Origin of the sequence: Pseudomonas sp. GW456-L13 (assembly GCF_017350115.1) — a bacterium.
In the GTDB taxonomy this organism is placed as follows: domain Bacteria; phylum Pseudomonadota; class Gammaproteobacteria; order Pseudomonadales; family Pseudomonadaceae; genus Aquipseudomonas; species Aquipseudomonas jessenii.
On record NZ_JACNAS010000001.1, the window covers coordinates 687,497 to 745,167 of the forward strand.

Consider the following 57,671-nt stretch of genomic DNA (forward strand, 5'->3'; position numbering starts at 1 on the left):
CTCGCATTGATTTTCGTGGAAATCCCTTCACAGATGAAGGCATTGGCGGGCGCTATTTTTATCGGCCTATTAATTGTAGTTTACGTCTGGTTGTGGCACAGAGCGAATCAGCTCAAAAGCGTGGATTTAGACATTGAAGGCAGCAAAGTCACGGTGAAGGCAGGCGACTTATTTTTGGAGCCAGGACTAAAAGTCATTGCATTCAACGAGTACTTTGACACCATCGTCGATGATCGCATCATATCGGCTCACTCCTTAAATGGGGTGTTTATTAACTTACACCTGCCGGGCACGCTTGCCAAACTCGATCACCACCTAGAATCGTACTCTTTTGACCATGACGAACTGGGTGATTTAAACACTGCCAGACGAGTTGGAAAACTGCAAAAATATAAAATTGGCACACTCTGTGTCTACGATGATTTCATACTCACAGCCTTTTCAAAGTTTGATGATCAAAATCGGGCAATGCTGACCATGTCCGAGTACCTGGAGTTTCTGATCAACTTCTGGGATAAAATTAATAAAGTGTACGCTCAACAAAGCGTCTCCACTCCCATTTTCGGGTCAGGCATTACGCGAATCAAAGAGCACAAAAACATCAGTGATGAAGACTTGCTTAAGATCATGTTATGGACATTCCGGATCAGTGAAATGCGATTTAAGTACCCTGCCAAACTGACGATCGTGATCCACCCAGACAAGATCAAGACCATCAATCTTCTGGACATAAAATCGGCGAAAAACGGCTTGTAAATGTGACCGTCAACGGCCGCCGCCTCCTTTGCCAAGCAGTTGAGGATCGGAAATAGGAATTGATGAGCGCCCTTGGCAATGTGAAGGGCGCGCTGTTTCTCAGGCGATGTGAACTCGGCAATCACCAATCACTGTGTTTGCCTGCGCTCGAGCCAGCCTCCTTGGACTCACCCTGCGCACTTCGGCGACCAGATGCGCGCTGACGCTTCTCGCCTTCCATACGTATGATTTGTATAGGACTGGGCCTGACGTCTTCCAGCAGCGAACTCAAGCGCTCCAACTCGCCGAGGGCGCGCAAAACCGCGATCAGGTTGTTCAACCACGGCTTTATACCCTGGTCCGGATCATTGCCTTAAAAAGTGATTTCTACCCAGCGCCGCTTTACCCGGGGTCAGGCCCGGCGAGGTCATCCCCCCGTTGGAAAATGGATTTGCCGTGTTTGCCATGGCTCAAGCGGATAAAAGTGTCATATTCACCGTTCGTACACAGGAGAATGGCGCCGAGCCAAGGCAGATCGGCGAACCGATTCCCTCTCCAAAGCAGCTAATCACACCGCTGCTCGAGCGCCTGCACCCAACAGCGGCGACGCGGCCCTCGGCGGACTAACCCAGTAAGCCATCCCCCTTAACGAGTTGGGGTGCATCTCGGAACAGGTGCACCCTAAATATCACTAACGATGCCAGGCATCTTCTGCCTTCAAAAAATCCACGACGTACTGACGCTGCTCGGCAAGAGTCGGGCGGGTCAGTGCCCAGCCGAGATGAGCGCTGACAAAGTCACCTTGCGCATCATCACAGTAGTACGCGGTCTGCGCTTTACCCAAGGTATAAAGGTTAATCAGCCGAGCCCGCGCAGGCGGCTTCAATAGATCAAACACTGCGATATTGGAGCTGTTGGAAAAGACCAAGGCCTTGTGCGGACTGATGGCAATGATGAACAACAACTTCTTCAAGTAATCGCCCCAGCGGGAGGTCGGATAATCCGAGCAGAGCAAGCTCAAGCGCTCATGGCTATACTCGCGCAGGTTCGCCTGGACCAAGCCGTCCGAAAACGGTTGCTCAAGCAAGGGTAGGATCTCGTTTTGGGTGAGCAAGACCAACGAAACCACGCCGAGCGAGTCGCTTGCCTGAAAATAATGGATGACCTCATCAATCGACTCCTGCGAGAAGCGCCGTTCGGCTTTCATTCTCTGGCGCAAGAGGTCCAGTTCCGAACGAACATCCATGAGCACCGCAGGGTGTCGAGCCTCCAGTAACGTCAAGGTATTCGCCAGCTGTCGGCGATCAGACAACCCCCAATCCTGGACGAGACTTCCCCGTGCCTTTTCGATGATCTTGTGACCGGTCTCATCAATCAGCGGAGTGATGTGGCTGGTTTCGACCTCAAAGCCGCCATCGGGAAAGTCGATACGATACAGATCTTCGATAGAAGCCGTGTATTTGATGGAGACCGGCTTGATCTCCATTACCCCGCTGTGAAGTAAGCGACGATAACGGAAAACTTTTCCACTCGCATGCTGCCAAGCTTTCAGGAAATGCTGAGGGATGAAATGGTGATTGCGTGGGGGATTCGACATGCCGTGAAACGCTCCAAGTGTCTAAATCCGATGCAAGACTCTCGACGCTAATATACTTCGCCTCGCCTCAGCCAACGAGAGCGAAAACGTTCATCTCGGGTGGACGGATATTAGGCAGGGCACTGCTTACCGATGTCACTTTCCGAACGGGACGTTGCTGTCGATGGACCGCCATGCCGGCTGCGCCCCCAGCCAACCGACATAATCCATCAGCACTTAGCGTCGCCATTTGCCAAAAGGTGCGGTCGTGTCGATATAGCGCATCGCTGAATGAACGTCTCGCCAACCGACATAATCCATCAAGGCCTTAGCCCCCCACTCGTTACGATTGGCCCAGGTAGCAAAACCGCGGCGCAGCGAATGCCCACTGTAACCTTCCCCATCCAGGCCATTGCGGGCAAAAGCCATACGTAAAAGCCGCGACATACTGTTCGCATTCAGTCCCTCTGCACTGACATGCCCCCAACGGTCAATGGCCCGGAACACTGGTCCTTGCTGCAGACCGCTGGCCGCCAACCAGGCCTCGTACGCCGCCACCGGACACAGACGCTTCAGCGCGGGCACCATGACTGTCCGTCCTTGATGATCACGATCGGTTTTGTCACTGACGAGGAAGATTTCCAAGCTTGCTCCCGTTTCGACTTTGATGTGCTCGACGCGTAGCTGGCACAGATCGTCGCTGCGAAACGCTCGCCAAAAACCGAGCAAGATGAGCGCCTGGTCCCGACAGGCGCGCAGTCGTTCTGCGGCAACAGTGGAGCTGGCCTGCTCATGTAACCCGGTGATGCACTCCTCCAGCGCCTGCAGTTGCAGCGCCTCTGCCCGTTTTACCGGCTGGGGATGCTCGGCGCGAATCCCGCGCAGCACATCACGCACCCGCGGCTCTTTGGTCGGATCCACAAATCCATGGCGCTTATGCCACTGAGCCAGGGCGGCCAAGTGAGTATGCAGGGTAGAACTGGATAGCTGCTCAGCATAGGTAGCCAGATAGCGCGCGACACTTTCGCTGGAAGCGGGCAATAGCCCCTGCCATGTCCCTTCAAAATGCTCAAGCGCACTGAGGTAGCGACGTTGCGTACTCGCCCGTCGCGCCGCCTTCAAGTACCGATCCACTGGGGCCGTCACGCCACACATCCTCCTCGCATACCACTAATAAGCCGAATATTTCCCAAAAAACCCTCTCACGTTTGAGAATCTTGGTTTCTCACACCTGTTGAATCGCTCACTTCAAGGCTAAATTGGCTAGATTGTGCAGCTGTAATAACGTAGGCCGTAGCGCAGTACGAAATCGTCAGCCGGGTGACGCCCCAGTCACCGAACGGCGCGTCGGCCTCCACGTAGCGCAGGGCGCTGTGCACGTCACGCCAGCCGACGTACTCCATCAGGGCTTTCGGGCTCCATTGATTACGGCTGGCCCAGGTCGCAAAGCCGCGGCGTAACGAATGGGAGGGCTATATTTTCAGGGATCAAATCGCAGTACCAGCGAGACGCCAGGTTCAATTGGAGCCCGTATAAAACTGCTTTTTCGAGACGTAAGAGGTTAGCAACAATCGGTCGGTACCTGACGAGTTTGCCAGAATGCTCTTTATAATAACTGCAGCCATTCCAAATGGGCCCCACCATGATTGCTAGCGTTATGCGCAAAGATGCTTACCGTGATTATCGAGTTCGGCTGGAGCTTATCCTTCATATTCCCACCAACGCGTCAGAGCAGGATATCCACGAGCTCATTGAGGCTGGCTTCTTGGCTGATAGCGTCATAGTTCTCTGCGATACAGGCTTGATCGGTCCATCAGAGCGCAATCAGATTACTCCGCTCAGAACCCTCAAAACTCGGTTGGCAACACGTCAGCGGCTCACGGTGCACGAGAGTGATCGGGTGTTCCGATTTGCGCACATCATCGCCATAGCCGTGACACTCTTCGGGAGTGACGAGAAGGCGAAGCGTTGGCTCTCTAAACCCAAGGATCGTTTCTTGGGAAAGGCCCCATTTGCGATGCTCTCTACACTCCAGGGCACTCGTCTAGTTGAGGAGATGCTGATTCAGGTAGCGGAAGGCATTGCATTTTGATCCCGTATACGACGTAAAAAGCATCATTCGTCAGCGCTATTCGCATGGGGTAGTGAAGGGCTTTCTCGCTTGTCTCGAGAGAAGAGTCGCGGCAATTCGACGCCCGAGTTTTCGGCGCGCATGAAAGCATCATCGGCTGGATAGCCGACGCCTCCAGTTCGGACATTTACATGTGGTCTAAAGCGAAAACGCCGAATGGGTTCAAATGTTCGCCGAAGACGCGCCTGTCCTGAAGAGCACAACCGCTAGCGAGGATGGACATTCAATTCGAGAGATTTACAGTCTGGCGCTTGCGGACTGTGCGCGGTTGAAGAGGACAAACGTAAGCGGTTGCCACTGCTTGAATGACTCGGGCAACGGATCAGTTGCAGGTTTCCGTGAAAATACGATCCCATTCACGGGCTAGCAAGCTGCGGCACGCCGACACTGAACCACCGAAGCAGCGTTGTGAGACCGTTTGCATATTGGCCTCAGTAGCGTATGCAATCGTTTGCCCTCGCTCATCGAATAAAACGCCGCCTGCTCCTCTCAAGAGTGCATGGCCCGCGACAACGTCATGCGCGGATACCGGATAGAGCGAAACACCGCAAACACCCTCCCCGGCGGCGACTTTGGCGAGCCGATAGGCAATGGAAGGCATGGCCACAAAGGTGCTGGGTTGGCAGAGCTCGCTGTTGAGTGCAGGTTTACTGATCGCCGCCGCACTGACCATCACGAACTCGTCGCTCGACAACGTTTTGGCAGTAAGCCGTGTTTTGACCGGCCGTCCATTGCGGCTCACCTCGGCCATGCCTTCTGCCCAGGCAATGCAATCAGGCACGCCTTCAACGGTGACGGGAGCATGCACCACACCTAATACCGGCGTTTGCATGTACAACAGACCGATGGAAAGGGCTGAGCCCTTGAGCCCCTTAAGAAAGTCCGCGGTCCCGTCGTTTGGGTCAACGACCCAGCACCATGGATGGCCGGTCAGACGATGTCCGGTTTCCTCTCCCCAAAAGTCGCAAGGAAGAAGCTTCAGCAGGTGTTGATGTAATAGCTGTTCGATTTCTACGTCGACGGCGGCCTTGTCACCCTGACCCCGTGGTCCGTCCATTCTCACCCACTCGGCAATCAGCAGTTGGCCGGCGCGAACAACGACCTCGATGGTCTGGGTGAGTAGCTGTTCAAGGTCAGGGTTTTGCACGAGATGGGATGCCCTATGGTTGAGTGGGGGGAAAGCGATGCTCCTCACCCGTCAGCCGCCCAATTGGCTGTCGGCCAGACGGGCAACGCCGCCTATCAAAATCGGTGTGTGCCCTTCTTGGCTCTTGTCCTCAAGATTCGATGGGCATTCCCTCAAAACTACACCTGCAAGACTGTTGATAGTTGATGAACTTACGCACAGCGGAGGGGGGGCGCTGCCCCGAGACGCAGCCCGTTGGTGGGTTAAGGATTGTCGAGTCACTTTTTCATGTACGCCCTTGTGCTTCGACCTGTACCAGCAAGCAAGCCGCTTGCCCCTGCTGGGTGATGACGAACGTATGCCCTTGCGCAACTAACACCAGCAACCGACGCATCCGACGGCGAGCCTGGCTTTTGCTGTAGGTGATGCGCATGGCCGATACCCCTGACTAGATCTCGATATAGATTAGCCTTTTCACTCCATGCTGCGACCTGAGTACACCGACGGCACGGCCCAACACGAGCCCTCCCAATTTGAGGACTGATAACGCCTAAAATTCTAGGCGTTACAGGGGTAAATCTGGCGTTGCGCCTAAAATCCTAGGCATTAGCTCAATGCAGTGGTTGGTCGCACGATGGCCGGGCTTCCGCGCAGACTGCTGGAAAACCCGCATTGGTTTCGTACGAGGGTGGCGCTGAAACGAACCCTCGCGTTGGGTGGAGTTTCGCCGAAAGCACGGAGGTCGAAACCACTACACCTTTCACTTGTTATCTCACATCTTTTTCCGACCGCGCTTCTGCAACTACAAGGCTTACCGACCTACGAGTAACAGACGTAAGACTCAAGGACTTCACATTTTTTCGCGCGCCTCCCAAGCGTATAAAATGCCGCATGGCCACGCCACACAATAGCTCCCGGCAAGCCCAACGCCGTCGAAACACCCTCCCCTTGCGAGTCGACCATCATGCGCCTGCGAAGTGGCCAATAGGCAAGTGTCCGAGCCACAGGGTGTAAGGATGGCGTAGGCAGCCTGGACTAACGGGCCGCCAGATCAGCTCGACCGCGACAGCAGACGGAGACGCCTAGATCGATAACAGCGACGTCAGTCGGATGGAGACCAAAAGACCGTCGGTGGGCGCGACCGAAGCAGTAACATCCATAGACGGTTTCCCGGCGAAGAGAACGAGCGATCGCTGAAGGCTCAGCTCGTTGGCCTGGGTGATTCCCTCGTGCGCACCAGCGCTGGCGGCGTCAGCGGTAGGGGCAGACCGACCTCACACCGGCTGACGACAGGATCCGAGTGCCGCCACCCACTGATTCCCCGCTTCGGCCTTGGTCGACATTGCCTCAGCGCAAATGCACCTTGCACGACAAACCGCCTATCGTTCAATAGGTGGGCAAGCCTCAACGCCGCTCTTGAAGGAGGCAGCATGTCAGCAAAGAAAATCGAGGTCCGCCGCGGATCAGACGGCTACACGCCGGCGTCTGAACAGCCGGACGGGATCCAGCTCCACATTGAGCTGCCGGCAATGAGCGGGCACACAGCAGACGTCTACCTCGATTGCCTCGAGGTCTTGAACCGTGTGTTTCTCGGTGCCCTGCCCCAGGCAGCGGCCGATACAGAGGTGCCTGCCTCAAGCCTCAGCGCGCCCCGCACGCTGAACCCGCGCACCTTATTCAGGGAGGCGGTCATGCTGGCAGAGGCGCGGCAGTTGATCCTGCAAGACGGCGACTGGGTGACCGCGGCGGGCTTGTCCCAACTCACCGGGCTCGAACCTGCAGCGCTCGCCGCCGGCCTCCGGGCGTGGCTGCGCGACGGCCGTCTCATCAGCGTGAACGACCGGAGCCAGGAGTACTTTCCAGCGTTCGCGTTTGGCGACGCAACGGAACCGCGGCCCATCGCCGAATTCGCCGCAGTGGTCAAAGTGCTGCGCGAAAAAAAGGACGGCTGGGGCATGGCGTTCTGGTTCGCCTCGAGCAATCACTTCTTGGCCGGCAATCGCCCCCAAGACCTGCTGCGATCGTCACCGCAGCGCGTGCGCCGCGCGGCGGAAGAAGAGGTGGCGGGGATACTGCTTGGCTAGTCCGGAGGTCGCTTGGGCGGCAAGCCGGTGTGTGACGGCGGCCGGGTAAACCCATCTGCTGGTGAAACAGCCTTGCCTGCAGTGACAGGACGGTGGATTCCCGCCAGCAATCCGACCGGTTCCAAGTCTCTACCCGCCGACAGGGCGGCGTCCAAGAATCGATTCGCACACGCCGAGCGCGCCCTGAGCGCCGCCTGCGCCGCGGCCTTGAAATGCTCAGCGACCTGCCATTTTGTCGTTTTGACTTTGCGCTTACCTTTCATCACGACTCTCGAAGTGAATCACAAACGTCTACTCCCGACAGGCCTTGAGACATGAGCGGACAGCCTTGGGACTCCGCCCGAACCCACGCTCATTGCTCCAAAGGTGCCACTCACGTTGATCAGGGTGGGCCACGCGTCTCCTAGACGTACCGTCAACCATGGCTCTCGCCCAAAAAACGCTCCGGGGTTTGAGAATCTTGCTTTCTCAAACCTGTTGAATCGCTGACTTCACCTGTCGAATAACCACGTTATACAGCCGTACGAACGTAGTTTGTAGCGCACGGTGAAATCGTCGCCACGCAGTCATTTCAACTCGGAGAACTTGTTGCGCCACCATTACCGAAGGCCCCGCCAAGATCGATATAACGTATGCCGATACGCACACTACGCCAGTCGACGTGATCCATCAGGCCCATCCAGCAGAGCTTCGCCAGCGAGCGTTTTACGGTGATGCAACCACCTCAACTGCTAACGGCGCAGGTCTCCAAAGGGAGCGGTGGTATCAATGTATCGCATGGCCGACTTCACATCCCGCCAGCCGACATAGTCCATCAGTTGCTTGGTGGTCCAGTTGTCGTTGTTCGCCCAGGTCGCAAATCCACGGCGCAATGAATGCCCGGTATAGGCATCACCATCCAGACCACTGCAAGCAAACGCCTCCCGCAGCACATAGGTCACGCCATCGGGCTTGAGCCCTTGGGTACTGATTTGCCCCCACTGATTGATGGGACGAAATACCGGTCCCTCCTGCAGTTCGCTGATCGAAAGCCAGTCCTCGTAGGCCTGCACCGGACACAAAAGCTTCAATGCCGGCAACAGAACCACCTGCCCGCGAAATTCTCGATCAGTCTTGCTGCTACCCAGAAACACCTCCAGCTGTTTCCCCCGGCATAACGTAGTGTGCTCCACCCGCAGTCGACACAGCTCGTCGGCGCGAAATGCCCGCCAAAAGCCCATCAGAATCAGCGCCTGATCACGGTAGGCCCGCAGGCGTGCCACCGGGTGATCACTGGCGATCTGTTGCTGCAGGCCTGCGACACAGCGTTCCAGCGCTATCAACGACAGAGGCTCGGCCTGTTTGACCAGTCGTGGGTGTTGCGCGCGGATGTTGCGCAGAACCTGGCGTACCTTTGCGCTTTTGGTGGGATCGTCAAAGCCGTGACTGTGATGCCACTGCGCGAGCGCGGCCAAGTGCAGGCCCAGCGTGCTGCTGGACAGGATTTCGGCATGTTCAGCCAGATACCGCACCACCGTGTCGCCGGACGCTGGCAAGCAACCACCCCAACCCTGCTCGAAATACCTCAGCACGCCCTGATAGCGCCGCTGGGTGCTTTCACGCTGAACGGGCCTTAAATAACGATCCGCCGGGCCTGTCATGGGATTCCCCTCCTCGCGTACCTCGAAAAAGCCCCACCGTGAAAAAGTGCCGCATAACTCTGGAGAAATCAGCATTCTCCAGAGCTACTTCGTCGCCCCGCCCGTTGCATTCCAGGCATTTGTACACCTGTACTTCCATACTGCGTAAAACACTACGAAATCGTAGGAGACTGGCCATGGCACGCGGCGGTATCAATAAGGCAGTGGTGCAGATCGCACGCAACGCCCTGCTCGCCCGCGGCCTGCACCCCAGCATCGACGCCGTACGCGTGGAGTTGGGCAATACCGGCTCGAAGACCACCATCCAGCGCTATCTCAAGGAGCTTGGAGAGGCCGAGGTACCGGCGCCGGAGATGCCGCTGGATGAAGAGATCAGTCGCTATATTGGCAGTCTAGCCGGGCGCGTCCAACAGCGAGCCGAAGAGGCGCTGGCGGCCGAGCGAGCGGCCTTCGACCGCCAGCAACTGGCGGCCCGGCAACAACGGGAAGTGGAAGCGGCCCATCTGGAGCATCTGCAACAGGCCCACGCCGCCCTAGGGCAAGCCCGACAGGCAGGCCTGATCCATGAGCAGAGCCTAAGCGGCCAGTTACAGGCGTGTGAGCTGGAACGCCAGCGGTTGCAGGAGGCCCATGAGCAACAGCTGCGCCTGCTGGAAGACCGGGCGGCGCAGATCGTTTCCCTGGAGGGTAAACACCGCCTGACTCAGGAGGCCCTGGATCACTATCGGGAACAGCACCTGCTCCAGCGTGAACAGGAAATCCAACGTCACGATCAGCAACTCCAGCACTTGCAGCGTGAGGCACGGACAAACCGCGACCAATTGCTCAGCAAACAGGAAGAATTAAGCCAGCTGTACCGTGATCTGGAGCGGATGAGCGGCGAACAGCTGCGCCAGCATCAGGAGACGCGCCGCCTGGAGCAGGCCCTGCAATCGGCCGAGGAGCAGGTGCAGGCCGCCGACCTCGAACATCAGAGCGATCTGCGGCAGCTGCAGGTCATCGCCCACGAGCTGACGGCCTTGCGCGAGAAGACCAAACAGCAGTTGCTCAAACTGCGGCAGACCCAGCGCGAGCTGCGGGCCAGGGCACTCCACATCAGTCAGCTACAAACGCTGGTAGAGCGTTTAACTCGATCTGCGCCGACTAGCCCCGATTGACCGCGGGCCCGACCATTGGCATCCCGCCTTCCGCCGCGCCGGCCCAAAGGTACTGGCGCCCAGGTACCTGCGAGCGGTCATCGATAGAGCGCCCGCAGCGCGACCGCCCGATCAAGCAGCCCTCTTCTCGCTTGCCCTTCGGCGCCGGCGTTTACCGTCCGCAGGTATTCCTTTAAGGCTGATTTGCAGCGGTGGAGACAAGTACCGCAGTTCCTTAGAGGTCAGCACCCGCCGGTTCCAATCGGCATCCCAGTACAAGCCGTAGCCGCATCTCACCGCCTCAAACCCTTCGGGATCAGCGCAGAAATAACCTAGCTCAAGTTCACCTTCGATGTGCACCCGTTTCATCAACCAGCGCGGAAGCCCGCGAAACAGGCGAACGTCGTTTGCAAATTTCTCGGTACTGACCGTCCACCCCGCCATCGATGGCAAGTGCCCCTCACGGAAATGATAATCCAGCAGCGGATACAGCCATTTTGTGGCGCCGGCGAATTCGCGCTGTACACAGATCAGATGGAGATAGACGATGAAGCGCGCCTGCACAAACTCGCGTGCCCAGCGGTATTTGTCCAGGCCACCGGCCAGAATCACCAACCAGAATCCCAGATCCTGCCAATAGGCAGCCGTGATGCGCCGCTGCAAGCGGGGGCGTTGCAGTCCGTGCAGCGGCTTGCCATGCAGTCTGAGCTGCATCACCAATGTCTTGCCATGATCGCTCGACACTTCTAGCAAGTGCAGAACCGCCCAGAGGGGGTTGTTCAACACCTCCTGCAGTGCCGGAAATTCGTTGATCAAGGCAGAGCGCAACTCTCCTTTTGGCAAAACCCCGCAGAGATAATTCCTCCACTTACCCGGTTCCCCACCGTCAGGTCCGATCAATCCCAGCCGCGCCTCGAAGGCTACACCCCAGCACACCAGCGCAGCGGGGGTCCTACTGATACCAGCCAGGAAAATGAGTTGATTGATAAAAACAGTCGCCCTGAGTTGATGGGCGAGGCGATGTACGGGGCTGGTCACTTCGACCGTCCTCCGCGCGTTAAAATTATCTAACAGCATAGCTTGCACCGCATAAAAAAAATTTGATGCTGTCAAGGTAGTGGCAAGGATACACAAAACGTAAAGACGGCCAGAAAAGGCTAACCATTGGACAGAATCGGCGTAAACGAACAAAAACCTACGCCAAGATGGCGAATTTCACCGCGTTGTTGGGGTTATATTTTTTAAAATTTTTCGCCAAAACGCCATTTCTTACCGGAAACAGGGGGCGAATAATCTCCGCACAACCCGATCTGGTTGCCACTTCCAGCGCTAAACAATGGGAGAAGAACATGATTGATGTGACGGTAAAGGCGGTAATTTCTCCCAGGTCTGTGAGTTTGGGCAGCAATTGCAGCAACGCGTTGAATGGCTCGCACTCGGGAAGCGGAGACGACTGCCAGTCATCCCCACCACCATCGCGCGCGCCCTTCATCCTGTATCCAGAGCAACTCGTTCCGTCCCGACCAATGATGGCACCTCAAGTTCGTAAACGAACATGGCGGTGCACCGCGCCTGCAGGGTGTGCAGCGTCGCCTGGTACCCGGCCCTGATCGGCGTGCTGGAGCTGATCCTGAACGGCCGCTTCACGGCACGCCCCGCGGGAGTGCAGCGGGACACAACGGCGACGGCTGCGCTTTGATCAGCCGAGAGCATGAGTAGGTTCTTTTATTTAAGGAGTCTTCGCATCATGAGCGTAAATACCACGGGTAAACACAGCCCATCTGCCACCATTCTGATCGAGACCCGGCAGATCACTTCAAACCTAGAAAAAGCAAACGGCCAACCTGGGCTGCGCTGTTTCATCTCGACGGCATGGGATCTGCTACACGACTGTCCGATCGACCAACGCGTCTCTTATGATGGAACGCTGGCCAAGGCGACGATCAGGTCGCCGGAAATGCTGTCGAAGTCCTCTACCGATGCCACCGGCCGTTCGAGCCAGTGCCATCTCAAGCGCTGGTATGGGTACCACGGTATCCCCTACGAAGTGTGTGTTATTCACAATGGTCGCGTCTGGTTGCGGCCCATTGGAACAAGGCGACTCGCGGCCAACGTCGGCTCATATGCTGCTCGTCCTTCTAAGCAGGATCTGGAGCGCCAGACCACGGCTTCAGCCTACGTGCGCGTACAGCCGGTCAAAGGCCAGCGTCTGCGCAAATCTCGGGCGTCCTTTGCGCAGCAACCATCCGAAATTCAACGCCTGGTTGGCTATTATTTCGAGTCCAAGTACTGCGTAGCAGGTGGGACGAAGTCTGAATTGGCCCGGCGGATGCAGGCAGAAATTCAGGCGATGAACCTCTCTCGCCCTAGCGATCAGCAGTTGAATATTCCGCCTCTCAAAACATTGTGCTTGTTCATGGACGAGTACTACTTTTTTGCGATGTCCAACGGGCGCACTGCCAAGCAAACGATCGTCAAGCTGCTCGCTGGCGTAAGCAGCAAGCCTTTTGATCGGCAGGCAAACCAAACGGGAGAGCAGTCGCCGCCCGAGCTTGATGAGTAGCGCCACACAAACTGCGCAATCCTTGCGGCTGGGCTCCATGTGGGCAGGTAGGTGCACTGGAAGGTCGGGTTCAAACAAAACGACTGGCCTGTGATGTGCGCTGTGCTCATCGAATGTCAGGCAATGTTTTTGGCGAAATGGGACAAACGCAGCTCCGTGTCAGAGGTCCCGCCGTTTAAACGGCCATCCCGCCATCTGTTGCTTGCGGCTGTGAGGACAGAAATGAGGACAAGCGCCATTCACTGCGCTTGTCCTGTTTCTTTCTGAGTTGCGTTGACCGAAATGGCAACGAAACCAGGCGATAGGTTTTCCCTCGGCGAGGACCAAACGATGAAGACCGAACTGTTCTTTCGACAACCCGAGTCTGTCCGCGACGTGGAGGTGCGTCTAATCAAACCACGGCGCTGCGGATCGCCCTTTCAGCAATTGGTGGTGTTCCAGTCAAGGAAAAATGGCAACCATTTACGGATGTCGCCCACCCTGCTGGATTTCTGCCTAATGCTGGAACGCAGACGCGACATCCGCTACTACCAGCCAACCCCATACACGTTGATTCAGCCCAGCCGGGCATTTCGGTACACCCCTGCCGTATGTGCCTATGGCGATGATTTGGGGCTGGTTTTTTTCGAAACCGCCAGGTTTATGTCCGACGGCTGTGAAGACCAGCTCGTTCGTCATGAAGACTGGTTCGGGGAGATGGGCTATCTCTTCTGCCCCTGTCAGCCGTATACGAACATCAGCTACTGCGAACTGCTTCAATGGCGCTACCTCTACAGCTATTCCTTCAGCTTCAAGGCACAAGGCTCCAGCCTCGCGCTGGATCTCCTTAAGCATCACAACAGCTGCACGGTCCAGGAACTCTTGGACGCCGGTGCTGATTTCAGCGACATTGCCTACCAACTCTTCTACGGAGGAGCAACCGCCGACCTGCGTCTTCCCATCACTCGCACGTCAGCCATCGCGTTAACGAGTGCACGGTCATGAACAACGAAGCAGATGGCCTCGAACTGATTGTCGGTGAGGAGTACCGCTACAACGGGCATGTCTACGTGATCGCGAACGTGTCCTGCGGAGTCGTTGAACTGCACAGCAGCACGCAACCATCGAACATGCGCCTGCAGAAGCTCGAGCGCCTTGAGCAAGCGGCGAAACGCCAACGGTTTGTACAGGTGCGTGAAGCTCCGTTTTCTGGCCGATACCACCAGATCGTGGCAGCCCTCAATCAGGACAGTCGTGCGGCATTTGATCGCCGCATTGCATATGTGCGAGCCGCCGTCGAACGATTCAATAGCCGGTTGCCAAGGCAAGCCTGCAAAGCACTGATCGCCGAGGTGCAAGACATCATCGGTGACACCAGCCCGCCGTGCTTCAACACACTACGCAACTGGGTGCACCGCTACCTGGAACGCAATGAATCGGTGACCGCATTGATTCCCTTGAAAAAGCTACACAAGGATCAATGGGAGCGACTGCCGGAGATCACTCGAGAAACGATCGAGGAGTGCCTGGACAAGTACTACTACATGGAGGAACCCGAATCGGTCAGTGACATTATTGGGGCGATCCAGTCCGCGCTGGAAACATACAACGCGCTTCGACCGCCGACTGACCAGCTCATCATCCCGTCCGACAGCACCCTCCGTCGACGGATCAAGGAAAATGGTGAGTTCCGCCGTCTGCTGAAACAAAAAGGCGCCCAGGAAGCAATCAAGGCCAGCCGATGGAGCGTGAAGCTCAGGCGTCAATATCGCCTCCTGCAGCGAATTGAAGGGGATACTCATTCTCTGGATATCGAACTGGTCAATGAGCATGGGGACACCATCGGCAAAGCTGCGCTTACCGTCTTGCTGGACGTCGCGTCTCGGCGTGTGATTGGTTGGGACATCTCGATCAACCCCCCCTCGGCACAGAAAACGATCCGCGCACTCAAGGACTCCCTCCACCGGGTGGGTGTCGGCGAAGAATACCGGCTGGACAATGGCTCAGAGAACACCAAAAAAGATGCGCTTGATGGTCTCTTCCCCTTGCTCGGGCCCAATATCACATACTGCCGGGTTCGGCGCCCCAACGAAAAACCTTACGTAGAGCGTTGGTTCAAAACGCTGACGACTGGGCTCACACACAGGCTGCGCGGTACCACCTTCTCCTGCCCCGAGGAGCGCGGCGATTATCCTTCAGAGAAAAAGGCGATCTACACCCTTGAGGTCATTAAGAAACGCTTCGAGGATTGGCTGGAAAATGTCTATCACAAGCGTCGGCATCGCGGGATTGGCACGTCGCCAAACAAAATGTGGGCCAAGCTAGCAAAGCAGCAACCGCCCTTGCGGCTGATCGCTTCCGAGGACATGTCCCGCCTCTTCTTGAGCCAAACAAGCTCCAAACTCGTCGAAGGCAGAGTCCGTTTCAAAAACCTTCAATGGAGCTGCGGTGAGCTGAAAAACCTCCACGATCTGGGTACCAAGGACCAGCTTCTCACCATTTTTTACGACGCAAGCGACCTCGGGGAAGTGGTGGTTACCCACCCCGATTACCCCGAAAAAGAGTTCCGCGCCAAAGGCTGTGAAATGAGTTATCAGGACGGTCTCACCCTAGACCTGCATCTGCTGTTAAACGCCGCTCAAAATAAGGAAGCTAAGGGACTCGACTTCAAAGAGGCACGCGACCACAGAACTCGCATCATGCAGGAGCGCTACGACTACGAACACAAACGAGGGCGCCGTAAAGCTGCACAAACGGACGAAAAAATTGGTCAGGCATGCCCTGCGTCAGAGACCACTCGCACTGCTCCGTCCATTGGACATCACCGCCCGACCACCGATAACGAGAAGTTCTTTGGTATGTACGCCGCGCCCGCTGTAGGCGACGTCTCGGAGGTTATGAAAAATGATTGATATTAGCAAGCAACTAGAGACTTTCGAGGCTCAGATCATCAACTACAAGGCCTATAACCTTGCCTACATGACTGTCATGCGATCTATTCAAGCCACGCAAATGCGAGGTATCCCGTCTTGCGTAGTACTTGTAGGAGAGTCTGGATGTGGAAAGAGCACATTGGCGCACCAAATCATGTCAACTTACCCCTCGCAGAGTACGGGGGAAGATGATCGCGGGATATGGAATAGTCGACCTACAATGTACTGTGGGCTTCCTACCAAAGCGACGATCAAATCCTTCGCCAAAGCTCTCTTGCAATCACTGGAATTTGAAGCATATTCCGGGGATGCATTTGAACTGACTCAACGCGCTCTCCGACAGATTTTACTACAGAAGGTGGAAGTGGCATTTTTAGATGAGTTTCAAATGCTTGCAGACAAAAAAGCAGAACAGGCATGTACTGATGTGATGAACTGTGTCGCACGACTTGTAGATCGTACCGGCATCCCGTTCGTCATACTTGGCACGCCAGACATTGAAGGTTTTTTTTACAAAAAAGGCATACTTCGGCGTCGATTTCCTTTTTTTGCCCGCCTCGACCCCCTCCAACTCGAACTTACAGATCAAAATTCTGACTTTCAAATTGTGTTGCGTGGACTTGATAAAAAAATGTATGAAATCGGGCAATTGGAGAAAGGCGTCCATTTGCATGAGCCTGAAATTGCGCTTCCATTATTTGTTGCATCCGGAGGAATATTGGAAGATATAAGGCTGCATTTGTCGAATGCGTTTTCCTTCTCACTGTATCGAGGAGACGCAATCTTACGGCGTGAAGATTTTACATATGCTTTTGAAATCACACGGCATGACAACTGTATTTTGCCGGCGGGGAATCCTTTTGAGGTCACTAAAAATATCCTGGTCGAAATAACGAGCGGCGACAAATGAAAATTTCCTACCTTTCCTTCATACCTTTTCCTTTACCCGACGAGAGCCCCATTAGCGCCATTCAGCGTACCGCCAAGGAAAACGGGTTCAAACATTGCCGTGCTCTACTGTCCTACCTAAATAAAGCGACACACCAATCACCTTACGGTAATATTTTGCTGGCCAACTCGGTAATATCTAGGACGCTTCAATCCTTCGCGCCGGAATATGCCGAGCAGATTAGTGCCAACTTTTACTCACCAATACACCCACTTATCAAGCATTCAAACGCGATAATCAATGGAATAGAGATTCGATATTCAAACTTAAGGTTCGAAGGTTCTGCACTCTGTACTCAATGCTGGAAGGAGGGGTATGAAAAATTCCCAAAGGACATAAAGCTATTCTCAGGCTGTCCTTTCCACAATTGTGCTTTCTTATTTAACTGCCCATCGTGCGGCAACAGAATAAAATGGAAAATTCAGCTCTCAGACGTTTGCAAATGCGGCGAACGCTTGATTAGCCCGAAATTGTCAAACTCGGAAAATAGCCTAAACAAATATTTACTTAAAATATTTCAACTAGGTGACACCGAGCAAGTAGTTACCATTCAACGAATTCTTACATATTTGGAGCTTGAAACCTCCACTTGCGACGATAATGTGAAACGCGCTCGGCGCGCTTTAGCGATAGCGCTTAGCCAAGGAGACGTGGAAAACATAATAAATTCAATCCATAGTTGCCTACCGAGCAGTACTGCAGAAGAAATTGATTTTATCTTGTTTTTTATAAAAGCCGAACTCAGCGAGACTATCGCAGCTACACTCCGCCAGCAATTACTTTTGACAACAATGGAGCAGAAAGCTTCTGTAGCGGAAATTACACTAACCATAAAAAATCTAATAAAGTATATAGGGATCTCAGCAAGGGCTTGGTATCCATTAAAACACCAGTATTGTTTATTTAAAGGAAATGGTCGAGCAGCAAAAATCAACCTCAAAGAGGCAATACAGTTGAAGAAAACCGTAACTGCCGATCTACAACCTCGAGACGACCTTGGTCAGAAGACCTTAGATTTACGTCGCAAACACGTTTTATCAATCAGCGCTGTTAAATACATGACTGATATCCCGGAACAGTCGATTAAAATATTGGCGCTAAACACGAACCTTTTGGGTCTAAAAAAGCGCTACATCCGGCAAATACAACAAGGTTCAGAATTGCTATTTGGCCGAGCCAGGATTGATGCTTTTAACCAGCGTTACGTGTGCAGTCACTATCTATCACGCAAATGGAATATTCCAATCTGCGAGATTAATGATGCAATATCAACGCACCATCTTCAACTCAAAGAATGCAACTTCATTAAGGAGACCATCATTATTAACAAATCATTTTCACAGCGAGTTTTCTCCATCGTAAAACAAAGTCATCCCTGCTCCACTCACAGCGCGAAACGGTTTAATCTCTTACGAATAACACCGACAGAAGCTTCAGACTACTTAACAAATTCAGAATGCGCTAAAATGCTAGGTATTTCCGCAGGGGAAATAATGTATTTAATCAGAGAACGAATCATCCCCTGCCATTATAAGGGTAGCAAAGGACGCTATCTTATTTCTAAGCAAGATGCGTTAGACTTCTCCAGAAAATATCTGCGAATTTCAGAACTATCAAAGCAGCTAAATATATCGCCTATGAGAGTTTCACGATTCCTTTCGTCTGTTGGAATAATGCCAGTACACGGCCCTTTGGTAAACTCTGGAAGAAACCATTTCTACAGCAGAACCGGAATTTCCGCCCGCACCTTAAACTCTCTAATAAAACATCAGCACGCAACAGCACAGCCACCAAAACCTCGATTTGATACAGAAGATTTAAATTCTGAGTTCTGTATAAGCGTAAACACAATCTGCAAAAAATTTTCAATTTCAAAGAATATGTTTTATGCATATTTTATTAAAAACGAACTAATTTCTTACAAAACATTTAGAACCGGTAGGCACATCACAGAAAAAAACGCTGAAAAAGTATGCAAAATTCTAAAAAATTATGTCCCTTATGGGATGGCCGCGGCAATACTAAATGTCCCCCGAGGCTATTTTAGACAGCTAGTCTCAAGCAAAAAGTTCATTCTAGATGATTCCATGTTTCATCCGGCAAAAAATCCAGGGCTCGTCTCACTCAAACAAATCGATGAGCTTCGCTCAAAAAATGCTGATTAGCTAATTTTTTCCGGTTATAGCTTAAAAACCGGTTGAACGACTCGGCATTCAAGACTGTAAAAAATTCTTTTATGTCAGCCCACAAGTATCAACTTTTAGTAACAGAGATGAGCATGCGAAGTATCATCCTTTCCTATACACCTCCGCTCCAACAACTCATGATTAAATTATACGACCTATCGGATTCAAAAGTATAACTTGTGCCGAACCCGGGCAATCAGAAATTAAATGCTGCCTGGGATATCTTACCGACAACATGATCATCAACAGCCCCTCTCATGATCATGGTTCAGCGCGCTCTCCTTCCTCACAGAATTCTTTCAGCTCTCCCTTCGCGTCGCGACTTCTTGGGTATCAGCCTCCAGGTTTAAAACTTGCGATAGCGATGAGAAGTTAGTGTCGGCTCTTAACTTATCAGAAAATTCCATCGAAACGGTCGAATGCTCCGGCGTACCAAACAAAAATACTACATCAAAGGCCTGTACCAATTTTTTTGAAAAAAAATTAACCAAAATTAATGAAAACTTGCGCGCTCCACGCCCATATATTCGGAGCGCTCGTGCCAACAAATAAAGGAACCCTATGCTTGCTCGCGATGGCTGCGGCACATCCAACATCTACTTGCCAGACACACCGCTATCGCGAGCAAGCTCGCTCCCACAAGGAATTGCAGTGTTTTCGAGGCTACGTTTCATCGCCAGACAGCATCCACCGCTTGATAAAGGTCTACCATCATGTATTTTTAACCGACCTGCATTCCTCCTGGAGTCTGCCCATGCCACTGGTTCGCGTCGACATCCGAAAACACCGGGACCCCACCCACGCCAGACGCATCGGACAACTGATCTATGCCGCCATGCGCCAGACCATTGGCGTGCCTGAACACGACAACTTCCAGATACTGGTCGAACACGACGAGCAGCATTTCATCTTTGATCCCGAGTATCTGGGCATCAACCGCACCGATAACCTGGTCGTCATCCAGATCACCCTCAACGAAGGGCGAACCCTGGAGCAGAAAAAAAACCTCTACAAAACCATCGCCGAAAGCCTTAATGCAGAGCTGGCGGTGCGCCTGGAAGACGTTTTCATCAATCTGGTGGAAGTGAAAAAAGAGAACTGGTCGTTCGGCAACGGGATTGCCCAATACGCCCTCTGATAGTCCACCTGCAAACCGAGAATGACCCATGCCCCGAGTTTCCCGCAAACAAGCCGACCTCAACCGCGAGACCATCGTCGATGCCGCCACCCGGCTGTTTCGTGAACGCGGCTTGCACGGGATCAGCGTGGTCGATGTGATGGCCGCCGCGGGCCTGACCCACGGTGGCTTCTACGGGCACTTCGAATCCAGGGAGGCCCTGGCGCAAGAGGCCAGCGGCCGGGCTTTCGAGCAAGCCGCGCAACGCTGGTCAGGACGGGTGGCCGAGCATGACGGCAAGGACGCCGCCCGCTGTGCCGTGGTCGAAACCTACCTGTCCAACGAAAGCCGGGACAATCCGGGCGACAGCTGCCCGGTGGTGGCCTTTGCCGGGGACATGTGCCATGAGGCCGCCGAGAGCGGATTGCGCCAAACCTATCTGCAAGGCCTGAACAACCTGCTCGATTCCCTTGGCTCGCTGCTGGACGCAGAGGACGAAGCCGGCAAACGGCAGCAGGCGCTGGTGCAGTATTCGCTGATGTTCGGTGCACTGATGCTGTCCCGGGCCACCCGAGGCGACCCGCTATCGGATGAGATTCTCCAAGCTGCCCGGGCCGCCCTCACGCCGTCGAAATAAATCGCCCGCCCCCACGCAATAAAAAGATCGCAGGCATTACCAACTCCTACACTCAGCGCAGTGTCCACAATGGCGCAGGAGCTGCCACGGACTGCGATCGCTGGTGGTTGCCAAGCCGCCCTGAAATCAGCAATCTCAAGTGACGTTCGAGCCGATTTTTCGATGCCCACAGGGAGCCAAGCATGCCTGTAACCGTTCTGGTACTGGTTGAAACCATCAATGAGTACCTGCCTATCCTCGAACATCAGGGCTTTCACCTGATCCTGGCCCCGACGCCCGCCGAACGCGCCGAAGCCATTGCCCACCACGCCGGGCAGATCGACGCCGTCCTCACCCGTGGCCCGTTGGGGCTGTATGCCGATGAAATCGCCGCCCTGCCCAACCTCAAGATCATCTGCGTGATTGGCGCCGGCTATGAACACGTCGACCTGCAGGCCGCAGCGAACCGGGGCATCACCGTCACCAATGGCGCCGGGGTCAATGCCTCGTCCGTCGCCGACCATGCGATGGCGCTGCTGCTGGCGCTGGTGCGCGACATACCCCGCTGTGATGCCGCTGTTCGGCGCGGTGAGTGGCCGAAAATCATGCGCCCTTCCCTCGCTGGCAAACGCCTGGGCATCCTCGGCCTCGGCGCCGTCGGCATGGCCATCGCCAAACGCGCGGCGAATGGCTTCGATATGGCGGTGAGTTACCACAATCGCCAGCATCGCAGCGATGTGCCCTACACCTTCTGCTCCACCCCCACTGAACTGGCCCGTGCTTCGGACTTTTTGATCGTCGCGACCCCTGGTGGTCTCGGGACCAGACACCTGATCAACAAAGCGGTCCTCGATACCCTGGGTCCCAACGGATTCATCGTCAACATCGCCCGCGCCAGCGTGATCGTCACCACCGACCTGATCAGCGCCCTTGAACAACGCCGGATCGCCGGCGCCGCACTCGACGTGTTCGACGCCGAACCGAAGGTGCCGGATGCACTCAAGACCCTGAGCAACGTGATCCTCACCCCCCATGTCGCCGGGCTGTCCCCGGAAGCCACCCAGGGCACCGTCGAAATGGTGGGCAAGAACCTCGTGGCGTTTTTCTCCGGCCAACCGGTGCTCACGCCGATCGAACTGCCGTCGGCCCAGAGCCAGCTCGCCCATTGATGGCGATTCAAACAGCTGTATCAAAAACAATGATTGGCCGGCAACACGCTCACCTATAAGAGCCGTTCGCGGTTGTAGGTGTGCAGTGTGCGCATTAGATTAGCCAATAGTTTCAGGCCTCCAGAATAAGCAGAAGGGATAAGCATGGCGCTTACTGACCAGTCCACCCGTACCCGCACCGGTGAAGAGCTCGATGCCGGCCTGATCGATCCGTACCTCAAGGCCCATATTCCGGGGCTCAGCGGCTTGCCACGGATCAGCCAGTTTCCGGGCGGCGCTTCAAACCTCACTTACTTGCTGGAATACCCCGAACAGGAATTCGTCCTGCGTCGCCCGCCCTTCGGCCACAAGGCCAAGTCGGCCCACGACATGGGCCGTGAATTTCGCATCCTCAATCAACTGCGCGACGGTTTTCCGTACTGCCCGAAAGCCTACGTGCACTGCACCGACGAATCGGTGATCGGTGCCGAGTTCTATGTCATGGAACGGGTCAACGGCATCATCCTGCGCTCGGACCTGCCGCCGGAGCTGGGCCTGGATTCGGCGAAAACCGAAGCCCTGTGCAAGAGTTTCATCGACAAGTTCGTGGAACTGCATCGCGTCGACTACAACGCCTACGGCCTGGGTGACCTGGGTAAACCCGAAGGCTACGTGGCGCGACAAATCAAAGGCTGGAGCGATCGCTACGAAAAGGCCCTGACCCCCGATGCGCCACAATGGGAAGCGGTCAAGGCCTGGCTCAACGACAAGATGCCGGCCGACCATCCGACCTCCAGCATCGTGCACAACGACTACCGCTTCGACAACGTGATCCTCGACCCGAACAACCCGATGCAGATCATCGGCGTGCTCGACTGGGAACTGACCACCTTGGGCGATCCGCTGATGGACCTGGGCAACACCCTCGCCTACTGGATCGAAGCCGATGATCCGGCGCCGGTGCAGATGATGCGCCGCCAGCCGAGCCACGCGCCGGGCATGCTCACCCGCCGCGAGTTCGTCGATTACTATGCCGAACGCTCGGGCATACGCATCGACAATTTCGACTTCTACTACACCTACGGCCTGTTCCGCCTGGCCGGCATCGTGCAGCAGATCTACTACCGCTTCTACCATGGCCAGACCCAGGACAAACGCTTCGCGCAGTTCATTCACATGAACAAGCTGCTGGAGCAGATGAGCTTGCAGGTCATCTCGAAATCCAGCCTCTGACCATATGCGATCCCTGTAGGAGCAAGCCTGCGCGCGAAGACCGTGAACGATAACGCGCACTGACTGGACTCAACTGAACAGCATTAGCCGCAACACGGCATTTGACTCGATAACAAGACTTTTCATAAGGGAATCCCATGTCCAAGACTCAGTTGTTCGACCTCGACGGCAAGATCGCTTTCGTCTCCGGCGCCAGCCGTGGCATCGGTGAAGCCATCGCCAAACTACTGGCCCAGCAAGGCGCCCACGTGATCGTGTCGAGCCGCAAGCTTGAAGGCTGCCAGCACGTCGCCGACGCGATCATCGCCGCCGGCGGCAAGGCCACCGCCATTGCCTGCCACATCGGCGAGATGGAACAGATCAGCCAGGTCTTCGCCGGCATCAAGGAACAGTTCGGGCGCCTGGACATCCTGGTCAACAACGCCGCGACCAACCCGCAGTTCTGCAACGTGCTGGACACCGACCTCAGCGCCTTTCAAAAAACCGTCGACGTGAACATCCGCGGCTACTTCTTCATGTCGGTCGAAGCCGGCAAGCTGATGCGCGAAAACGGCGGCGGCAGCATCATCAACGTGGCGTCGATCAACGGTGTTTCACCGGGCATCTTCCAGGGCATCTACTCGGTGACCAAGGCGGCGGTGATCAACATGACCAAAGTCTTCGCCAAGGAATGTGCGCAATTCGGGATTCGCTGCAATGCCTTGCTGCCGGGTCTGACCGACACCAAGTTCGCCTCGGCACTGGTGAAAAACGAAGCCATCCTGAACACCGCGTTGCAACAGATCCCGCTCAAGCGCGTGGCTGACCCAAGCGAAATGGCCGGCGCAGTGTTGTACCTGGCCAGCGATGCTTCCAGCTACACCACCGGCGTTTCGCTGAATGTGGATGGCGGCTTCCTGTCCTGATTGTCTGAACAGTACAAATCCCTGTGGGAGCGAGCTTGCTCGCGATGGCGGTATCAGATTCAACATCGATGTCGACTGATACGCCGCTATCGCGAGCAAGCTCGCTCCCACAGTCGGGGTTGTTGCACATCGCAGCGTCCGGGCTTACTGCGTGACGCAACGAGTCGTGGTAGTGACTCGGGTCACCTGCCCGTCTTCAGCCCGTACATCGCCCAGGACATCGGTTTTATCCATGGCCTGGCAGGTGCGTTCAGGAGGGGGTGGAGTGACCGCTGGAGGGGGTGGCGGACTGGCACAGCCGCCGAGGATCGCCACGCAGAATGCCGGCGACAAGGGTGAGATAACGCGTTTCCCAAGAGTTTTCATAGGTTGACCCGCGATAAGTGATAGACACATTTTTGTGACAACAAAACCGGCGCGCAAAATCCATGCACCTGTCAAAAAAATAAATATCTGCGAATCATTTATAGCCCAATCCGTGACCAGCACCCGTAAAAGCTGACAGTTCTTACATCACCGAATCAGGGCGCTGCAAGGAATTGCTGTCCAGTTCGTAACGCAGTTCTTCGATCAATGCGGTGACCGATAGTGCGTTTGTAGGTTAACCCTGCCCCTTCGACCGGGATTCACCAGAGAACAGTCCCCCGCTCCCGCGCCCAGACAATCGCCTCGCTGCGGCTGCGCACATTGAGCTTGGAGTACACCGTCGCCACATGGTTGCGCACTGTGTTCGGTGCCAGTTTCAGGCGCGCGGCGATGTCCTTGTCGGCCAGGCCTTCGCAGATCAGACCCAGTACATCGCGCTCACGGGCGGTTAGTTGCCCAGTGCTGGCCCGGTCGGTGACATCGTCCATGATCAAGACCAGCGACTCCGGTTTGCCACGGCCGTCAACCAATACCAGGCTGCGCACGCGATGGACCCAGGTGTACGCTTCGTTCCCCGCCGATGTCACCTCCACCAGCACATCGCTGAACGTCTCGCCACGGGCCACCCGACTGATCGGGTAGCTGTCGGCCGGCACGAGGTGATTGTTGCGATAACGCAGGGCGAAGCGTTTGACATAGGCCTTGGCGTTGCTGCCCAGGTCGCTGATCTGCGAGGCACCGTGCATGGCCAACGCAGCCTCGTTGGCCCACAGGATGCTCTGGTCGGGATCGAGCAGAATCACCCCGTCGGACAAGCCGGCGATGATTTGCTGCAACTGGCGACGATTGGCCTCAGAGGTCAGGACGTGCTGGCTCATTTCGACTCCACAAGTATGGTGCCCCTGTGAAGAATACGACCGCCGGAGTTTTGGTTAGTGCAACGAACCTTGCGGGAGCGGGCTTGCTCGCGGAAGCGGTTGAGTAGTGCAGCGAAAAGCCTGGAGGGCCGGTGGTCCTTTGACTATTGCACGTTAAAGGACGCGTCAAGCCCCGCCAACTTGTCCGGATTACGCATGATGAAAACCCGATTCACCCGCCCGGTTTCATCGAAAGCAAACGTCATCGACGCGGTGATAACACCGTCGGCCTTGATGATGGCGCCTCGGGCCCCATTGATTTCAACGGGCAGCCATTCACAGGTTTGCCAATAGGCGTGCAACGACTGGCCAATGAAATCCAGCACGCTTTCGATGCCAAACAGCGTTTCACGGATCGCCGAAGCCTTGCCGCCGCTGTCGGCGCAGAGTTCGACGTCTTCGCTCAGCATCACGCTCAAGTTCGCCGTGGAACCACTGGTGATGGCGTTGTGGAAGGCACTGAGCAACTGGTTTTGGCGCACAGGTTCCGGTTGATAGCGGGCCTGGGCACTGCCAAGACTCGTCTTGGCCCGAGACACCAGTTTGCGGCAAGCGGCTTCCTGCACCCCGACCGCATCGGCAACCTGCGGGTAATCCATGTCGAAGATTTCGTACAGCAGGTACGCGGCACGCTCCTTGGGTGTCAGCCGCTCCAGCAACAACACGAACGCGGTGGACAGCGACGAAGCCAGTTCATGCATGTGCTCGGGTGAATCCTGATGCGCCGTGTGGATCGGCTCCGGCAGCCAGGTACCGATGTAATCTACCCGGGACTTGTGCGCCGACCGTAGCAGGTCAATGCAATGGCGGGTGCAGGCGGTGGTAAGCCAGGCGGCCGGCGTGGCGATGGAGGCCCGGTCGGCCTCCAGCCACTTGATGAACAACTCTTGCACCGCATCCTCGGCTTCGGCGCGCGAACCGAGAATGCGATAGGCCAGACCAAGCAAAAAGGGCCGGCGCTGCTCGAACACAGTGGCGGCGTTTTCAGCGCAGTTCATCAATCAGTGCCTCGACACCTGCAAGCGGTTCCACAGGTTGATCATGCCGATCTCGGCCGTCAAGGCGCCGATCTGTTCGTCATTGAAATACGCCCTCAGTTCACCGCGCAAGCTGGCGTAATCGGTTTTTTCATCCAGTACCGTCAAGGCTTCGGTCCACGCCAGCGCAGCGCGCTCCGCAGGGCTGAAATCATTGACGTGACGCCAGACGATCAGGCGATCCAGGCGCTCGTTGGTTTCATTGGCTTCCCGGGCTTCGCGGGTGTGCATCTTCACGCAAAAACCGCATTGGTTGATCTGCGAGGCGCGCAGGTGGATCAAGTGCTTGAGGCCTGGATCAAGATCATGCTGATCGAGCGCGACATGGACCTGGGTCAGGCTTTCGAAAACCTGTGGAATCGATTGCAGCAGGTTGACCGCTTGGGTGTTGGACGACATCGTGTTGCTCCACTGATTGAGGGATTCAACAGGATGACGATTGAGGGTTGGGGTTTGTGACGTGCGCTGATTCATTCAGCGCACGTCACTCGGTTCAAGCAGTCAACTCTCCCTTCGCAATCGCCGCCGAAGCCGCCAGCATTGCCCGCAACAGCACCGCACACCCGGCCGCCAGGTCTTCCGGCGCGGCATTTTCGATTTCGTTGTGGCTGATGCCGCCTTCGCACGGCACGAAGATCATCCCGGCCGGGCCGAGTTCGGCGAGGAAGATTGCGTCGTGGCCCGCGCCGCTGACAATGTCCATGTGCGACAGGCCCAGGCTTTGGGCGGCGCCGCGTACCGCTTCGACGCAGCCCTTGTCGAAGTACAGCGGTGGGAAGTCGGCCGTTGGCGTGAGTTCGAAGGTCAGGCCATGTTCGTCGCAGGTGGTTTCGATGACTTCACGCACTTCGGCAATCATCGAGTCCAGGCGCGCCGGTTCCAGGTGCCGGAAGTCCAGGGTCATGCGCACTTCGCCGGGGATGACGTTGCGCGAGCCGGGATAGGCTTGCAGGCAACCGACGGTGCCGCAGGCATGGGGTTGATGGCTGAGGGCGGCGCGGTTGAGCGCACCGACGATCACCGCGGCGCCGACCAGAGCGTCCTTGCGCAGGTGCATCGGGGTCGGGCCGGCGTGGGCTTCGACGCCGCGCAGCTTGAGGTCAAACCATTTCTGCCCGAGGGCGCCCATGACCACGCCTATGGTCTTGCGTTCGTCTTCCAGTATCGGGCCTTGCTCGATGTGGGCTTCAAAGTAGGCGCCGACTTTGTGGCCGCTGACTTTGCGCGGCCCGGCGTAACCAATGGCATTCAGTGCCTGCCCCACCGTCACGCCCTCGGCATCGACCTTGGCCAGGGTTTCCTCGAGGGTGAATTTTTCCGCGAACACGCCGGAACCCATCATGCACGGGGCGAAGCGCGAGCCTTCTTCGTTGGTCCAGACCACCACTTCCAGCGGCGCTTCGGTTTCGATATTGAGGTCATTGAGGGTACGCAGCACTTCGACGCCCGCCAGCACACCGAAGCAGCCATCGAACTTGCCGCCGGTGGGCTGGGTGTCGATGTGGCTGCCGGTCATCACCGGTGGAAGATCGGGATTGCGCCCGGGGCGACGGGCGAAGATGTTGCCGACGGCGTCGATGCTGACGGTGCAGCCGGCATCGATACACCATTTGACGAAGATGTCCCGGGCCTGGCGATCCAGATCGGTCAGGGCCAGGCGACACACGCCGCCCTTGACCGTGGCGCCGAGCCTGGCCAGTTCCATGAGCGATTGCCACAGGCGGTCGCGGTTGATGTGCTGATGGCTGGACTGCAGAACGTCTACGGCCGCGTTCATGATGATCTCCTCAGGCTGTTCTTGTGTGTTTCTTCAGGCAATTCGTTGGTGAACTTGAGGCCGCCATCGCGGGCAAGCCCGCTCCCACAGGGTTCTCGGGTGTGCACAAAACCTGTGGGAGCGGGCTTGCCCGCGATGAGGCCCTCCCTTACACCGCAGTTTTAGCTATTGATGGGCTGGGCCGCATCACACTCAACCCGTAATAAATAATCCCACCCAGCGCCGAGCCGGTGAACCAGCCATAGCTGTAGAACCAGCTGAAAGCGTCGCTGCCCAGGGACAGCAGCGTCAGCACCACCGGCACACCAAACGCGATGAACCCGCTCCAGTTCCACGCCGGATACACGTCATCGCGGTACAGGCCGGCGAGGTCCAGTTGCTGCTTCTTGATCAGAAAATAGTCCACCACCATGATCCCGGCGATCGGCCCCAACAGGCTGGAATAGCCGAGCAACCAGTTGGAATAGACCGTTTCCAGGCTGAGATCGGAAACGATCAGGCCGAGCTTTTTCAGCAGTTCATGGGCCATCAGCGCCAGTCCGACCAGCCCGGTGAGGATTACCGCTTTGGTCCGGTTGATCGCCTTGGGGGCGATGTTCTGGAAATCGTTGGTCGGCGATACGATATTGGCCGCGGTGTTGGTCGACAGCGTGGCGATGATGATCAGCGCCATGGCCAGCGCCACCCAGACCGGACTCTGGATATGGCCGATCAGGGTCACCGGGTCGGACACCGTCACCCCCACCAGCTTCACCGAGGCGGCGGTCATCACCACGCCCAGGGAGGCAAACAGGAACATGGTCAGCGGCAAGCCGATGATCTGCCCGACGATCTGGTCTTTCTGGCTTTTCGCGTAGCGGCTGAAGTCGGGGATGTTCAGCGACAGCGTGGCCCAGAACCCGACCATCGCGGTCAGCCCGGCCGCGAAGTAACTGGCCACGCCCGCACCTTCGGGGCGCTTGGCCGGGATCGCCAGCAACTCGGTCATCGACACGTTGGGCATGGCCCACACCAACAGCCCTACCCCCACCAGCACCAACAGCGGTGCCGAGAGCGTTTCCAGCCATTTGATCGACTCGGCACCGCGAATCACCACCCACAGGTTCAGCGCCCAGAACACCATGAAGCCGATGACCTCACCGGTGCCGCCCAGGGACTTCCAGCCCTCGAACACCGAGCCGAGGAACAGGTGAATCGCCAGCCCGCCGAACATGGTCTGGATGCCGAACCAGCCACACGCCACCAGGGCGCGGATCAGGCACGGAATGTTGGAGCCGAGCACGCCGAAGGACGAGCGCAGCAACACCGGAAAGGGAATACCGTACTTGGTGCCGGGAAAGGCGTTAAGCGTCAGGGGAATCAGCACGATGATGTTGGCAAACAGAATCGCCAGCAACGCTTCACCGACGGTCAGGCCGAAGTACGCGGTCAGCACGCCACCAAGGGTGTAGGTCGGCACGCAGATCGCCATGCCTACCCACAGCGCGGTGATGTGCCATTTGTTCCAGGTGCGTTCGCGCACCTTGGTCGGTGCAATGTCGTGGTTGTAACGGGGACTGTCGAGGACATCGCTGCCGGCTTCAAGCTCGAACAAGCCGTCGCGCTCGGTCACTTGCGATCTGATCTGTTGCATGGCCGCTCCACTGTTCTTTGAATTATTTTTTGCTCATCGGGGGCTGGCGGCATCAATAAACGTGCCGGGTGCCCCGCTTACGCATCGGGCAGTTCCATAAACACTCTGTAAGCAACTGATGTTTATCAGTTTTATGCAGTCAACGATGCAGTCCTCAGTTGCATGTCATGCCACTCAGGCCGAATGCCAGACAAGTTGTCCTGACAGTCAGGACTCAATCTGGTGCGTTGATCTTTTTTTCAATGGCTGCGCATCAACCATAGACCATACTCAAACAGCTGATTTCACATAAGAAATCTTGACTATTTTTCGATCCTGTCAAGTGCGTCAAAATGGTGAGCGGCCTCACCATTTTGGTGATTCTTGTAATTAATCTTTAAATATCAATTAGTTAATACATGCATAAGCTTATAAAAAATATTCTTGCCGATTCGGATAACTGCAGCTAGCGTTTAATCCTGACAGCACTGACAGGAATAAATCTGACCGGGCTGTTTGTATATAGAACATCTAGAACCGGCATAAACCGGTCATTGCCTGCGAGGAACTCGGAATGTCTCTGTTGATCCGTGGCGCCACCCTTGTTACCCATGATGAAAGTTATCGCGCCGATGTGTATTGCGCAGACGGCGTGATCAAGGCCATCGGCGAAAATCTCGATGTACCTGCAGGCGCCGAAGTGCTCGACGGCAGCGGCCAATACCTGATGCCCGGCGGCATCGACCCGCACACCCACATGCAACTGCCCTTCATGGGCACCGTGGCCAGCGAAGACTTCTACAGCGGCACGGCGGCCGGACTGGCCGGCGGCACCACGTCGATCATCGACTTCGTGATTCCCAACCCACAGCAATCCTTGCTCGAAGCCTTCCATCAGTGGCGCGGCTGGGCCGAGAAGTCGGCGTCGGACTATGGCTTTCACGTCGCCATCACCTGGTGGAGCGAACAGGTCCGCGAGGAAATGGCCGAACTGGTCAGCCAGCACGGCGTCAACAGCTTCAAGCATTTCATGGCTTACAAGAACGCGATCATGGCCGCCGATGACACCCTGGTGGCGAGTTTCGAACGCTGCCTGGAACTGGGCGCGGTGCCGACCGTTCACGCGGAAAACGGTGAACTGGTGTATCACCTGCAACGCAAGCTGATGGCCCAGGGCATCACCGGACCGGAAGCGCATCCGCTGTCGCGGCCCTCACAGGTTGAGGGCGAGGCCGCGAGCCGGGCGATCCGCATCGCCGAAACCCTGGGCACGCCACTGTACCTGGTTCACGTCTCGACCAAGGAAGCCCTGGACGAAATCACCTACGCCCGGGGCAAGGGCCAGCCGGTCTACGGCGAAGTACTGGCCGGGCACCTGCTGCTGGACGACAGCGTCTACCGCGATCCGGACTGGCAAACCGCCGCCGGTTACGTGATGAGCCCGCCGTTCCGCCCCCGCGGCCATCAAGAGGCGCTCTGGCATGGCTTGCAATCGGGCAACCTGCACACCACCGCCACCGACCACTGCTGCTTCTGCGCCGAGCAAAAAGCCGCTGGCCGCGACGACTTCAGCAAGATCCCCAACGGCACCGCCGGCATCGAAGACCGCATGGCGGTGTTGTGGGATGAAGGTGTGAACAGCGGACGCTTTTCGATGCAGCAATTCGTCGCGCTGACGTCCACCAACACGGCGAAGATCTTCAACCTCTACCCACGCAAAGGCGCGATTCGTGTGGGTGCCGATGCCGACCTGGTGCTGTGGGACCCGCAAGGCACGCGCACCATTTCCGCCAAGACCCACCATCAGCAGGTGGACTTCAACATCTTCGAAGGCAAGACCGTGCGCGGCGTGCCCAGCCACACCATCAGCCAGGGCCGCGTGGTCTGGGCCGACGGCGACCTGCGGGCCGAACGCGGGGCCGGGCGCTACATCGAACGACCGGCGTATCCGGCGGTGTTTGATTTGCTGAGCAAGCGGGCTGAGTTGCACAAGCCGGTTGCCGTGAAACGCTGAAAGCGGCCTTCGGCCTATCGCGAGCAAGCTCGCTCCCACAGGTTTTGTGAACACCCGAGATCCCTGTGGGAGCGAGCTTGCTCGCGATGAGGCCCGCACAGACAACACAAAAAACAATGCCCATTCAGAGGCAGCACCTCAAATAACCGTGAGGCCAAAACCGTGATCAAGACCCTGGACCACCTCCCGCATCCCGTTGAGAATGCGGCCGCCCTCGCCGGCCACTTCACCGATCTGGCGCCGCCGCTCAACGAGCGCCAGGCGCACCTGGAAGCCTCGCGCTGCCTGTATTGCTACGACGCGCCCTGCGTGAATGCCTGTCCGAGCGAGATCGACATTCCCTCGTTCATCCGCAACATTGCGCAGGACAACGTGCAAGGCGCCGCGCAGAAAATCCTCTCGGCCAACATCCTCGGTGGCAGTTGCGCCCGGGTGTGCCCGACAGAGATTCTTTGCCAGCAGGCCTGCGTGCGCAACAACACTCACGAATGCGCGCCGGTCATGATCGGCCTGTTGCAACGTTACGCCGTGGACAACGCCCATTTCAGCACGCACCCCTTCCAGCGTGCTGCCGCCACCGGCAAACGCATCGCCGTGGTGGGTGCCGGTCCGGCCGGTTTGTCCTGCGCCCACCGCAGTGCCATGCACGGGCATGACGTAGTGATTTTCGAGGCGCGGGAAAAGGCTGGCGGCCTCAACGAGTACGGAATCGCCAAATACAAACTGGTGGATGACTACGCGCAAAAGGAACTTGAGTTCCTGTTGGAGATTGGCGGCATCGAAATCCGCCACGGGCAGAAACTCGGGGAGAACCTGACCCTCAGTGAACTGCATCAACAGTTCGATGCGGTGTTCCTCGGCCTCGGGCTCAATGCCAGCAAACAGCTAGGGCTGGCCCACGAAGACGCGCCCGGCCTGCTCGCCGCCACCGACTACATCCGCGAACTGCGCCAGGCCGATGACCTGAGCCAACTGCCCCTGGCCGACCACTGCATTGTCCTCGGCGCAGGCAACACTGCCATCGACATGGCGGTGCAAATGGCCCGCCTCGGCGCTCACGATGTGAATCTGGTGTACCGCCGTGGCATCGAGGACATGGGGGCCACCCATCACGAACAGGAGATTGCCAAGGCCAATCAGGTGCGGCTGATGACCTGGGCTCAACCCGAAGAAGTGCTGCTCGATGACCATGGCCGCGTGCGCGGCATGCGTTTCGCCCGCACCCGTCTGGTGGAAGACCGCCTGCAAACCACCGGTGAAACCTTCGAACTGGCCGCCGACGCGATCTTCAAGGCCATCGGCCAGACATTCGACGGCAGCGCCCTCAGCGATCCGCTGGCCCGAGAACTCAAGCGTCAGGGCGAGCGCATCGAAGTCGATGAACAACTGCGCACCAGCATCCCCGGCGTGTATGCCGGCGGCGACTGCACCAGCCTCGATCAGGACCTTACCGTGCAAGCTGTGCAGCATGGCAAGCGCGCCGCCGAGGCGATCAACGCTCAACTGATGCTCAACGTGGAGGCTGCGTAAATGGCCGATCTGTCGATTGTCTTCGCCGGCATCAAAGCACCCAATCCATTCTGGCTGGCCTCCGCGCCACCGACCGACAAGGCCTACAACGTGGTCCGCGCCTTCGAGGCCGGCTGGGGTGGCGTGGTCTGGAAAACCCTGGGCGAAGACCCGGCGGCGGTGAACGTGTCTTCGCGCTACTCGGCACACTTCGGGGCTAACCGGGAGGTGCTGGGCTTTAACAACATCGAGCTGATCACCGACCGCTCGCTGGAGATCAACCTGCGGGAAATCACCCAGGTCAAAAAGGACTGGCCGGACCGTGCGCTGATCGTGTCCTTGATGGTGCCCTGCGTCGAAGAATCCTGGAAACACATCCTGCCGCTGGTGGAAGCCACTGGCGCCGACGGCATCGAGCTGAACTTCGGTTGCCCCCACGGCATGCCGGAACGCGGCATGGGCGCGGCGGTCGGCCAGGTGCCGGAATACGTGGAACAGGTCACCCGCTGGTGCAAGACCTATTGCTCGCTGCCGGTGATCGTCAAGCTCACGCCGAACATCACCGACATCCGTGTCGCCGCCCGCGCCGCCCACCGTGGTGGTGCCGATGCGGTGTCGTTGATCAACACCATCAACTCGATCACCAGCGTTAACCTCGAACGCATGGTCGCCAATCCCATGGTCGGCAGCCAAAGCACCCACGGCGGTTACTGCGGCTCGGCCGTCAAGCCGATAGCCTTGAACATGGTCGCCGAAATCGCCCGCGACCCGCAGACCCAAGGCCTGCCGATCAGCGGGATCGGCGGCATTGGCAACTGGCGCGATGCGGCGGAATTCATCGCGCTCGGCAGTGGCTCGGTGCAGGTCTGCACGGCGGCGATGCTGCATGGCTTCCGGATAGTCGAAGACATGAAGGACGGCTTGTCACGCTGGATGGACAGTCAGGGCTATGCCAGCATTTCGGAGTTTTCCGGCCGCGCGGTGGGCAACACCACGGACTGGAAGTACCTGGACATCAACTACAAGGTGATCGCGAAAATCGATCAGGAGGCTTGTATCGGTTGCGGTCGCTGCCATATCGCTTGTGAGGACACCTCGCACCAGGCCGTGGCCAGCCTCAAGCAAGCGGATGGCACTCACAAGTATCAAGTGATCGATGAGGAGTGCGTGGGCTGCAACCTGTGCCAGATCACCTGCCCGGTGCAGGACTGCATCGAGATGGTGCCGGTGGAGACTGGCAAGCCGTTCCTGGACTGGAATCATGATCCGAGGAATCCGTATCACGTCGGTCCTTGAAATCTGCGGCGTCTGAACCGGCGCCATCGCGAGCAAGCTCGCTCCCACAGTGGATTTGTGTCGTACATCAAACCTGAGTACACCAATGATCCCTGTGGGAGCGAGCTTGCTCGCGATGAGGCCGGCCACTGCAGCACAAATCTCAAGGCTCCAACCCGATCCCCCGCAAAATCACACTGGTCACCGTCTGCACCGCTTTCTCGAACTGCATGTCCGACAGCGGCTGATGGTCGTTGAGAATATTCACCTGGTGATCGAAGTCGGCGTAGTGCTGGGTCGAGGCCCAGATCATGTACAGCAGGCTCGAGGGCTCCACCGGCAGGATGCGTTTGTCGTCCACCCACTGGCGGATTTTCGCTTCCTTCATCTTGGCCCAGTCGTACAGGCTCGCATCCAGCGCTTCGCCGAGGGTCGGCGCGCCATGGATGATTTCGTTGGCCCAGACTTTCGAGCCATAGGGCCGGCTGCGGGAATGGTTCATCTTGGCGCGGATGTAGCTGCTGAGCACCACACGCGGGTCATCGAACATCTCGAAGCACAGCGCATCCTGCTTCCAGACTTCCAGCAAGTCGAACAGCACGGCGCTGTACAACTCGGTCTTGGTGCTGAAGTAGTAGTGCAGGTTGGAGCGCGGCAGTTGTACTTCAGCGGCGATGTCGGCCATGGCGGTGCTGCCAAAGCCCTTTTCAGCGAAGACTTTTTCCGCCCCCAGCAGGATTTTTTCGACGTTACTGCGACGAATCTCGATCTTGTGATTGCCCATGCGGATCCCCGACAACAACGTTGAGCAAGACTAGCATCCGCTCTGGATCGCGGCGACAGGGGAAAACGAAACTTCGTGCAGCCACTGTCGTAAAGCTAAACTCTGCGCACTTGGAAACTGCCTGAGGTACCCACGATGTTGCTCAAGAAAACCCTGACCGTCGCGGCCCTGCTCGGCACGCTGCCTCCGATGATTTCCAGCTGACAATCCAATCCCTTGTGGGAGCGAGCTTTTGTGGCGAGGGGGCTTGCCCCCGTTAGGCTGCGCAGCAGTCGTAAATATAAACTCCTCGATATGCCTGAAAGTCGTAGGGGCCGCTTCGCGACCCAACGGGGGCAAACCCCCTCGCCACAGGGAACGGTGCAAGCCTTGAAAATCACATAGCAGGTAAACATGTCGCTAACACTGATCGAACTCGAAGACGAATTCACCCGCCTCACCCTCGCACCAGAGCTTGGCGGCAGCATCGTCAACTGGACGGTGCGCAGCACCGGACAGCCCTTGTTGCGCCACAGTGATGCCCATGCCCTGAACACCGGCCTGCCCGGCAAACTCGGCTGCTTTCCCTTGATCCCCTGGTCCAACCGCATCGCCGATGGCGGTTTCGATTGTCCCGATGGCTGGCTGGCACTGGCGCCCAACAGCCTCACCGATCCCCTGCCGATTCACGGCAGCGCCTGGCAGCAGGCGTGGGACACGGTTTCCCGGTCGAAAAATGAAGTGGTCCTGCAACTCGACGGCACAACCCCCTTCGCTTATCGCGCCCGGCAACGTTTCCATTTGAGCGCGGGCAAGCTGAGCATCGAACTGCACGTCACACACCTGGCCGAGCACGCTGCGTGGCATGGCCTGGGATTGCATCCGTATCTGCCGCGCACCGCGAACACCCGACTACAGGCACCCGCCCGGCATGTGTGGTTGTGCGACAGGGAAAAACTGCCGACAGAACTCAGCGCATTGCCGCTCGAGTGGGATTTCCAGCAACTGAAGGTATTGCCCGAATCGCTGGTGGACAATGGCTTCTGCGAATGGAACGGTCACTGCCTGATCGAGCAAGCGGATCTTGGTTACACGCTCGACTGCCAGGCCACCGGCAGCGATTACTACCTGCTGTACTGCCCCGTGGGCCTGGAGTTTTTCTGCATCGAGCCGGTGAGCCATCCGGTCAACGCGCACCACCTGCCCGGTCGGCCGGGGTTGCGTTTGCTGGAACAGGGCCAATCCACCGAACTGGGTTTCACCCTACAGTATCGGCCGCTTCAGGCAGATGTTCCCAACAGTTGACTCAACACCGCTCGCAACTTGCCGGGCTTCACCGGTTTGTTCAGCAAGGGTGCGTTGAGCCGCTGCAACGCACGCCGGCATTGGTCGGTGCGGTCGGCGGTAATGATCACCGCGGGAATGTCCTGGTGGAAATGCTCGCGCAAATGTCGCACCACATCACAGCCGACCACCCCGTGATCGAGGTGATAGTCCGCGAGAATCAGCTCCGGCGCCTGTCCGCGTAACGCTGCCAGTGCGGCCGCTTCATCGGTGGCGACCAGAACGTCGCAGCCCCACTGCCCGAGCAACGCGCCCATGCTTTCGAGAATGCTCACTTCGTTGTCGATCACCAGCAGACGGCGGCCCGGCAGCGGATTGCCGGTGCCCGGTTGTGGTACCGCCTGGCTCACGGGCAACGGAACCTCGTCGGATATCGGCACCTCGATGCTGAACATCGAACCCCGCCCCGGCAACGAGTACACGCCGATCCTATAGCCAAGGATCTTGGCGATGCGCTCGACGATCGCCAGCCCCAGGCCCACGCCCTTGCGGTCGGCGGCGCGACCGACGTCCAGTTGGTTGAACTCGAGGAAGATCGAATCGAGCCGGTCGGCGGCGATGCCACGCCCGGTGTCCCAGACCTCCAGGCGCAGCATCTCGCCCCGACGCCTTACCGCCAGCAGGATGCTGCCTTCATCGGTGTAGCGGCAGGCATTGCTGAGAAAGTTGCGCAGGATCCGCGTCATCAGGCGCAAGTCGGTGCTGATGGCGTAATCGGCCATGCGCACCCGCAGGTTCAAGCCGGCCGCCTGGGCGACGGACTGGAACTCCGACACCAGCGGCCCAAGCAGTTCGTCGAGGCGGTACGACGCGATGTCCGGCTTGACCGCGGCCTGATCGAGCCGGGAAATGTCGAGCAGATCCGTCAATAGGTCTTCGGCCCCTTCCAGGGCCTGGTGAGTGCGCTCCACCAGCACCTGTTCGGCTTCCGGCAATTGGCGTTCGCGCAAGGTCGAAACCAGCAACCGCGCGGCGTTCAGCGGTTGCAGCAGGTCGTGGCTGGCGGCGGCGAGGTATTTGTCCTTGCTGTGATTGGCGGCCTCGGCGGCATCGCGGGCATCGCGCAAGGCCTTGGCGATCTGTTTACGCTGGGTGATCTGCTGCTGAAGGTTACGGTTGGCTTCGAGCAGTTCATTGGTGCGCGCGACGACGCGCAGCTCCAGTTCGTCATTGAGTTGCTGCAGGCGTTGCTGGGCCTGTTTGCGCTCGGTGATATCGGAAACGAACCCCTCCACCAGCCCTTCCTGGCCAGGTTTGAGCAGCAGGTTCATCAACACATCGAGATGGCTGCCGTCCTTTCGGCGCAAGCGGGTTTCATAGCCGTGCAGGCTGCGCTGGTGCCTGAGGATCTCGCCGATGTTTTCCAGCTCCTGCGCGCCGTCGACAAACAGGGCGCCGGCCAGGTCGGTCAGGGAGAACAGCACCTCCTGCGGGTCCTGATAGCCAAGCATGCGTGCCAGCGCCGGGTTGGCGGCACGCATGCCATCGTGCAGGCTGGCCTGGAAGATACCGTGCACCGCGTTTTCGAACAGCCACTTGTAGCGGTTACGCTCGGCTTCCAGATCATCCAGGCGCGCGGCCAGTTCCGGGTAATGACTCTTGCGCGCCGAATGGCTGCCCAGCCCCAGCAGCCCGGCCAGGGCGCGTTGTTGCTCGTCAGAGGGCTTCGCCATAGACGACCTCGACATCACGCTGGCTGGATTCGCGCGGGTTGGTCAGGATGCACGGATCGTGCATCGCATGCTGCGACAGGAACGGAATATCCGAGGTCCTGACGCCATGCAAACCGAGGGTTTCGTGAAAGCCGATGGCGTGCTTGAGGGCGATCAGGTGTTCGACCAGGCGCCCACAGATCTGCCGGTGATTCAGGCCTCGGCAGTCGATGCCGAAGGTCTCGGCGATCACCTTGAAGCGCTCCGGTGCCGAGTTGTAATTGAAGGCCACCACATGCTCGACGAGCACCGCGTTGCACAGGCCGTGGGGCAGGTCCAGAAAGCCGCCGAGGCTGTGGGACATGGCATGCACGGCGCCCAGGATGGCGTTGGAAAACGCCAGCCCGGCCTGCATGCTGCCGAGCATGATCTTCTCGCGCAGGGCGATGTCGGTCGGGTTGGCGATCATTTGCACCAGATTGCCATTGATCAGGCGCATCGCCTCCAGCGCATGGGGATCGGTCAACGGCCCGTGGCCGGTGGACACGAAGGCTTCGATGGCATGCACCAACGCGTCGATGCCGGTACAGGCCGACAGGAACGGGTCCATGCTCAGGGTGGTTTCCGGGTCGATCAGCGAAACGTCCGGCACCACGGCCTTGCTGACGATGGAGAACTTCATGCGCTCCTGCTGATTGGAAATGATCACGAATTGCGAGACATCGGCCGAGGTGCCGGCGGTGGTCGGAATCAGGATCAGCGGCGGGCTGGGCACGCGGATGGTGTCCACGCCCTCGAAATCGAGAATGCTGCGGCCATGGGCGACGACGATGCCGATGCCTTTGCCGCAGTCCATCGGGCTGCCACCACCGACGGCGACGATCACGTCGCAGTGGTTTTCCCGGTACATCTCGGCACCGAGCATCACCTCCTCGACCCGTGGGTTGGGCGAGACATCGCTGTACAGGCAGTATTCGATGCCCAGCGCTTGCAGGCTGGCCTCGACATCGGCGACCCAGCCGGCGGCGATCACGCCGGGATCGCTGACCACCAGCACCTTGCGTGCGCCAAAGGTCTTGGCGTAATTGCCGACACTGTGCCGGCTACCGGCACCGAAAATGATTTCAGGGGACACGAACTTGCGCAGCTGGTTGAGACTCTGGCTCATTGGAAAGCCTGTTTTTATTGTTTTGGAAGGTAGAAACCACACTAAACCATCCAGCTGCGAATGCAATCAGACCAAGGTCATCCGCCCTATTCTGCGAACGCCGCAGCCCCCTGTGGGAGCGAGCTTGCTCGCGATAGCTGCATCACAGTCGACATCAATGTTGATTGCGCCGACCTCATCGCGAGCAAGCTCGCTCCCACAGGGGATTTATGTCGCCAGACTAACCGCGATAGATCAGCTGCGAAGTCTTCGCATTGCGCAGCGTCAGGTGTTCGATCCCCATCCCTGGCACCTCGGCTTCTTCGCGGGCCTTGAGGATCACGCCGTGGTGCGGCGACTTGCTGCACACCGGGTCGGCATTGCTGGCATCGCCAGTCAGCATGAAAGCCTGGCAGCGGCACCCGCCCAGGTCCTTGTGCTTTTCATCGCAGGAGCGGCACGGCTCCTTCATCCACTCATCACCGCGAAAACGATTGAAGCCGAACGAGTCGTTCCAGATGTGCGAGAGGCTGTGCTCGCGCACGTTGGGAAACGCTACCGGCAACTGCCGGGCGCTGTGGCAAGGCAAGGCCGTGCCGTCGGGGGTGATGTCGAGAAACAGGTTGGCCCAGCCGTTCATGCAGGTCTTGGGGCGTTCCTCGTAGTAGTCCGGGGTGACGAAGATCAACTTGCACGGGTGGCCCTGAGTTTCAAGCCGCTGGCGATACTCGTTGGTGATGCGCTCGGCGCGCTGCAATTGCTCCCGTGTGGGCAACAGGCCGACGCGGTTGAGTTCAGCCCAGCCATAGAACTGGCACGTGGCCAATTCGACGAAATCCGCTTCCAGCTCCAGGCACAACTCGATGATCTGCGCGATCCGGTCGATGTTGTGCCGATGGGTGACGAAGTTCAGCACCATCGGATAGCCCTGGGCTTTCACCGCACGGGCCATGGCGAGTTTCTGGGCAAAGGCCTTGCGCGAGCCGGCCAGCATGTTGTTCACCGCTTCGTCGGCGGCCTGGAAGCTGATCTGGATATGGTCCAGCCCGGCCACCTTGAAGTCGCGCACCTTCTGCTCGGTCAAGCCGATGCCCGAAGTGATCAAATTGGTGTAGTAACCCATGTCTCGCGCGGCCTTGATCAACTCGGCGAGGTCCTGACGTACCAGCGGCTCGCCACCGGAAAAGCCCAATTGCGCGGCGCCCATGTCCCGCGCTTCGCGGAATACGCGGATCCATTCTTCCGTGCTCAGTTCCTCACCGTGCCGGGCAAAATCCAACGGATTGGAGCAATACGGGCATTGCAACGGACAGCGGTAGGTCAACTCGGCGAGCAGCCACAACGGCGGTCCGGGCAGCGTCTCATTCGATCCAGAATTGCGCATGGGCCACCTCCAGAAACGCCAACACGTCTTCGTCGATCCCGGGTACGCCAGGGAAATTCGCGCTCAATCGATCAATAATCGCCGCCACGCTGCGCTGGCCATCCACCAGGTCGAGAATCTGCCCGGCGCTGCTGTTGAGCTTGATCATGCCTTCGGGGTACAGCAGCACGTGGCAATCCTGACGGGGCTCCCATTGCAGACGAAAACCACGGCGCAAGGCCGGTGACTGCTGGCGATTGATCAGGCTCACAGGGCGATCCCCCGGTGCCAGACGTTGTCGCCGGTGACCGTGTGATAAGGCGGGCGTGCAAGTTCGTAGGCCATGCTCATGGCATCGAGCATGCTCCACAGCACATCGAGCTTGAATTGCAGGATCTCCAGCATGCGTTGTTGCCCCTCGGCCGTCACGTAGTGCGCCAGGGTAATGCGCAAGCCATGCTCGACATCGCGCCGCGCCTGACTCAGGCGCGTGCGGAAATAGTCGTAGCCGGCGACGTCGATCCACGGGTAATGGGTCGGCCAGGCGTCGAGTCGCGACTGATGGATCTGTGGGGCAAAGAGTTCGGTCAGCGAACTGCTGGCCGCTTCCTGCCAGCAGGCGCGACGGGCGAAATTGACGTAGGCGTCCACCGCAAATCGCACCCCGGGCAGCACCAGTTCCTGGGACAAAATCTGCTCGCGATCCAGGCCCACGGCTTCGCCCAGGCGCAGCCAGGCTTCGATTCCGCCCTCGCTGCCGGGGACGCCGTCGTGGTCGAGAATCCGTTGCAGCCACTCCCGGCGCACGTCGCGGTCCGGGCAGTTGGCCAGGATGGCAGCGTCTTTCAGGGGGATGTTGACCTGGTAATAGAAGCGATTGGCGACCCAGCCCTGGATCTGCTCGCGGCTGGCGCGTCCGGCGTACATCGCTTGGTGGAAGGGATGGTGGATATGGTAATAGGCGCCCTTGGCGCGCAGGGCGGCTTCGAATTCTGTGGGGGACATGGGGGTGTCAGTCATTTTGTTCTCCGGGAATTTTTGCGGTGCCTGCGCTGGCCCTATCGCGAGCAAGCTCGCTCCCACAGGTGTTCGGTGGGAACACAAATTTCATGTACTGCAGAAATCCATTGTGGGAGCGAGCCTGCTCGCGATAGGGCCTTTGGCTACAGCTCAATACTCATGCCGTCATAAGCCACTTCGATCCCCCGCCGCTCCAGCAAAGCCCGCTCGGCCGAGTCTTCATCGAGAATGGGATTGGTGTTGTTGATGTGGATCAGCACCTTGCGCTGGCGGTTGAAACCCTCCAGCACTTCAAGCATCCCGCCGGGGCCGCTTTGTGGGAGGTGCCCCATTTCGCTGCCCAGGCTCTGGCCGACTTCGCAGATACGCATCTCGTCGTCGCGCCACAGGGTGCCGTCCAGCAGCAGGCAATCGGCACGCTGCATCCAGCCCAGCACTTCATCGTCGATTCGACCAAGGCCAGGCGCATAGAACAGCGAGGCACCGCTGCGCAGGTCTTCTATGAACAGGCCAATGGTGTCGCCCGGTTGCGGGTTGCCGCGATTGGGTGAATACGGCGGCGCGTTGCTCACCAGGGGAATCGCGCGAAATTGCAAATGCTCGCAGGCCGGGATGCCGAACGGCTGGCGATCGAGGCCGACCGGTTGCCATTGCAATCCGCCATTCCAGTGCTCAAGCATGGTGAACAGCGGGAAACCGCTGCTCAGGTCCTGATGCACACGCGAGGTGCACCAAACGTCATGCGGACAGCCTTCGCGCAGGCTGAGCAAACCGGTGCAATGATCGATCTGGCTGTCCAGCAGCACGACGCCGGCGATGGCAGTGTCACGCAATCGGCGCGCCGGTTGCAGCGGCGCAAAACCCTCGAGTTGCGCGCGAATGTCCGGTGAAGCATTGCACAGCACCCACTCCACACCGTCGTCACTCAGGGCAATCGACGACTGTGTACGGCGCTGGGCCCGCAAGCTGCCATTGCGCACACCGGCGCACTGGCGGCAGTTGCAGTTCCACTGCGGGAAACCACCGCCAGCGGCGGAACCGAGAACGCGGATGTGCATGGCGGATGCTCCAGAAGGCAGGCCCGGCCAACGCATCGGCTGGCCGGGTGATCAATCAACGGTTGGCGAAATACATCGTCACTTCGAAGCCAATGCGCAGATCGGTAAACGCGGGTTTAGTCCACATGGGTCATTCCTCTTCTTGTGCCCGGGTGATTCCGGTAGAGCCATTAATGCACGGGGCGCCGAGTGCCCGAATGCTACTTTCGAAGGAGTTTTGGGGGTGATTTGGTAGGGGGTGTTGCGCAGTCATTGGCAACACAAAACCCATGTGGGAGCGAGCTTGCTCGCGATGACGGAGCAACAGTCAACCGAGATGTTGAATGTGCCGACCTCATCGCGAGCAAGCTCGCTCCCACAGGTTTTTCAGTGTTCTTGCGAGGTTAGAAGAACCCCAGCGGATTGATGTCGTAGCTCACCAGCAGGTTTTTGGTCTGCTGATAGTGGTCGAGCATCATCTTGTGGTTTTCGCGACCAACGCCGGACTTCTTGTAGCCACCAAACGCCGCGTGCGCCGGGTACAGGTGGTAGCAGTTGGTCCATACGCGCCCGGCCTTGATCGCCCGGCCCATGCGGTAGGCCCGGTTGATGTCGCGAGTCCACAGGCCGGCGCCGAGGCCGAACTCGCTGTCGTTGGCAATCGCCAGCGCTTCGGCTTCGTCCTTGAAGGTGGTGACACCCACCACCGGGCCGAAGATTTCTTCCTGGAACACGCGCATCTTGTTGTGCCCCTTGAGCAGGGTCGGCTGGATGTAATAGCCGCTGGACAGGTCACCCTCCAGACGTTCGGCCGCGCCACCGGTGAGCAGCTCGGCGCCCTCCTCCTGGGCAATGGTCAGGTACGAGAGAATCTTGTCGTACTGCTGCTCGGACGCCTGGGCGCCGACCATGGTCTCGGTGTCCAGCGGATTGCCGCGCTTGATCTTGACGATCTTCTTCATCACCTCGGCCATGAACGGCTCGTAGATCGACTCCTGGACCAGTGCCCGAGACGGGCAGGTGCAGACTTCGCCCTGGTTGAAGAACGCCAGCACCAGGCCTTCGGCGGCTTTTTCGATGAACGCCGGTTCAGCGTTCATGATGTCTTCGAAGAAGATGTTCGGCGACTTGCCGCCCAGTTCGACGGTGCTCGGGATGATGTTCTCGGCGGCGCAATGCATGATGTGCGCGCCCACCGGGGTCGAGCCGGTGAAGGCGATCTTGGCGATGCGCTTGCTGGTGGCCAGGGCCTCGCCGGCTTCGCGACCGAAGCCCTGAACGATGTTCAACACACCCGCCGGCAGCAGGTCGGCGATCAGCTCGGCGAAGACCATGATCGACAGCGGCGTTTGTTCGGCAGGCTTGAGCACGATGCAGTTGCCGGCGGCCAGGGCCGGGGCGAGTTTCCAGGCGGCCATCAGCAGCGGGAAGTTCCACGGAATGATCTGCCCGACCACGCCCAGGGGCTCATGGAAGTGATAGGCCGTGGTCAGCTCATTGATCTCGGCAGCCCCGCCTTCCTGGGCGCGGATGCAGCCAGCGAAGTAACGGAAGTGGTCGGCCGCCAGCGGCACGTCGGCGTTCAGGGTTTCGCGCACGGCCTTGCCGTTGTCCCAGGTTTCGGTGACGGCCAGGACCTCAAGGTTCTGCTCGATGCGGTCGGCGATTTTCAGCAGCACCAGGGAGCGGTCCTGGGCCGAGGTCTTGCCCCAGGCGTCGGCAGCGGCATGGGCGGCGTCTAGGGCCTTGTCGATGTCGGCGGCGCTGGAGCGCGGGAATTCGGCGATCACTTCACCGTTGACCGGCGATGTGTTGGTGAAGTACTCGCCATTGATCGGGGCAACGAACTCGCCACCGATGAAGTTGCCGTAGCGCGGCTTGAAGGTAATGACGGCGCCTGGGGTTCCGGGTTGTGCGTAGATCATGGTGGGCCTCTGTCTGGGTCGATGCCTGTCGTACTGACAGGCGATACGCCGATACTAGAGAGCCCCGCGCGCCAGACGAATGCATCGTTGGCAGGAGGGGCTCTCGTTATTTGGTCGTAGGTTTCACACAAAACACTGTGGGAGCGAGCTTGCTCGCGATGAACCCGAGAACGCAGTGGGGTGTCAGGCTTCCAGCGTTATCGTTGACGACCATCGCGAGCAGGCTCGCTCCTACAGGTTTAATGCTTGGCGACGAGGTCCTTGGGCAGCTTGAAGGTCCAGAGCATGCCACCCTGGTTGAAGTCCTTCACCCGCTTGGCCACTTCGCCGCCCCACAGCGGTACCGCGCCGCCCCAGCCGGAGAGCACCGAGACGTACTGTTCGCCGTCCATTTCCCAGGTCACGGGCGAGCCGAGCACGCCAGAGCCGGTCTGGAATTCCCAGACCTTTTCGCCGGTCTTGGCGTTGAAGGCCTGCAGGAAGCCTTCAGGCGTGCCGGTGAACACCAGGTTGCCCTTGGTGGTCAGCACCCCGCCCCACAGCGGCGCGTAGTTCTTGTGGCGCCAGACTTCCTTGCCGGTTTTCGGATCGATGGCCCGCAGCACGCCGATGTAGTCTTCGTTCAACGGCTTGATGGTGAAGCCGGCGCCGAGGAACGCCGCGCCTTTCTTGTAGGCGATGCCTTCGTTCCAGATGTCCATGCCCCATTCGTTGGACGGCACATAGAACAGCCCGGTGTCTTTGTTGTAGGCCATCGGCATCCAGTTTTTCGCGCCGAGGAACGCCGGCGCTACGAAGACCGAGCTGCCCTTGGCTTCGGAACCCGGGGCACCGGGACGGCTGGCTTCGTTGTAGATCGGCCGGCCGTTCTTATCCAGGCCGGTGGCCCAGGTGATCTTGTCCACGAACGGGAAACCACGGATGAATTTGCCGTTGGTGCGGTCCAGCACGTAGAAGAAACCGTTACGGTCGGCAGTGGCCGCCGCCTTGATCTCCTTGCCCCCTTCGCTGTAGTTGAAGGACACCAGCTCGTTCACGCCGTCGTAGTCCCAACCATCGTGGGGCGTGCTCTGGAAGTGCCACTTGATGGTGCCGTCGTCCGGGTTGAGCGCCAGGCGCGACGAGGAGTAGAGGTTGTCGCCAGGGCGCAGGTGCGAGTTCCACGGTGCCGGGTTGCCGGTACCGAACAACAGCAGGTTGGTTTCAGGGTCGTAATAGCCACCAAGCCAAGGCGCGGCGCCACCGGTTTTCCACAGATCGCCCGGCCAGGTCTTGCCCGCCTCGCCGCCGGAGATGCCGTTTTCCACCGCTTTGCCGTCCTTGTAGACGTAGCCCATATGGCCTTCGACCGTTGGCCGGGTCCACAGCAGATCACCGTTTTTCGGGTCGTAGGCCTCGATCTTGCCCACCACGCCAAACTCGCCACCGGCCACGCCGGTAATCAGCTTGCCGTTGATCACCAGCGGCGCTGCGCTGATCGAGTAGCCTTCCTTGTGGTCGGCGACTTTCTTGCTCCACACCACCTTGCCGGTGTCCTTGTTCAGCGCCACAAGCTTGGCGTCGAGGGTGCCGAAAATCACCAGGTCGCCATACAGCGCGACGCCACGGTTGATCACGTCGCAGCAAGGGCGGATGTCATCGGGCAGGCGCGCATCGTATTGCCAGAGTTTCTTGCCGGTGCGCGCATCCACGGCGAATACCCGGGAGTAGGAACCGGTCATATACATCACGCCGTCCTTGACCATCGGCTGCGCTTGCTGGCCACGCTGTTTTTCACCGCCGAAGGAAAACGCCCACGCCGGGCGCAACTCCTTGACGTTGTCGACGTTGAGAATATCCAGCGGGCTGTAGCGCTGCCCTTGAACGCCGAGGCCGTTGGTCACGACCTGTTCCGGGTTCTTCGGGTCCTGGAGAATGTCCTGGTCGGAAACCCCGGCCAATGCCTGGCCGGACAACAGCATGGCACTGAGCAGCAGGCTCAAGACGAAGGACTGGCGACGTGCGGGTTGGGTCATGACGGCTTCCTCTGCGGATTTTTGTTATGTCCGGAAAATTTTCCCGGTCTGGTGCAGATTCTTGGGCGCCGCTGCCCTGGCAACAATTGCCCGCAATGAGGAGATTGCTAGTTCCTTGGTACAGGGTCGGAGGAGATGAGCCGCGAACTTTGTGCCAGACATAGATCCCCTGTGGGAGCGAGCTTGCTCGCGATGGCGTCGTATCAGCCGACATCAATGTTGACTGTCAGGACCTCATCGCGAGCAAGCTCGCTCCCACAGGGGGGGCTGTGTTTGCTCACTTTTGCGCGGCAGAATCCACCCGGCTCATCTGCCCTCGCTCGTAACGCGGGTACAGATGACTGACGCTGCGGATCAGTTCATAACGGTTCAGGTTGATCCCGGCGAAGCGTTCGGGGATGGGGCTGCGGATCATCTCGGCCATATCACTGCCATTGGCCGCGCCGTCGCGCATGAGCTGATCGAGCCAGGTCAGGTAATCGCGCATCTGCTCGAAGGGTTGTGGATCGCTCGACACCGGCCCATGGCCCGGTACGACCTGTGTCCAGGGCAAGCCTTGCAGGGTCGCGATATCCGCCAGCCACACCGACAGCCCGGGACTGTTGGGCGTTGTCAGCGCCCGCTGATAAAACACCAGGTCCCCGGCAAACAGCACACCGGTTTGCTGGTCGAGAATAGCCAGATCCGCGCCCGTATGCCCACCCAGGCTCAGCAAGCGCAGATCGTGATTCCCAAAACTTTTCACGCCGGGTGTCAGCGCCTGGGTGGGCAGCACCACTTCGGTGCCACGCATCCAGTCGCCGACCATCCGGTACATATTCTCCGCCATGGCATCGCCTTGCTGGTGCAACAGCTCGCTGGTGCCGGCCAAGGCGCCGATTGGCACGTCGGTGAAGGCTTGATTACCCAGCACATGGTCCGGGTGGTGATGAGTCAGCAAGACCTCGATCACCGGCTTGTCGGTGGTGGCGGCAATGGCCTTGCGCATCGCTTCGCCGTAACGCCTGGACGGCCCGGTGTCGATCACCACCACACCGCGCTCAGTGACGATAAACGCGGTGTTGACGATGTTGCCGCCGTTGGCCTTGGCGAAATTATCGGTGCTGCCTTCCAGTAACCAGGTGTCCTGGGCGATCCGCCGGGGCTTGAGCGAGTACTCGAGATCGGCCAGGGCCGGCAGACTGACGCTTAACACCATCAACAGGATCCAGCGCATGCCACGCTCCTTAGGGTCAGGGGATCGACGCATCGAACTCATTGCCGCTGTTGTCCCGTAGCAGCAGGCGCGTTTGCCCTGCCCCTTCGATGTCGAAGGCCAGGTTGGGGTTTTCGCTGACCGCGGGGAACAGCTCCAGCCGGGCCAGCACCTGGTCGCTGCGGTCGCGCAGTTCGGCATGGTTGATGAAGAATTCCGGAATGCCGCTGACCATGCCGTTGTCCATGGGATGGGCCACCTGCATACGCAAACGGCTGAACCCGTCCCGGGGATAACGACCACCGAGCACTTCGCCGATGCGCTCCTCCCAGCCCGGTTGAGTCCGCACCACGCTCGGCGCGGTGCAACCGCCACCCGCGGCGTCAATCAGGGTCGAGCCGACATGCCACACGCCGTCGCGGGTCAACACCGCCGCGCGCAAGGGCGTCGCCTGTTCGATGCGAATGCGCAAAGACAGCCACGGCAAAACCGAATTCAGCGGCTGGAAGTCGACGATTTTCGGTAACGGATTCAGCTCTGCCCAGGCGAGGATTTTCACCACCTCGCCATTGAACGCCCGGGCATCGATTTCCAGCGGCACCTGCCGGGCATCTTCGGCAAACGGCGGCGCCAGCAGCTTGACCCGCTCATCGAAAACGAACGGCGCATTGCCCAGAAACTGCTGATGATAGAAGGCCCACATCACCGATGGCACCGGATCCTTGCCGGGATCGATAGCGCCAGCCTGTGCCGCCAGGCTCAACCAGCAGGCCAACAGACAACTCCCTCGCCATTTCATCGCCTGCTCCTTATTGATACATCTCGGGCACGTCGTAACGCAGGCCGTAATGGCCGTAGATGGTCTTCACCGAACCGTCGCGGATCAGCGCTTCCAACGCCTCTTCCACGGCATAGGCCAGTTGACGGTTGCTTTCGTGCACCGCCATGCCGATTTCCCATAGCTGCTTGCCCATGTTCGGGTAGGCATTTTCTGCCAGCGCCACCTGTGGGTCGGCCGCTTCGTGCACTTGCCAGTCGATTTCGCCGCGCATGGCCATCACCGCGTCGACCTCACCGGCCTTCATCGCGGCAAACGCCTGGGGTACGCCCGAATAGTGATGGGTCTTGCCAGCGAGCATGCCGTTGAACACCGAGGTCAGGTAGAACGAGGGCACGCTGTCGACTTCGACACCAATCGGGTGATGCTCGAACACCGCGACGCTGGCGACCTTATCCAGCCTTCGGCGGTCATAGGCCACCTGCCATTGCTCGTTCTGGTACGGACCGAACATCACCACTTGGCCGTTGACCAGTTCGCCGAACTCGTTGCGCTTCTGCGCGTAGTCACGGTCGTAGGGCACGCGCATCATCAGGTCGGCCAGTTGCTGGTTGTGCAAGGCACTGGCACGCCAGATGTAGTCGCGCAGGTCGTCATCGAGTTTTTCCCCGGCCGGTGCCCAGATCAGCGACAGGCGCACACCGAGTGCCTTGGCCAAGGCCTCGGCGAGTTCGACATCGACTCCCTGGGGCTTTCCAGCGCTTTCGAAACTGTAGGGGGCGAAGTCCTTGTAGACCGCCACCTTCAGCTCCCCGGCGGCGATCATTTCGTCGTAGTTGCGAACCTGCGCCTGCACCGCCTGGCAGCACAGCCACAGAGCGCTGATCAACACCGCGAGCAGGCGCATGGGTCACTCCTCGACGCGCACAGTGTCCAGATAGGTACGCACCGCCCACAGGGCTTCCTGGCTCAGGTAGTCGGCCATCTTCGGCATGTACACCCGACCGTCGCGCACCGCGCCATGGCGCACCCGTTCGGCGAACCATTCATCGCCCGCCTCGCCGACATCGAGCATACGCAAGTCGGGGGCGATACCACCGGACTTGGCTTCCAGGCCATGACAGGCCGCGCAGTTCTGGGTATAGGCCGAGGCGCCGATTTCCACTGCCTTGTCGTGTTCCGGGGCGGTGCGATACGGGTTCACCGCGGCCCAGCCATCGGCATCGAGCTGCACCCCGGCGTCCTTGATCGGGGTCAAGCCCTGGGTGGCGACAGCCTGTGGCACCACATTGCCGTGGGCCCAGACGGAGCCTGCACTGATCAAACTGGCCAATAGCCCGGTCACGAGCAAGGCGTTGCGTTTTGTTGTCATTGTTATGCCCTCTGGATTGCACGCAAAACCTCTTGGCAGAGGCTATGGCAGCCATCTTAGAAAGCCCTGCGCACAGCCCCCATGCTGCTTTGGTGGTCGCTACCTAGTCCCTTGGTAGTAAGGCGCTGGATGGACACCACCGGTACTTTCTGCATATTTCCTCAGCTTCGCGGGCTTCCTATGCTGGCGCTACCTGTAATGGAGTGCCCTATGCGCCAGCTAATCCCTTACGCCCTGATCTACCTGCTGGCGATTGCCTGCGCCGCCGGCCTGGCCACCCAGAGTCAGGCCGCCGATGCGCCCTTGCAGGTGCGGATCGGCTACCTGGGTTATCGCCCCGACGCCGGCCCGTTGCTGTCGAACGTCATCCCCGAGCCCACCGATGCCGGGCTGCGCGGTGCCGAACTGGCGATCACCGACAGCAACAGCACCGGGCGTTTTCTCAACCACGGTTACAGCCTTGTCAGCGCCAGTGTCGACAGTCCCGAGGCCTTGCTCGAAGCGGCAAAGGTGCAGCATGAACAGGGCTTGCGCCTGTTTGTGGTGAATGCCCCCGCGACCAGCCTGCTCCAATTGAGTGCGGCACTGCCCGATAGTCTGCTGTTCAACGCCGGCAGCCCCGACGACAACCTGCGCACCAGCGATTGCCTGCCGAACGTGCTGCACACCTTGCCGAGCCGGGCGATGCTCGCCGATGCGCTGGCGCAGTTTCTGGTGTTGCGCAAATGGCAGCGGGCGCTGCTGATTGTCGGCCCGACGGCGGATGATCAAGCCTATGCCGCCGCCCTGCGCCGCGCCGCCAAGCGCTTCGGCTTGCAACTGGTGGCGGAAAAACCCTGGAGCTTTGATAACGACCAACGCCGCAGCGCCCAGGCCGACATGCCGCTGTTCACCCAGACCGCCGAGTACGACGTGGTGCTGGTGGCCGATGAACGCGGCGACTTCGGTGAATACGTGCCCTACCAGACCTGGTACCCGCGCCCGGTCGCCGGCACCCAGGGCCTGACCCCGGTGGGCTGGCACAAGACCGTGGAAACCTACGGCGCCGCGCAGCTGCAAAAACGCTTTGAAGCCCTGACCGGACGCTGGATGAATGACCGCGATTTCGCGGCATGGATGGCCGTGCGCAGTATCGCCAGCGCCATGAGCAAACTGCGCCAGGCCGAGCCGATGGCGATCCGTACGCTTGAAATCAGCGATCAGTTGCCGCTCGACGGTTTCAAGGGTCGCAAGCTCAGCTACCGGTCGTGGAATGGCCAGTTGCGCCAGCCGATTCCCATTGTCCAGCCCCGGGCGCTGGTCAGCACCTCACCCCAGGACGGCTTTTTGCACCCGTTCAACGAGATGGACAGCCTGGGTTACGACAAGCCCGAGGTCAGCTGCCGCTTTCCCTGATCCGAACATCACAACAACAAGGAATCCGCCATGCGCCGCACCCTGCTCTCTTGCACCTTGCTGCTCGCCGCTGGCAATGCCGTTGCCAGCACTGCCTGGGTCTCCAACGAAAAGGACAACAACCTGAGCCTGATCGACATGCAGACCCTGCAAGTCACCGACACCCTGCCCGTCGGCCAGCGCCCTCGCGGCCTGCTGCTGTCCCATGACAACAAGTTGTTGTACATCTGCGCCAGCGACTCGGACCGGGTCCAGGTGATGGACGTGGCCACGCGCAAGATCATCAAGGAACTGCCCTCGGGCAAAGACCCTGAACAATTCGCCCTGCACCCCAACAATCGCTGGTTGTACGTCTCCAACGAAGACGATGCGCTGGTCACAGTGATCGACACCGAGACCTCCAAGGTACTCGGCCAGATCAACGTCGGCGTCGAGCCCGAGGGTATGGCCGTCAGCCCCGACGGCAAGTGGGCGGTCAACACCAGCGAAACCACCAACATGCTGCACTGGATCGACACCAGCACCCAGACCCTGGCCGACAGCACCCTGGTGGACCAGCGCCCGCGCTTCGTCGAGTTCTCCCCCGATGGCGCGAAGCTCTGGGCCTCGGCGGAAATCGGCGGCACCGTGACCATTCTCGATGTGGCCAGCCGTACCGTGCTCAAGACCCTTAACTTCCAGATCAAGGGCGTGCACCCAGACAAGGTCCAGCCGGTCGGCATCAAGCTCAGCGCCGATGGCAAGTACGGTTTCGTCGCACTGGGCCCGGCCAATCATGTGGCGGTGATCGATGCCAAGACTTACGAGATTCTCGATTACCTGCTGGTGGGTCGACGGGTCTGGCAGATGGCGTTCACCCCGGATCAGAAGCAACTGCTGGCCACCAACGGCGTCAGCGGCGATGTCTCGGTGATCGATGTCGACAGCCTCAAGGTCAGCAAATCGGTGAAGGTCGGGCGCTATCCCTGGGGCGTGGTGGTGACGCCATGAACGCCCTTGAAGTCAGCGACCTGGGCTTTGCCTACGGCTCCCGGGAGGCCTTGCGCAAGGTGAGTTTCAGCCTGGAACCCGGGCGTTTCGCCGCGCTGCTGGGGCCCAACGGCGCCGGCAAGTCGACCCTGATTGCCCTGCTGACCCGGCTCTATGATCTGCAGCACGGCGAAATCCGCGTCGGTGGCTGTTCATTGCGCAGCGCGGCACGCCCGGCACTCAGGCAATTGGGCGTGGTGTTCCAGCAAAGCACCCTGGACCTGGACCTCAGCGTCGAGCAGAACCTGCGTTATCACGCGGCATTGCATGGCCTGTCCCGGCGTCAGACCGACCTTCGGGTCGACGTCGAACTGGCCCGTCAGGCCCTGACCGACCGTCGCCGCGAACGGGTGCGCGAACTCAATGGCGGCCATCGTCGCCGGGTGGAAATTGCCCGCGCCCTGCTGCATGAGCCGCGCCTGCTGCTGCTCGATGAAGCCAGTGCCGGCCTCGACCCGGCGAGTCGCCTGGCGCTCAACCAGCACATCCGCAGCCTGTGTCGCGACGAGCACATCAGCGTGCTCTGGACCACCCACCTGCTCGACGAAGTACAGCCCAGCGATGACTTGTTGATCCTGCATCAAGGCCGGTTGGTGGCCAGTGGGCAGGCCGACACCCTGAGCCTGGAGCACGGCGGCGATCTCGGCTCGGCCTTCACTCGCCTTACGACATCAGGGGTTGTCCAATGAACGCTTACTGGCAATGCTTGCGCGGTATCGTGCTGCGCGAATGGCTGCGCTTTGTGCTGCAACGCACCCGATTTCTGAGCGCCCTGGTGCGGCCGCTGCTGTGGCTGCTGGTGTTCGCCGCCGGTTTTCGCGCGGCACTGGGAATCGCGATCATCGAGCCCTACGACACCTACATTCCGTACGAGGTCTACATCATTCCCGGGCTGGCCTGCATGATCCTGCTGTTCAACGGCATGCAGGGGTCACTGTCGATGGTCTACGACCGCGAGATGGGCAGCATGCGCGTGCTGCTGACCAGCCCCCTGCCCCGAACCTTTCTGCTGTGCAGCAAACTGGTGGCCACGTCGCTGATTTCGTTGTTGCAGGTGTATGCGTTCCTGGCGATTGCCTGGGTCTACGGCGTGCGGCCACCGGCCATGGGCCTGTTGCTGGCGTTGCCGGCCCTGTTGCTGGTGGCGTTGATGCTCAGCGCACTGGGCCTGTTGCTGTCGAACGCGATCCGCCAGCTGGAGAACTTTGCCGGGGTGATGAACTTCGTGATCTTCCCGCTGTTTTTCCTGTCATCGGCGCTGTATCCGCTATGGAAGATGCGCGAGGCCAGCCAGTGGCTGTATTGGCTGTGCGCGGTGAATCCCTTTACCCATGCGGTGGAACTGGTGCGCTTCGCCCTGTATGAACGCTTCAATCCGCTGGCGCTGGCGGTGTGTGCGGGTTTGACGCTGCTGTTCGCGCTGCTCGCCGTGCTGACCTTCAACCCGCAGCATGCTGCCTTGCGCAAAGCCAGCTAACACCACAATCCCCGGTGGGAGCGGGCTTGCTCGCGAAGGCGGCGGCAAATTCAATAAATAAGTTGACTGACACAACGCTTTCGCGAGCAAGCCCGCTCCCACAGGGGGATCTTCATTGAACAGGGAGAATTACTACTTTAGTACTGGTTTTCCTGTCTATCGTCGCATTCCCAACGCCCCCCGACTGGCATGTAATAGGTCCATAACTATAAGGACCGAACCCATGCCGCGAGCCCGACGTTGCCTGTTGCGCCCTACTCTCGCCGCCCTGTCGCTGGGCCTGCTGTTGAGCACCGCGCAGGCCGACACGGCGCTGTTCTCCACCGACGGCTATCGCATCGGCCTGTACCGCAGCCCGACGCCGGAACAACTGCAAGGCGCAACCATCATCGACACCCCCGCCCTGCAAACCCTGCTCGGCCAAACCCCGCGCCCGGTGCTGATCGATGTCTACCGCCGTCAGTGGCTGCAAGGGCAGTTCATCGAAGACCAGCCCCATGAAAACCTGCCCGGCAGCCATTGGCTGGCCAATACCGGCGACGGTGACCTGACGCCCGCCTGGCAGGATTACTTTTCCCGCAACCTGAAATCACTGACTGGCGGCGACCCGACGCGACCGCTGGTCTTCTACTGCCGCTCCGACTGCTGGTTGAGCTGGAATGCGGTCAAACGCGCAGCCACCATGGGCTATAAGACTCTGTATTGGTATCGCGATGGCCTGGACGCCTGGCAAGCGGCCAATCTGCCGGTTTCGCCAGCCAGCCCCGAACCCTTTCCCTGAAGCTTTACGCGTGCGTGTAGTTGCCACACCATAATCAAAATAATGAGGTGAAAGGCCATGTACAAAATCCTGATTGCCGACGATCACCCGCTGTTTCGCGAAGCCATTCACAACGTCATCAGCGACGGTTTTGCCGGCACCGAAGTGATGGAAACCGCCGACCTGGACAGCGCCCTGGCGCTGACCCAGGAACACGACGACCTGGACCTGATCCTGCTCGACCTGAACATGCCCGGCATGCACGGGCTCAATGGCCTGATCAACCTGCGTAACGAAGCGCCGACCATTCCGGTGGTGATTGTCTCCGCCGAGCAGGACAAACAGATCGTGCTGCAAGCCATCACCTACGGTGCGGTGGGTTTCATCACCAAGTCTTCACCCCGTACCCAGATGACCGATGCCATCCAGCAGATTCTCAATGGCAATGTCTACCTGCCTCCGGACATCATCCGCACCGCCAAAAGCAGCACCCACCGGCGGATGAACGACACCCCGGGCTTCCCGCCCGAACTGCTCCAGGCCCTGACCCGCAAACAACTGCAGGTGCTGGAACGCATGACCAAGGGCGAATCGAACAAGCAGATCGCCTACACCCTGGAAATCGCCGAGACCACGGTCAAGGCCCATGTCTCGGCGATCCTGCGCAAGCTCAACGTGCACAACCGGGTGCAGGCGATCCTGAGTGCCGGGGATATTGATTTCGGGTCTTATCTGCGGCGCTGAGTCAAGACCGCGTCGCTCTCATCGCGAGCAAGCTGAACTGGCCTAATAATTCCGGACACCTCTTAAGGGCGATATGATTTCGCCAACTTGGAGGTTCCATGAACGAAAGAAAGGTCTATTCACGCGAGTTCAAGCTGCATGCTGCCAGCATGGTGCTTGATGATAACTGCCCGGTTCCAGACGTTTGTGCATCGCTGGATATCGGGCCCACCGCTTTACGGCGTTGGGTCGATCAGGTTCGCAAGGAGCGCGAGGGGCAGCCAGTCAAAGGCACCAAGGCGATTACCGAAGATCAGCGCCAGATCCAGGAACTAAAGGCCAAGATCAAGCGCATGGAAATGGAAGCCGAGATCTTAAAAAAGGCTACCGCTCTCTTGATGTCGGATCCCGATCGTTTTCGATGATTGCGGAACTAAGAGAGTCGTTCCCGACAGCTGTCGTGTGTCGTGTTTTCGATGTGAAGCGCAGCAGCTTTTACGAGTGGCTTCAGCGGCGAGCCCAACCGCGGATCAGGCGCGAAGAGCTCAAGCTCAAAGTGGTTGAACTGCACAGCGAAAGCCGCGAAGCCATGGGTTCCAGAATGATCAGCAAGGGCCTGAAGTCCCAAAACATCGCGATCGGAAGAGGCCTTGTCCGAGCGCTGATGAGGGAGGCCAACATTGTCAGTAAACAACGCCAGCCGCACCCATTCAGATCCAAGGGAGTGGAAGCGTTTGTCGCGCCCAATCGGCTCAAGCGCAACTTCAAACCGGCTGCAGTCGATCAGGTCTGGTGTGGTGACGTGACCAGCTTGATGGTGGGCGAGCGCTGGGTTCATCTGGCCATCGTCATCGATTTGTTTGCTCGCCGGGTCATCGGTTGGGCATTTTCGCTGGTCAATGACGCCAACTTGGTCAGCAAGGCGCTACGCATGGCGACAGAGGTTCGAACGTGCCCTGCGGGACTGATGTTTCACTCGGATCAGGGCTGTCAGTACACCAGCCGCAAGTTTCAGGAAGAACTGAAGCGTCGTGACATATTGCAAAGCATGAGCCATCGCGGGCAGTGCTGGGACAACGCTCCAACAGAGCGATTTTTCGGCACGCTGAAATCAGAATGGGTGCCTCGTAGTGGCTACAGCAAGATCGAGGAAGCCAAAACCGATATGGTGCGCTTCTTCATGTACTACAACCGCACCAGGCTCCACAGCTACAACAACTATCTGTCGCCAATAGCCATGGAGCAAAAAGCGGCATAAACACCGTAACCGGTGTCCGGGATTACTTGACCAGTTCAAGCTCGCTCCCACAGGTACGATGCTGTCCCTGTGGGAGCGAGCTTGCTCGCGATAGCGGTGGCAAAAACGCCGGGATCTCAAGGCCTGCCGAGCAAATGACTCATCGCCGTCTTCAGCTTCATCGGCCGCACCGGCTTGTGCATCAGGGTGTGGCCCAGTTCGCGGATCTGCTGCTTGAGTTCATTGCTGTAGTTGGCCGTGATCATCATCGCCGGGACCGGTGACGCGCGCCGGGCATTGATCCGGGCCACGGCGTCGACACCGTTGCGATCGTTGTCCAGGTGGTAATCGGCAATCAGCAGGTCGGCCTCGGCGTGGTAGTTGTCCACTTGCCGCGCCAGGTCCTCCTCCGAGAGCGCCGTCACCACCCGACACCCCCACCCCTCCAGCAAGGTGCGCATGCCGGCACAGATGGTCGCGTCATTGTCCAGCACCCATATCCGCGCACCGCGCAGGCGCTCAAGCATCGGCTCGCTCATCTGCAACGTCGGCGGCGGTTTCGGCGCGGTGGCGCTCAACGGTACTTCGACCGAGAACATCGAACCCCGGCCCGGCCACGAGCGCACATGAATGCGATGCCCGAGGATGCCGGCAATCTTCTCGACAATCGCCAGGCCCAGGCCCAGGCCGCGATCCTGATCGGGTCGCTGCACATCACCGCGCTTGAACTCCTGGAAAATCTCCTCCAGGCGATGCTCGGCAATGCCCATGCCGCTGTCCCAGACTTCGATCGTCAGGCACTGATGATGCCGCCGGCAACCGAGTACCACGCGACCACTGTAGGTATAGCGAATCGCATTGCTCAGCAGGTTGCG

53 protein-coding genes and 3 pseudogenes (2 of these 56 running past the window's edge) are annotated in these 57,671 nt (G+C 58.7%); 26 read left to right on the forward strand and 30 right to left on the reverse strand.

Annotated features, from left to right (window positions below; all coding sequences use genetic code 11):
• Positions 1–756: the 3' portion of a macro domain-containing protein gene (locus J4D25_RS02980; RefSeq protein WP_241781141.1), read on the forward strand. It extends 81 nt beyond the left edge of the window; 756 of the gene's 837 nt are visible here — the last part of the coding sequence; the start codon falls outside the window, past its left edge; its stop codon occupies positions 754–756.
• 670 nt (positions 757–1,426) lie between these two features.
• Here J4D25_RS02980 and J4D25_RS02985 read toward each other — a convergent pair.
• The 3 genes and pseudogenes from J4D25_RS02985 to J4D25_RS02995 all read right to left on the reverse strand — a co-directional run.
• Positions 1,427–2,332, reverse strand: a complete 906-nt coding sequence (locus J4D25_RS02985; RefSeq protein ID WP_079246761.1) for a DUF4238 domain-containing protein — start codon at positions 2,330–2,332, stop codon at positions 1,427–1,429.
• Positions 2,333–2,548: 216 nt separating this feature from the next.
• Positions 2,549–3,457: a site-specific integrase gene (locus J4D25_RS02990; RefSeq protein WP_057716622.1), complete on the reverse strand. Its 909-nt coding sequence runs from the start codon at positions 3,455–3,457 to the stop codon at positions 2,549–2,551.
• Positions 3,458–3,513: 56 nt separating this feature from the next.
• A pseudogene (locus J4D25_RS02995) lies at positions 3,514–3,768 on the reverse strand (hypothetical protein); the annotation flags it as partial.
• Positions 3,769–3,953: 185 nt separating this feature from the next.
• Here J4D25_RS02995 and J4D25_RS03000 point away from each other — a divergent pair.
• Positions 3,954–4,403 carry an antitoxin Xre/MbcA/ParS toxin-binding domain-containing protein gene (locus J4D25_RS03000; RefSeq protein ID WP_057716623.1) on the forward strand — a complete coding sequence of 150 codons (450 nt, stop codon included), beginning with the start codon at positions 3,954–3,956 and terminating at the stop codon, positions 4,401–4,403.
• 361 nt (positions 4,404–4,764) lie between these two features.
• Here the strand turns inward: J4D25_RS03000 and J4D25_RS03005 are convergent, their stop codons facing one another.
• Both J4D25_RS03005 and J4D25_RS03010 read right to left on the reverse strand, forming a co-directional pair.
• On the reverse strand, positions 4,765–5,589 hold the full coding sequence (locus tag J4D25_RS03005; protein WP_057715163.1) for an inositol monophosphatase family protein: 825 nt from the start codon (positions 5,587–5,589) through the stop codon (positions 4,765–4,767).
• Between the two features lie 265 nt (positions 5,590–5,854).
• The gene (locus J4D25_RS03010; RefSeq protein WP_198530243.1) at positions 5,855–6,001 is read right to left on the reverse strand and encodes a hypothetical protein; all 147 of its coding nucleotides are present in this window, start codon (positions 5,999–6,001) and stop codon (positions 5,855–5,857) included.
• A gap of 997 nt (positions 6,002–6,998) precedes the next feature.
• Here J4D25_RS03010 and J4D25_RS03015 point away from each other — a divergent pair.
• A complete protein-coding gene (locus J4D25_RS03015) occupies positions 6,999–7,652 on the forward strand; it encodes a hypothetical protein (protein WP_057715164.1) in 654 nt (217 codons plus the stop codon).
• Positions 7,653–8,383: 731 nt separating this feature from the next.
• Here the strand turns inward: J4D25_RS03015 and J4D25_RS03020 are convergent.
• A complete protein-coding gene (locus J4D25_RS03020) occupies positions 8,384–9,292 on the reverse strand; it encodes a site-specific integrase (protein ID WP_057715165.1) in 909 nt (302 codons plus the stop codon).
• Between the two features lie 176 nt (positions 9,293–9,468).
• Between J4D25_RS03020 and J4D25_RS03025 the strand changes: the two genes are divergently transcribed.
• On the forward strand, positions 9,469–10,449 hold the full coding sequence (locus J4D25_RS03025) for a DNA-binding protein (protein WP_057715166.1): 981 nt from the start codon (positions 9,469–9,471) through the stop codon (positions 10,447–10,449).
• Positions 10,450–10,560: 111 nt separating this feature from the next.
• On the opposite strand, the gene J4D25_RS03030 is transcribed toward J4D25_RS03025, so the two are convergent.
• Both J4D25_RS03030 and J4D25_RS03035 read right to left on the reverse strand, forming a co-directional pair.
• Entirely contained in the window at positions 10,561–11,466 is a 906-nt protein-coding gene (locus J4D25_RS03030; protein WP_131726873.1) for a hypothetical protein, read from the reverse strand.
• A 157-nt stretch (positions 11,467–11,623) separates the two neighbouring features.
• The gene (locus J4D25_RS03035) at positions 11,624–11,920 is read right to left on the reverse strand and encodes a hypothetical protein (RefSeq protein ID WP_057715168.1); all 297 of its coding nucleotides are present in this window, start codon (positions 11,918–11,920) and stop codon (positions 11,624–11,626) included.
• 255 nt (positions 11,921–12,175) lie between these two features.
• Here J4D25_RS03035 and J4D25_RS03040 point away from each other — a divergent pair, with 255 nt between their 5' ends.
• From J4D25_RS03040 to J4D25_RS03085, 10 genes are all read left to right on the forward strand, one after another.
• Positions 12,176–12,991 (forward strand): hypothetical protein, encoded by an 816-nt coding sequence (locus tag J4D25_RS03040; protein WP_057715170.1) that lies wholly within the window; start codon positions 12,176–12,178, stop codon positions 12,989–12,991.
• Between the two features lie 330 nt (positions 12,992–13,321).
• On the forward strand, positions 13,322–13,975 hold the full coding sequence (locus J4D25_RS03045) for a hypothetical protein (protein WP_131726874.1): 654 nt from the start codon (positions 13,322–13,324) through the stop codon (positions 13,973–13,975).
• Positions 13,972–15,882, forward strand: coding sequence for a DDE-type integrase/transposase/recombinase (locus J4D25_RS03050; RefSeq protein WP_057715172.1), 1,911 nt, complete (start codon positions 13,972–13,974; stop codon positions 15,880–15,882). The genes J4D25_RS03045 and J4D25_RS03050 overlap by 4 nt, the downstream gene beginning before the upstream one ends.
• On the forward strand, positions 15,875–16,813 hold the full coding sequence (locus J4D25_RS03055; RefSeq protein ID WP_057715173.1) for a TniB family NTP-binding protein: 939 nt from the start codon (positions 15,875–15,877) through the stop codon (positions 16,811–16,813). Before J4D25_RS03050 ends, J4D25_RS03055 begins: the two co-directional genes overlap by 8 nt.
• Positions 16,810–19,017, forward strand: coding sequence for a helix-turn-helix domain-containing protein (locus tag J4D25_RS03060; protein ID WP_131726875.1), 2,208 nt, complete (start codon positions 16,810–16,812; stop codon positions 19,015–19,017). The genes J4D25_RS03055 and J4D25_RS03060 overlap by 4 nt, the downstream gene beginning before the upstream one ends.
• Before the next feature lie 775 nt (positions 19,018–19,792).
• Positions 19,793–20,176 (forward strand): tautomerase family protein, encoded by a 384-nt coding sequence (locus J4D25_RS03065; protein WP_057715174.1) that lies wholly within the window; start codon positions 19,793–19,795, stop codon positions 20,174–20,176.
• Between the two features lie 28 nt (positions 20,177–20,204).
• Positions 20,205–20,792, forward strand: coding sequence for a TetR/AcrR family transcriptional regulator (locus tag J4D25_RS03070; RefSeq protein WP_057715175.1), 588 nt, complete (start codon positions 20,205–20,207; stop codon positions 20,790–20,792).
• A gap of 182 nt (positions 20,793–20,974) precedes the next feature.
• A complete protein-coding gene (locus tag J4D25_RS03075; RefSeq protein ID WP_057715176.1) occupies positions 20,975–21,940 on the forward strand; it encodes a 2-hydroxyacid dehydrogenase in 966 nt (321 codons plus the stop codon).
• Positions 21,941–22,084: 144 nt separating this feature from the next.
• Positions 22,085–23,152, forward strand: coding sequence for a phosphotransferase family protein (locus tag J4D25_RS03080; protein ID WP_057715177.1), 1,068 nt, complete (start codon positions 22,085–22,087; stop codon positions 23,150–23,152).
• Between the two features lie 137 nt (positions 23,153–23,289).
• Positions 23,290–24,057, forward strand: coding sequence for an SDR family oxidoreductase (locus tag J4D25_RS03085; protein ID WP_007976320.1), 768 nt, complete (start codon positions 23,290–23,292; stop codon positions 24,055–24,057).
• Positions 24,058–24,683: 626 nt separating this feature from the next.
• Here the strand turns inward: J4D25_RS03085 and J4D25_RS27230 are convergent.
• The 6 genes and pseudogenes from J4D25_RS27230 to J4D25_RS03110 form a co-directional block, all read right to left on the reverse strand.
• The gene (locus J4D25_RS27230; RefSeq protein ID WP_373423035.1) at positions 24,684–24,851 is read right to left on the reverse strand and encodes a LuxR C-terminal-related transcriptional regulator; all 168 of its coding nucleotides are present in this window, start codon (positions 24,849–24,851) and stop codon (positions 24,684–24,686) included.
• A 24-nt stretch (positions 24,852–24,875) separates the two neighbouring features.
• Positions 24,876–25,301: pseudogene (locus J4D25_RS03090) on the reverse strand (PAS domain-containing protein); the annotation flags it as partial.
• A gap of 143 nt (positions 25,302–25,444) precedes the next feature.
• Positions 25,445–26,338, reverse strand: coding sequence for an RNA polymerase sigma factor SigJ (sigJ, locus tag J4D25_RS03095; protein ID WP_057715179.1), 894 nt, complete (start codon positions 26,336–26,338; stop codon positions 25,445–25,447).
• A 3-nt stretch (positions 26,339–26,341) separates the two neighbouring features.
• Positions 26,342–26,776: a carboxymuconolactone decarboxylase family protein gene (locus J4D25_RS03100; RefSeq protein ID WP_057715180.1), complete on the reverse strand. Its 435-nt coding sequence runs from the start codon at positions 26,774–26,776 to the stop codon at positions 26,342–26,344.
• Between the two features lie 94 nt (positions 26,777–26,870).
• Positions 26,871–28,154 carry a Zn-dependent hydrolase gene (locus tag J4D25_RS03105; RefSeq protein ID WP_057715181.1) on the reverse strand — a complete coding sequence of 428 codons (1,284 nt, stop codon included), beginning with the start codon at positions 28,152–28,154 and terminating at the stop codon, positions 26,871–26,873.
• 148 nt (positions 28,155–28,302) lie between these two features.
• Entirely contained in the window at positions 28,303–29,787 is a 1,485-nt protein-coding gene (locus tag J4D25_RS03110) for an NCS1 family nucleobase:cation symporter-1 (protein ID WP_057715182.1), read from the reverse strand.
• A gap of 553 nt (positions 29,788–30,340) precedes the next feature.
• Between J4D25_RS03110 and hydA the strand changes: the two genes are divergently transcribed.
• From hydA to preA, 3 genes are all read left to right on the forward strand, one after another.
• Entirely contained in the window at positions 30,341–31,780 is a 1,440-nt protein-coding gene (gene hydA / locus J4D25_RS03115) for a dihydropyrimidinase (RefSeq protein WP_057715183.1), read from the forward strand.
• Positions 31,781–31,942: 162 nt separating this feature from the next.
• On the forward strand, positions 31,943–33,310 hold the full coding sequence (locus tag J4D25_RS03120) for an NAD(P)-dependent oxidoreductase (RefSeq protein ID WP_057715184.1): 1,368 nt from the start codon (positions 31,943–31,945) through the stop codon (positions 33,308–33,310).
• Positions 33,311–34,585 (forward strand): NAD-dependent dihydropyrimidine dehydrogenase subunit PreA, encoded by a 1,275-nt coding sequence (preA, locus tag J4D25_RS03125; RefSeq protein ID WP_057715185.1) that lies wholly within the window; start codon positions 33,311–33,313, stop codon positions 34,583–34,585.
• A 142-nt stretch (positions 34,586–34,727) separates the two neighbouring features.
• Here preA and J4D25_RS03130 read toward each other — a convergent pair whose 3' ends face one another.
• A complete protein-coding gene (locus tag J4D25_RS03130) occupies positions 34,728–35,348 on the reverse strand; it encodes a TetR/AcrR family transcriptional regulator (RefSeq protein WP_008046717.1) in 621 nt (206 codons plus the stop codon).
• A 393-nt stretch (positions 35,349–35,741) separates the two neighbouring features.
• On the opposite strand from J4D25_RS03130, the gene J4D25_RS03135 reads away from it, so the two are divergent.
• A complete protein-coding gene (locus tag J4D25_RS03135; RefSeq protein ID WP_057715186.1) occupies positions 35,742–36,632 on the forward strand; it encodes an aldose 1-epimerase in 891 nt (296 codons plus the stop codon).
• Here the strand turns inward: J4D25_RS03135 and J4D25_RS03140 are convergent.
• From J4D25_RS03140 to pedF, 14 genes and pseudogenes are all read right to left on the reverse strand, one after another.
• Positions 36,608–38,344 (reverse strand): NahK/ErcS family hybrid sensor histidine kinase/response regulator, encoded by a 1,737-nt coding sequence (locus J4D25_RS03140; protein WP_057715187.1) that lies wholly within the window; start codon positions 38,342–38,344, stop codon positions 36,608–36,610. The genes J4D25_RS03135 and J4D25_RS03140 overlap by 25 nt on opposite strands.
• Positions 38,328–39,491: an alcohol dehydrogenase-like regulatory protein ErcA gene (ercA, locus tag J4D25_RS03145; RefSeq protein WP_057715188.1), complete on the reverse strand. Its 1,164-nt coding sequence runs from the start codon at positions 39,489–39,491 to the stop codon at positions 38,328–38,330. Before ercA ends, J4D25_RS03140 begins: the two co-directional genes overlap by 17 nt.
• A 220-nt stretch (positions 39,492–39,711) precedes the next feature.
• Positions 39,712–40,854, reverse strand: a complete 1,143-nt coding sequence (gene pqqE / locus J4D25_RS03150; RefSeq protein ID WP_057715189.1) for a pyrroloquinoline quinone biosynthesis protein PqqE — start codon at positions 40,852–40,854, stop codon at positions 39,712–39,714.
• On the reverse strand, positions 40,832–41,104 hold the full coding sequence (pqqD, locus tag J4D25_RS03155) for a pyrroloquinoline quinone biosynthesis peptide chaperone PqqD (RefSeq protein ID WP_057715190.1): 273 nt from the start codon (positions 41,102–41,104) through the stop codon (positions 40,832–40,834). Before pqqD ends, pqqE begins: the two co-directional genes overlap by 23 nt.
• Entirely contained in the window at positions 41,101–41,853 is a 753-nt protein-coding gene (gene pqqC, locus J4D25_RS03160) for a pyrroloquinoline-quinone synthase PqqC (protein WP_057715191.1), read from the reverse strand. Before pqqC ends, pqqD begins: the two co-directional genes overlap by 4 nt.
• A gap of 143 nt (positions 41,854–41,996) precedes the next feature.
• Positions 41,997–42,911, reverse strand: coding sequence for a pyrroloquinoline quinone biosynthesis protein PqqB (gene pqqB / locus J4D25_RS03165; RefSeq protein ID WP_057715192.1), 915 nt, complete (start codon positions 42,909–42,911; stop codon positions 41,997–41,999).
• A gap of 55 nt (positions 42,912–42,966) precedes the next feature.
• Positions 42,967–43,038, reverse strand: coding sequence for a pyrroloquinoline quinone precursor peptide PqqA (pqqA, locus tag J4D25_RS03170; protein WP_003253598.1), 72 nt, complete (start codon positions 43,036–43,038; stop codon positions 42,967–42,969).
• 256 nt (positions 43,039–43,294) lie between these two features.
• Positions 43,295–44,815 carry an aldehyde dehydrogenase family protein gene (locus tag J4D25_RS03175; protein ID WP_057715193.1) on the reverse strand — a complete coding sequence of 507 codons (1,521 nt, stop codon included), beginning with the start codon at positions 44,813–44,815 and terminating at the stop codon, positions 43,295–43,297.
• Between the two features lie 124 nt (positions 44,816–44,939).
• Positions 44,940–45,029 (reverse strand): annotated as a pseudogene (locus tag J4D25_RS26885) (outer membrane lipoprotein carrier protein LolA); the annotation flags it as partial.
• Positions 45,030–45,054: 25 nt separating this feature from the next.
• Positions 45,055–46,830 (reverse strand): PQQ-dependent methanol/ethanol family dehydrogenase, encoded by a 1,776-nt coding sequence (locus tag J4D25_RS03180; RefSeq protein WP_057715194.1) that lies wholly within the window; start codon positions 46,828–46,830, stop codon positions 45,055–45,057.
• A 277-nt stretch (positions 46,831–47,107) separates the two neighbouring features.
• Positions 47,108–48,046, reverse strand: a complete 939-nt coding sequence (locus J4D25_RS03185) for a quinoprotein relay system zinc metallohydrolase 1 (RefSeq protein WP_057715195.1) — start codon at positions 48,044–48,046, stop codon at positions 47,108–47,110.
• Positions 48,047–48,062: 16 nt separating this feature from the next.
• Complete coding sequence (locus tag J4D25_RS03190; protein WP_057715196.1) at positions 48,063–48,824, reverse strand: quinoprotein dehydrogenase-associated SoxYZ-like carrier; 762 nt, start codon at positions 48,822–48,824, stop codon at positions 48,063–48,065.
• 10 nt (positions 48,825–48,834) lie between these two features.
• The gene (locus J4D25_RS03195; protein WP_057715197.1) at positions 48,835–49,710 is read right to left on the reverse strand and encodes an ABC transporter substrate-binding protein; all 876 of its coding nucleotides are present in this window, start codon (positions 49,708–49,710) and stop codon (positions 48,835–48,837) included.
• A 3-nt stretch (positions 49,711–49,713) separates the two neighbouring features.
• Entirely contained in the window at positions 49,714–50,175 is a 462-nt protein-coding gene (gene pedF / locus J4D25_RS03200; RefSeq protein ID WP_057715198.1) for a cytochrome c-550 PedF, read from the reverse strand.
• Between the two features lie 210 nt (positions 50,176–50,385).
• Here pedF and J4D25_RS03205 point away from each other — a divergent pair, with 210 nt between their 5' ends.
• The 8 genes from J4D25_RS03205 (at position 50,386) to J4D25_RS03235 (ending at position 56,817) form a co-directional block, all read left to right on the forward strand.
• Positions 50,386–51,570 (forward strand): ABC transporter substrate-binding protein, encoded by a 1,185-nt coding sequence (locus J4D25_RS03205; RefSeq protein WP_057715199.1) that lies wholly within the window; start codon positions 50,386–50,388, stop codon positions 51,568–51,570.
• Between the two features lie 30 nt (positions 51,571–51,600).
• Positions 51,601–52,560 carry a YVTN family beta-propeller repeat protein gene (locus tag J4D25_RS03210; protein WP_057715200.1) on the forward strand — a complete coding sequence of 320 codons (960 nt, stop codon included), beginning with the start codon at positions 51,601–51,603 and terminating at the stop codon, positions 52,558–52,560.
• Positions 52,557–53,288 (forward strand): ABC transporter ATP-binding protein, encoded by a 732-nt coding sequence (locus J4D25_RS03215; RefSeq protein ID WP_057715201.1) that lies wholly within the window; start codon positions 52,557–52,559, stop codon positions 53,286–53,288. The genes J4D25_RS03210 and J4D25_RS03215 overlap by 4 nt, the downstream gene beginning before the upstream one ends.
• Positions 53,285–54,076 (forward strand): ABC transporter permease, encoded by a 792-nt coding sequence (locus tag J4D25_RS03220; RefSeq protein WP_057715202.1) that lies wholly within the window; start codon positions 53,285–53,287, stop codon positions 54,074–54,076. The genes J4D25_RS03215 and J4D25_RS03220 overlap by 4 nt, the downstream gene beginning before the upstream one ends.
• A 223-nt stretch (positions 54,077–54,299) precedes the next feature.
• Positions 54,300–54,857, forward strand: coding sequence for a PQQ-dependent catabolism-associated CXXCW motif protein (locus tag J4D25_RS03225; protein ID WP_057715203.1), 558 nt, complete (start codon positions 54,300–54,302; stop codon positions 54,855–54,857).
• Between the two features lie 57 nt (positions 54,858–54,914).
• Entirely contained in the window at positions 54,915–55,580 is a 666-nt protein-coding gene (locus J4D25_RS03230) for a response regulator transcription factor (RefSeq protein ID WP_057715204.1), read from the forward strand.
• Between the two features lie 98 nt (positions 55,581–55,678).
• A complete protein-coding gene (locus J4D25_RS26890) occupies positions 55,679–55,984 on the forward strand; it encodes an IS3 family transposase (protein WP_057713040.1) in 306 nt (101 codons plus the stop codon).
• Entirely contained in the window at positions 55,981–56,817 is an 837-nt protein-coding gene (locus J4D25_RS03235; RefSeq protein ID WP_057716268.1) for an IS3 family transposase, read from the forward strand. The genes J4D25_RS26890 and J4D25_RS03235 overlap by 4 nt, the downstream gene beginning before the upstream one ends.
• A gap of 116 nt (positions 56,818–56,933) precedes the next feature.
• On the opposite strand, the gene nahK is transcribed toward J4D25_RS03235, so the two are convergent.
• Positions 56,934–57,671, reverse strand: the 3' end of a protein-coding gene (nahK, locus tag J4D25_RS03240) for a hybrid sensor histidine kinase/response regulator NahK/ErcS' (RefSeq protein WP_057715205.1). Its footprint extends 1,857 nt past the window's final position; 738 of the gene's 2,595 nt are visible here — the last part of the coding sequence; its start codon lies beyond the right edge, outside the window — the gene reads right to left on this strand; the stop codon is at positions 56,934–56,936.

Bases quoted from the DNA above. Each gene is read 5' to 3' on its own strand.
- sigJ (WP_057715179.1), bottom strand. From the start codon at position 26,338: ATGAACTGCGCTGAAAACGCCGCCACTGTGTTCGAGCAGCGCCGGCCC.
- J4D25_RS03055 (WP_057715173.1), top strand. From the start codon at position 15,875: ATGATTGATATTAGCAAGCAACTAGAGACTTTCGAGGCTCAGATCATC.
- J4D25_RS03110 (WP_057715182.1), bottom strand. From the start codon at position 29,787: ATGCAACAGATCAGATCGCAAGTGACCGAGCGCGACGGCTTGTTCGAG.
- J4D25_RS03235 (WP_057716268.1), top strand. From the start codon at position 55,981: ATGATTGCGGAACTAAGAGAGTCGTTCCCGACAGCTGTCGTGTGTCGT.
- J4D25_RS03185 (WP_057715195.1), bottom strand. From the start codon at position 48,046: ATGCGCTGGATCCTGTTGATGGTGTTAAGCGTCAGTCTGCCGGCCCTG.
- J4D25_RS02985 (WP_079246761.1), bottom strand. From the start codon at position 2,332: ATGTCGAATCCCCCACGCAATCACCATTTCATCCCTCAGCATTTCCTG.
- J4D25_RS03020 (WP_057715165.1), bottom strand. From the start codon at position 9,292: ATGACAGGCCCGGCGGATCGTTATTTAAGGCCCGTTCAGCGTGAAAGC.
- J4D25_RS03065 (WP_057715174.1), top strand. From the start codon at position 19,793: ATGCCACTGGTTCGCGTCGACATCCGAAAACACCGGGACCCCACCCAC.
- J4D25_RS03025 (WP_057715166.1), top strand. From the start codon at position 9,469: ATGGCACGCGGCGGTATCAATAAGGCAGTGGTGCAGATCGCACGCAAC.
- pqqB (WP_057715192.1), bottom strand. From the start codon at position 42,911: ATGCACATCCGCGTTCTCGGTTCCGCCGCTGGCGGTGGTTTCCCGCAG.
- J4D25_RS03210 (WP_057715200.1), top strand. From the start codon at position 51,601: ATGCGCCGCACCCTGCTCTCTTGCACCTTGCTGCTCGCCGCTGGCAAT.
- hydA (WP_057715183.1), top strand. From the start codon at position 30,341: ATGTCTCTGTTGATCCGTGGCGCCACCCTTGTTACCCATGATGAAAGT.
- J4D25_RS03105 (WP_057715181.1), bottom strand. From the start codon at position 28,154: ATGAACGCGGCCGTAGACGTTCTGCAGTCCAGCCATCAGCACATCAAC.
- J4D25_RS03225 (WP_057715203.1), top strand. From the start codon at position 54,300: ATGCCGCGAGCCCGACGTTGCCTGTTGCGCCCTACTCTCGCCGCCCTG.
- J4D25_RS03205 (WP_057715199.1), top strand. From the start codon at position 50,386: ATGCGCCAGCTAATCCCTTACGCCCTGATCTACCTGCTGGCGATTGCC.
- J4D25_RS03220 (WP_057715202.1), top strand. From the start codon at position 53,285: ATGAACGCTTACTGGCAATGCTTGCGCGGTATCGTGCTGCGCGAATGG.
- J4D25_RS03000 (WP_057716623.1), top strand. From the start codon at position 3,954: ATGATTGCTAGCGTTATGCGCAAAGATGCTTACCGTGATTATCGAGTT.
- J4D25_RS03045 (WP_131726874.1), top strand. From the start codon at position 13,322: ATGAAGACCGAACTGTTCTTTCGACAACCCGAGTCTGTCCGCGACGTG.
- preA (WP_057715185.1), top strand. From the start codon at position 33,311: ATGGCCGATCTGTCGATTGTCTTCGCCGGCATCAAAGCACCCAATCCA.
- J4D25_RS03085 (WP_007976320.1), top strand. From the start codon at position 23,290: ATGTCCAAGACTCAGTTGTTCGACCTCGACGGCAAGATCGCTTTCGTC.
- J4D25_RS26890 (WP_057713040.1), top strand. From the start codon at position 55,679: ATGAACGAAAGAAAGGTCTATTCACGCGAGTTCAAGCTGCATGCTGCC.
- J4D25_RS03015 (WP_057715164.1), top strand. From the start codon at position 6,999: ATGTCAGCAAAGAAAATCGAGGTCCGCCGCGGATCAGACGGCTACACG.
- pqqE (WP_057715189.1), bottom strand. From the start codon at position 40,854: ATGCGCAATTCTGGATCGAATGAGACGCTGCCCGGACCGCCGTTGTGG.
- J4D25_RS03215 (WP_057715201.1), top strand. From the start codon at position 52,557: ATGAACGCCCTTGAAGTCAGCGACCTGGGCTTTGCCTACGGCTCCCGG.
- J4D25_RS03195 (WP_057715197.1), bottom strand. From the start codon at position 49,710: ATGCGCCTGCTCGCGGTGTTGATCAGCGCTCTGTGGCTGTGCTGCCAG.
- J4D25_RS03080 (WP_057715177.1), top strand. From the start codon at position 22,085: ATGGCGCTTACTGACCAGTCCACCCGTACCCGCACCGGTGAAGAGCTC.
- J4D25_RS03190 (WP_057715196.1), bottom strand. From the start codon at position 48,824: ATGAAATGGCGAGGGAGTTGTCTGTTGGCCTGCTGGTTGAGCCTGGCG.
- J4D25_RS03100 (WP_057715180.1), bottom strand. From the start codon at position 26,776: ATGTCGTCCAACACCCAAGCGGTCAACCTGCTGCAATCGATTCCACAG.
- J4D25_RS03230 (WP_057715204.1), top strand. From the start codon at position 54,915: ATGTACAAAATCCTGATTGCCGACGATCACCCGCTGTTTCGCGAAGCC.
- J4D25_RS03075 (WP_057715176.1), top strand. From the start codon at position 20,975: ATGCCTGTAACCGTTCTGGTACTGGTTGAAACCATCAATGAGTACCTG.
- J4D25_RS03070 (WP_057715175.1), top strand. From the start codon at position 20,205: ATGCCCCGAGTTTCCCGCAAACAAGCCGACCTCAACCGCGAGACCATC.
- J4D25_RS03135 (WP_057715186.1), top strand. From the start codon at position 35,742: ATGTCGCTAACACTGATCGAACTCGAAGACGAATTCACCCGCCTCACC.
- J4D25_RS03010 (WP_198530243.1), bottom strand. From the start codon at position 6,001: ATGCGCATCACCTACAGCAAAAGCCAGGCTCGCCGTCGGATGCGTCGG.
- pedF (WP_057715198.1), bottom strand. From the start codon at position 50,175: ATGACAACAAAACGCAACGCCTTGCTCGTGACCGGGCTATTGGCCAGT.
- J4D25_RS03140 (WP_057715187.1), bottom strand. From the start codon at position 38,344: ATGGCGAAGCCCTCTGACGAGCAACAACGCGCCCTGGCCGGGCTGCTG.
- ercA (WP_057715188.1), bottom strand. From the start codon at position 39,491: ATGAGCCAGAGTCTCAACCAGCTGCGCAAGTTCGTGTCCCCTGAAATC.
- pqqC (WP_057715191.1), bottom strand. From the start codon at position 41,853: ATGACTGACACCCCCATGTCCCCCACAGAATTCGAAGCCGCCCTGCGC.
- J4D25_RS03040 (WP_057715170.1), top strand. From the start codon at position 12,176: ATGAGCGTAAATACCACGGGTAAACACAGCCCATCTGCCACCATTCTG.
- J4D25_RS03130 (WP_008046717.1), bottom strand. From the start codon at position 35,348: ATGGGCAATCACAAGATCGAGATTCGTCGCAGTAACGTCGAAAAAATC.
- J4D25_RS03060 (WP_131726875.1), top strand. From the start codon at position 16,810: ATGAAAATTTCCTACCTTTCCTTCATACCTTTTCCTTTACCCGACGAG.
- J4D25_RS03050 (WP_057715172.1), top strand. From the start codon at position 13,972: ATGAACAACGAAGCAGATGGCCTCGAACTGATTGTCGGTGAGGAGTAC.
- J4D25_RS03035 (WP_057715168.1), bottom strand. From the start codon at position 11,920: ATGAAGGGCGCGCGCGATGGTGGTGGGGATGACTGGCAGTCGTCTCCG.
- J4D25_RS03180 (WP_057715194.1), bottom strand. From the start codon at position 46,830: ATGACCCAACCCGCACGTCGCCAGTCCTTCGTCTTGAGCCTGCTGCTC.
- J4D25_RS03175 (WP_057715193.1), bottom strand. From the start codon at position 44,815: ATGATCTACGCACAACCCGGAACCCCAGGCGCCGTCATTACCTTCAAG.